This window comes from Kitasatospora sp. NPDC101157, assembly GCF_044768255.1.
Lineage (GTDB): Bacteria > Actinomycetota > Actinomycetes > Streptomycetales > Streptomycetaceae > Kitasatospora.
Window position 1 is genome coordinate 169,934 of the sequence record NZ_JBIWPL010000008.1, and the last position, 52,388, is coordinate 222,321.

General features: G+C 72.7%; 37 protein-coding genes. 16 read left to right on the forward strand and 21 right to left on the reverse strand.

Annotated features, from left to right (window positions below; translation table 11 throughout):
- Window positions 1–123: 123 nt before the first annotated feature.
- Window positions 124–921 (forward strand): alpha/beta fold hydrolase, encoded by a 798-nt coding sequence (locus ACIRVF_RS19515; protein ID WP_402818899.1) that lies wholly within the window; start codon window positions 124–126, stop codon window positions 919–921.
- The gene (locus ACIRVF_RS19520) at window positions 918–1,229 is read left to right on the forward strand and encodes a hypothetical protein (RefSeq protein ID WP_402818902.1); all 312 of its coding nucleotides are present in this window, start codon (window positions 918–920) and stop codon (window positions 1,227–1,229) included. The genes ACIRVF_RS19515 and ACIRVF_RS19520 overlap by 4 nt, the downstream gene beginning before the upstream one ends.
- A 102-nt stretch (window positions 1,230–1,331) precedes the next feature.
- On the opposite strand, the gene ACIRVF_RS19525 is transcribed toward ACIRVF_RS19520, so the two are convergent.
- From ACIRVF_RS19525 to mce, 3 genes are all read right to left on the reverse strand, one after another.
- A complete protein-coding gene (locus ACIRVF_RS19525) occupies window positions 1,332–2,261 on the reverse strand; it encodes a cellulose-binding protein (protein ID WP_313765567.1) in 930 nt (309 codons plus the stop codon).
- 117 nt (window positions 2,262–2,378) lie between these two features.
- Window positions 2,379–7,205: a hypothetical protein gene (locus tag ACIRVF_RS19530; protein WP_402818905.1), complete on the reverse strand. Its 4,827-nt coding sequence runs from the start codon at window positions 7,203–7,205 to the stop codon at window positions 2,379–2,381.
- Between the two features lie 482 nt (window positions 7,206–7,687).
- Window positions 7,688–8,131, reverse strand: coding sequence for a methylmalonyl-CoA epimerase (gene mce / locus ACIRVF_RS19535; protein WP_402819152.1), 444 nt, complete (start codon window positions 8,129–8,131; stop codon window positions 7,688–7,690).
- A 275-nt stretch (window positions 8,132–8,406) separates the two neighbouring features.
- Between mce and ACIRVF_RS19540 the strand changes: the two genes are divergently transcribed.
- Entirely contained in the window at window positions 8,407–9,600 is a 1,194-nt protein-coding gene (locus ACIRVF_RS19540; protein ID WP_402818908.1) for an acetyl-CoA C-acetyltransferase, read from the forward strand.
- A gap of 96 nt (window positions 9,601–9,696) precedes the next feature.
- Entirely contained in the window at window positions 9,697–10,653 is a 957-nt protein-coding gene (gene meaB, locus ACIRVF_RS19545) for a methylmalonyl Co-A mutase-associated GTPase MeaB (protein ID WP_402818911.1), read from the forward strand.
- Between the two features lie 60 nt (window positions 10,654–10,713).
- Here the strand turns inward: meaB and ACIRVF_RS19550 are convergent, their stop codons facing one another.
- The 5 genes from ACIRVF_RS19550 to ACIRVF_RS19570 form a co-directional block, all read right to left on the reverse strand.
- The gene (locus tag ACIRVF_RS19550; RefSeq protein ID WP_402818914.1) at window positions 10,714–11,229 is read right to left on the reverse strand and encodes a MarR family winged helix-turn-helix transcriptional regulator; all 516 of its coding nucleotides are present in this window, start codon (window positions 11,227–11,229) and stop codon (window positions 10,714–10,716) included.
- 39 nt (window positions 11,230–11,268) lie between these two features.
- Window positions 11,269–12,069, reverse strand: a complete 801-nt coding sequence (locus ACIRVF_RS19555) for an AIM24 family protein (protein WP_402819155.1) — start codon at window positions 12,067–12,069, stop codon at window positions 11,269–11,271.
- 233 nt (window positions 12,070–12,302) lie between these two features.
- Window positions 12,303–12,953 carry an AIM24 family protein gene (locus ACIRVF_RS19560; RefSeq protein ID WP_402818917.1) on the reverse strand — a complete coding sequence of 217 codons (651 nt, stop codon included), beginning with the start codon at window positions 12,951–12,953 and terminating at the stop codon, window positions 12,303–12,305.
- The gene (locus ACIRVF_RS19565; RefSeq protein WP_402818919.1) at window positions 12,953–13,591 is read right to left on the reverse strand and encodes an AIM24 family protein; all 639 of its coding nucleotides are present in this window, start codon (window positions 13,589–13,591) and stop codon (window positions 12,953–12,955) included. The genes ACIRVF_RS19560 and ACIRVF_RS19565 overlap by 1 nt, the downstream gene beginning before the upstream one ends.
- 80 nt (window positions 13,592–13,671) lie before the next feature.
- On the reverse strand, window positions 13,672–14,475 hold the full coding sequence (locus ACIRVF_RS19570; protein ID WP_402818922.1) for a DUF2127 domain-containing protein: 804 nt from the start codon (window positions 14,473–14,475) through the stop codon (window positions 13,672–13,674).
- Window positions 14,476–14,724: 249 nt separating this feature from the next.
- Between ACIRVF_RS19570 and ACIRVF_RS19575 the strand changes: the two genes are divergently transcribed.
- On the forward strand, window positions 14,725–15,036 hold the full coding sequence (locus ACIRVF_RS19575; RefSeq protein WP_402818925.1) for a DUF3817 domain-containing protein: 312 nt from the start codon (window positions 14,725–14,727) through the stop codon (window positions 15,034–15,036).
- Window positions 15,037–15,274: 238 nt separating this feature from the next.
- Here ACIRVF_RS19575 and ACIRVF_RS19580 read toward each other — a convergent pair whose 3' ends face one another.
- Window positions 15,275–16,903 (reverse strand): M4 family metallopeptidase, encoded by a 1,629-nt coding sequence (locus tag ACIRVF_RS19580; RefSeq protein WP_402818928.1) that lies wholly within the window; start codon window positions 16,901–16,903, stop codon window positions 15,275–15,277.
- 498 nt (window positions 16,904–17,401) lie between these two features.
- Here ACIRVF_RS19580 and ACIRVF_RS19585 point away from each other — a divergent pair, with 498 nt between their 5' ends.
- The 3 genes from ACIRVF_RS19585 (at window position 17,402) to ACIRVF_RS19595 (ending at window position 20,311) form a co-directional block, all read left to right on the forward strand.
- Complete coding sequence (locus tag ACIRVF_RS19585) at window positions 17,402–17,974, forward strand: MarR family winged helix-turn-helix transcriptional regulator (RefSeq protein WP_402818931.1); 573 nt, start codon at window positions 17,402–17,404, stop codon at window positions 17,972–17,974.
- Window positions 17,975–18,050: 76 nt separating this feature from the next.
- Window positions 18,051–18,389 carry a DUF3817 domain-containing protein gene (locus ACIRVF_RS19590; RefSeq protein ID WP_402818934.1) on the forward strand — a complete coding sequence of 113 codons (339 nt, stop codon included), beginning with the start codon at window positions 18,051–18,053 and terminating at the stop codon, window positions 18,387–18,389.
- A 236-nt stretch (window positions 18,390–18,625) separates the two neighbouring features.
- A complete protein-coding gene (locus ACIRVF_RS19595) occupies window positions 18,626–20,311 on the forward strand; it encodes a methylmalonyl-CoA mutase (RefSeq protein ID WP_402818937.1) in 1,686 nt (561 codons plus the stop codon).
- A 73-nt stretch (window positions 20,312–20,384) separates the two neighbouring features.
- On the opposite strand, the gene ACIRVF_RS19600 is transcribed toward ACIRVF_RS19595, so the two are convergent.
- Window positions 20,385–20,990, reverse strand: coding sequence for a TetR/AcrR family transcriptional regulator (locus ACIRVF_RS19600; protein WP_402819158.1), 606 nt, complete (start codon window positions 20,988–20,990; stop codon window positions 20,385–20,387).
- Window positions 20,991–21,496: 506 nt separating this feature from the next.
- Here ACIRVF_RS19600 and ACIRVF_RS19605 point away from each other — a divergent pair.
- The 4 genes from ACIRVF_RS19605 (at window position 21,497) to ACIRVF_RS19620 (ending at window position 26,161) form a co-directional block, all read left to right on the forward strand.
- The gene (locus ACIRVF_RS19605; RefSeq protein ID WP_402818940.1) at window positions 21,497–22,492 is read left to right on the forward strand and encodes a tetratricopeptide repeat protein; all 996 of its coding nucleotides are present in this window, start codon (window positions 21,497–21,499) and stop codon (window positions 22,490–22,492) included.
- 724 nt (window positions 22,493–23,216) lie between these two features.
- Window positions 23,217–23,888, forward strand: coding sequence for a DUF6230 family protein (locus ACIRVF_RS19610; RefSeq protein ID WP_396477004.1), 672 nt, complete (start codon window positions 23,217–23,219; stop codon window positions 23,886–23,888).
- Window positions 23,889–24,023: 135 nt separating this feature from the next.
- Window positions 24,024–24,713, forward strand: coding sequence for a DUF6114 domain-containing protein (locus ACIRVF_RS19615; RefSeq protein ID WP_402818944.1), 690 nt, complete (start codon window positions 24,024–24,026; stop codon window positions 24,711–24,713).
- Window positions 24,710–26,161, forward strand: coding sequence for a hypothetical protein (locus tag ACIRVF_RS19620; RefSeq protein WP_402818947.1), 1,452 nt, complete (start codon window positions 24,710–24,712; stop codon window positions 26,159–26,161). Before ACIRVF_RS19615 ends, ACIRVF_RS19620 begins: the two co-directional genes overlap by 4 nt.
- A 105-nt stretch (window positions 26,162–26,266) precedes the next feature.
- Here the strand turns inward: ACIRVF_RS19620 and pyk are convergent, their stop codons facing one another.
- The 3 genes from pyk to pta all read right to left on the reverse strand — a co-directional run bounded on the left by pyk (window position 26,267) and on the right by pta (window position 31,138).
- Window positions 26,267–27,694: a pyruvate kinase gene (gene pyk / locus ACIRVF_RS19625; RefSeq protein ID WP_402818950.1), complete on the reverse strand. Its 1,428-nt coding sequence runs from the start codon at window positions 27,692–27,694 to the stop codon at window positions 26,267–26,269.
- 94 nt (window positions 27,695–27,788) lie between these two features.
- Window positions 27,789–29,012 (reverse strand): acetate kinase, encoded by a 1,224-nt coding sequence (locus ACIRVF_RS19630; RefSeq protein ID WP_402818953.1) that lies wholly within the window; start codon window positions 29,010–29,012, stop codon window positions 27,789–27,791.
- Window positions 29,009–31,138, reverse strand: a complete 2,130-nt coding sequence (gene pta / locus ACIRVF_RS19635) for a phosphate acetyltransferase (protein ID WP_402818956.1) — start codon at window positions 31,136–31,138, stop codon at window positions 29,009–29,011. The genes ACIRVF_RS19630 and pta overlap by 4 nt, the downstream gene beginning before the upstream one ends.
- A 176-nt stretch (window positions 31,139–31,314) precedes the next feature.
- Here pta and ACIRVF_RS19640 point away from each other — a divergent pair, with 176 nt between their 5' ends.
- Both ACIRVF_RS19640 and ACIRVF_RS19645 read left to right on the forward strand, forming a co-directional pair.
- A complete protein-coding gene (locus ACIRVF_RS19640) occupies window positions 31,315–31,596 on the forward strand; it encodes a type II toxin-antitoxin system Phd/YefM family antitoxin (RefSeq protein ID WP_402818959.1) in 282 nt (93 codons plus the stop codon).
- On the forward strand, window positions 31,593–31,997 hold the full coding sequence (locus ACIRVF_RS19645; protein ID WP_402818962.1) for a type II toxin-antitoxin system VapC family toxin: 405 nt from the start codon (window positions 31,593–31,595) through the stop codon (window positions 31,995–31,997). The genes ACIRVF_RS19640 and ACIRVF_RS19645 overlap by 4 nt, the downstream gene beginning before the upstream one ends.
- Before the next feature lie 28 nt (window positions 31,998–32,025).
- Here ACIRVF_RS19645 and ACIRVF_RS19650 read toward each other — a convergent pair whose 3' ends face one another.
- The 5 genes from ACIRVF_RS19650 to ACIRVF_RS19670 form a co-directional block, all read right to left on the reverse strand.
- Window positions 32,026–32,700 carry a hypothetical protein gene (locus ACIRVF_RS19650; RefSeq protein WP_402818965.1) on the reverse strand — a complete coding sequence of 225 codons (675 nt, stop codon included), beginning with the start codon at window positions 32,698–32,700 and terminating at the stop codon, window positions 32,026–32,028.
- A gap of 46 nt (window positions 32,701–32,746) precedes the next feature.
- Window positions 32,747–35,200, reverse strand: coding sequence for a 1,4-alpha-glucan branching protein GlgB (gene glgB / locus ACIRVF_RS19655; RefSeq protein WP_402818968.1), 2,454 nt, complete (start codon window positions 35,198–35,200; stop codon window positions 32,747–32,749).
- A 98-nt stretch (window positions 35,201–35,298) separates the two neighbouring features.
- On the reverse strand, window positions 35,299–36,789 hold the full coding sequence (locus tag ACIRVF_RS19660; protein ID WP_402818970.1) for a maltokinase: 1,491 nt from the start codon (window positions 36,787–36,789) through the stop codon (window positions 35,299–35,301).
- A 251-nt stretch (window positions 36,790–37,040) separates the two neighbouring features.
- Window positions 37,041–38,765, reverse strand: coding sequence for a maltose alpha-D-glucosyltransferase (treS, locus tag ACIRVF_RS19665; RefSeq protein ID WP_402818973.1), 1,725 nt, complete (start codon window positions 38,763–38,765; stop codon window positions 37,041–37,043).
- Complete coding sequence (locus tag ACIRVF_RS19670) at window positions 38,762–40,717, reverse strand: alpha-1,4-glucan--maltose-1-phosphate maltosyltransferase (protein WP_402819161.1); 1,956 nt, start codon at window positions 40,715–40,717, stop codon at window positions 38,762–38,764. The genes treS and ACIRVF_RS19670 overlap by 4 nt, the downstream gene beginning before the upstream one ends.
- A 1,120-nt stretch (window positions 40,718–41,837) precedes the next feature.
- On the opposite strand from ACIRVF_RS19670, the gene glgP reads away from it, so the two are divergent.
- Window positions 41,838–44,504: an alpha-glucan family phosphorylase gene (glgP, locus tag ACIRVF_RS19675; RefSeq protein WP_402818976.1), complete on the forward strand. Its 2,667-nt coding sequence runs from the start codon at window positions 41,838–41,840 to the stop codon at window positions 44,502–44,504.
- A 102-nt stretch (window positions 44,505–44,606) separates the two neighbouring features.
- On the opposite strand, the gene ACIRVF_RS19680 is transcribed toward glgP, so the two are convergent.
- Complete coding sequence (locus tag ACIRVF_RS19680) at window positions 44,607–46,505, reverse strand: ABC transporter ATP-binding protein (RefSeq protein ID WP_402818979.1); 1,899 nt, start codon at window positions 46,503–46,505, stop codon at window positions 44,607–44,609.
- On the reverse strand, window positions 46,502–48,322 hold the full coding sequence (locus tag ACIRVF_RS19685) for an ABC transporter ATP-binding protein (RefSeq protein ID WP_402818982.1): 1,821 nt from the start codon (window positions 48,320–48,322) through the stop codon (window positions 46,502–46,504). The genes ACIRVF_RS19680 and ACIRVF_RS19685 overlap by 4 nt, the downstream gene beginning before the upstream one ends.
- 233 nt (window positions 48,323–48,555) lie before the next feature.
- On the opposite strand from ACIRVF_RS19685, the gene ACIRVF_RS19690 reads away from it, so the two are divergent.
- Window positions 48,556–49,983, forward strand: coding sequence for a family 2B encapsulin nanocompartment shell protein (locus tag ACIRVF_RS19690; protein WP_402818985.1), 1,428 nt, complete (start codon window positions 48,556–48,558; stop codon window positions 49,981–49,983).
- On the opposite strand, the gene glgX is transcribed toward ACIRVF_RS19690, so the two are convergent.
- A complete protein-coding gene (gene glgX / locus ACIRVF_RS19695) occupies window positions 49,984–52,170 on the reverse strand; it encodes a glycogen debranching protein GlgX (RefSeq protein ID WP_402818987.1) in 2,187 nt (728 codons plus the stop codon).
- Window positions 52,171–52,388 lie beyond the last annotated feature (218 nt).

Below are 52,388 nucleotides of genomic sequence, written 5' to 3' on the forward strand. Positions count from 1 at the left end.
GGCCCGCTGAGTGGGCCTGCCGGGCCCACCCGAATACGGTGGGCGCATGAGCGAGCGAAGCGAGCGAAACATCGAGAGGTGCGCGTTGGGTCATGCCCCTGCCGAGCGAAGCGAGGTGGGCGCATGAGTCAGCTCCCCTCCACAGTGTCCGTCCGCGAAAGCGGAACCGGAACACCACTCGTGCTCCTGCACGCCTTTCCGTTGAACGCCTCGATGTGGTCCGCCCAGCTGGACGCGCTGCCCGGCCTGACCGGGGACGAGGCCCGGGTGCTCGCCCCCGACCAGCGGGGCTTCGGAGGCACCGAGCTGGGTACGGACGAGCCCTCGCTGGACCTGGTCGCCGACGACCTGGCGCTGCTCCTGGACGCGGCCGGGATCGACCGCGCGGTGGTCGGCGGGCTTTCGATGGGCGGCTACGTGGCACTCGCCTTCGCCCGCCGCCACCCGGACCGGCTGTCCGGCCTGCTGCTGTCCAACACCCGTGCCACCGCCGACACCGACGCCGTCCGGGCCAACCGGGAGCGGATCGCGGCCGCCGTCACCGCCCGCGGCAGCGTGCAGCTGCTGCTGGACGAGCACGTCGCGGCCGGGCAGCTCGGGCCCGACTCCCAGCACCTGGTGGAGCGGGTGCAGGCGATGGTGGCCGCCGCCCCGCCGGCCGCCGTCGCCTGGGCCCAGCGGGCCATGGCGGCCCGTCCGGACTCCCTGGAGGTGCTGGCCGGGCTCCGGGTCCCGCTCGCGGTGGTCGCGGGCGCCCTGGACGCCCTGGTGTCGCTGGAGGAGGCCGAGCGGATGGCCCGGGCCGCCCCGGACGCCGAGCTGACCGTCGTCCCCGGCGTGGGCCACCTCAGCGCCCTGGAGTCCCCGGGGGCGTTCGACGCCGCCGTCCGCCGGCTGCTCTCCCGGGTGGCCGCCGGATGAGCCCGGACCCGGCGGGCTGGGACTTCTCGGCCCTGGAGGTGACCGGCCGGATGCCGGTGACGAACCGTGGCGAGGGGCTGGTGGAGCTGACCCTGGAACCGCTCGGCGAGGACTACTGGATGCGCCCCGGGGAGACCTTCATCGTCACCTCGTACGGCGACTACGGGTCCGGGCACCCGTTCGAGGTGCAGTACTGGCCCGACTCGGTGTCGGTCTGGTGCACCTCCTGGTTCGGCACCGTCTCGGACGACGAGGGCAACCAGCTCAGCAGCGGGCACCAGCGGCCCGACGGGGCCTATCCCCGCTGAGGCGCGCCCCGGAAAACCTGCCCGAGGTGGTGACGGGGAGACGGCCGACAGGCCCTCACCCGAGAGGGTGAGGGCCTGTCGCGGGCCGTGTCGGCGGCTGCGTCAGCGCGACTGCTGGGCGGGCACGCCCATGGTGTCGTCGTTCGGCAGCGAGGCGGCGGCGACGGCCGCGCCGGTCAGCGTCGCCAGCATCTCGCGGACGTTGGTCAGCTGGGCGTTGATGCTGTCACGACGGTTGGTCAGCGCCGCGAGCTCGCGCTCGGACTCGCTGCGGATGCGGTCCGCCTTGGCGTTGGCGTCCGCCACGATGTCCTCGGACTGGCGCTGGGCCGTCTCGACGGTCTGGCGGGCCCGGCGCTCGGCGTCGGTGCGCAGCTTCTCGGCCTCCAGGCGCAGCTGCTCGGCCCGGTGCTCGATCTCGGCGAGGCGCTTCTCGGCCTTGGCCTGACGGGCGGCCAGGTCGCGCTCCGACTGCTCCCGGCGCTTGGCCAGGTTGGTCTCGAACTCCAGCGCGGCCTGGGCGGCCTTGGTGCGGGTCTCCTCGAAGAGGGCGTCCGCCTCCTCGCGCTTGTTCTGGGCGTCCTTGTTGGCCTCGGCGCGCAGCTGGGCGGCGTCGCTCTTCGCCTTGTCGACGATCCGCAGGCCCTCGTCCTCGGCCTTGGCCTTGCGGTCCTTGGCGTAGTTCTCGGCCTCCGTCCGGACCTGCTGGGCGGCGGCCTCGGCCAGCTCGCGGTGCTGCTCGGAGGCGCGGTGCGCCTCGTCGCGCAGGTCCTTGGCCTCCTCCTCGGCCAGTCGCAGGATCTTCTCGACCCGGGCGCCGAGACCGGCGTAGGAGGGCTCCTGCTCGGCGACCGCCGCCTGGGCGGTCTGGGTCTCCAGGTGGAGCTCCTCGATGCGCTTCTCCAGCGCGCTGATCCGGGTCAAGGCACTGTCACGGTCGGCCACCAGCTTGGTGATCCGCTCGTCGACCTGGGCGCGCTCGTACCCACGGCGCACCAGGTCGAAGCCGTGAGGGGAGTGACTGTCGCTCATGGGACTCTGGGCTTCCTGTCGTCAAACCGCTGAGGTGGTTGAGGGAATCCTGACACGGTACCGGAGTGTCGACGGCGAAATGCCGTTTCCTCACGGACAATGACCGCCAATGTCCGCTCAATCGGGTGGTGCGTTCTTGGAGCGATTGCCACCCGACCGGGGAGAGCCAACTCCGGCACCGGCCTTGGCACCCCCGTCCTTCTTGGTGTTGCTTCCCCCGTTGGCCTGGGCGACCGGTGACGGTGCCTCGAACGCCTCCAGCGCCGACAGCACGTCCTGGACCCTGGAGATCTCGGTGTTGATGTCCTTGCGGCGGCGCACCAGCTCGTCCAGCTCCCGCCGGCCCTCGTCGGTGACCCGCTCGGCTTCGGCCTTCGCCTCGGCGATCAGCCGCTCGGCCTCCGCCTTCGCCAGCTCGATCTGCTCGTCCGCGGTGCGGTCCGCCTCGTTCAGCCGCCTCTCCGCCTCGGTCGCCGCGTTGTCGAGCCGCTCCTCGGCCTCGGCCTCGGCCGACGCCAGCTTGGCCTCGGCCTTCTCGATCAGCGCCTCGGCGCGGTCGGTGGAGTTGGCGAGCTTGGTCTCCGCCTCCTTGAGCAGGCCCTCGGCCTTGCGGACGGCGGACAGCCGGACCTTGCTGGCCTCCGCGGAGGCCTCCGAGGTGAGCTCGGAGGCCCGCTCCTCGGCGGCGGCGACCAGGGCGGCGGCCCGGTCCTCGGCCTCGGCGACGGTGGCGACCGCCTGCTCCTCGGCCTCCGTCAGCTGCTCCTGAGCGGCCGTCACCAGCGCGTCCACCCGCTCGCCGGCCGACTTCATCGCCGCCGCGTTCTCCTTGCGGGCCCGCTCGTGCAGCGCCTCCACCTCGGCGTCGGTGCGCTCGCGCAGCTCCTCGGCGCGCTCGCGGATCGCGGTGGCGTCCCGGCGGGCCTCGGCGAGCAGGGCGTCCGCGTCGGAGCGGCCCTTCTCGACCGCGGCCTGGCCGGCGGCCTCGCCGGCCGCGACCAGCCGGTCGGCCTCCTTACGGGCGGCGGCGACCATCGCGTCCGCCTGTTCCTCGGCGGCGGCGGTGGTGGCCAGCGCGGTGGTCTGGGCGTCCTCGCCGAGCGCCTCGGCGTCCGCGAAGGCCTTCTCCAGGACGGCCTTGGCCCGGTCCCTGGTGGCCTTGTCGAACTGCTCGGCGGCCTCCCGGGTCTCCGCGTCGTAGGCGTCGGCGCGGGAGCGGGTGGCGGCGTCGTACTCGTCGGCCAGGGTGCGGGTGGCGAGGGCGTACTCCTCGGCCTCGGCGCGCAGCCCGGCGGCCAGCTCCTCGGCGTCGGCGACGGTCCGGGCGCCCTGGGCCTCGGCGTCGGCCACCGTACGGGCGGCCTGGGCCTCGGCCTCCGCGCGCAGCTGCTCGGCCGCCTCCCGGGCGGCGCGCAGCTCGGCCTCGGCGTCGGCGCGCAGCTGCTCGTCGTAGGCCTGGGCCTCGGCGCGCTGACGGCCGAGCTCGGCCTCGGCGGCCTCCCGCTCGGCGGTGAGCTCCAGCTCGGTCTGCTCGCGCAGGGCGGCGGTCTCGGCCTCGGTCCGGGCGCGCAGGTCGGCGCTGTAGCGGTCGGCGGCCTCGCGCTGTTCGGTGCTGTACCGCTCGGCCGCCTCGCGCTGCTCGGCGGTCTCCCGGTCGGCCAGGTCGCGCACCTCGGCGGCGTACCGGTCCGCGGCCTCGCGCTGCTCGGTCGTCTCGCGTTCGGCGAGTTCGCGCTGCTCCGCGGTCTCGCGGTCGGCGAGGGCGCGGGTCTCGGCGGCGTCCCGCTCGGCCCGCTCGCGGGTGTCCGCGGCCTCCTGCTCGGCGGTGGCGCGCAGTGCGGCGATCTGCTCGGCGGCGGCCTCGTGCAGGCCGGCCACCGACTGGCGGACCTCGGCGGCCTCCTCCTCGGCGGCGGCGACCAGCTCGGCGCCCTCGGCCCTGGCCGCGGCGACCACGTCCTCGCCGTCGGCCCGCGCCTGCTCCAGGACGGCGGCGGCCTCGGCGCGGATGCCGTCGGCGGTGGCACGGGCCTCGGACAGCTCCCGGCCGGCCTCGGCCCGTACGGTCTCGGCCTGCTCGTTGGCCAGCGTCAGCTCGGCGGCGGCCTTCTCGCGGGTCGCCTTGGCGTCCTGCGCGGCCTCCGCCCGGCGCTGCTCGGCGGCGGCCGCGGCCTGCTCCAGCAGCTCGTCGGCCTCGGCACGGCGGTCGACGGCGTACTGCTCGACCTCGGCGCGCACCTCGGTGGCGTGCCGCTCGACCTCGGCCCGCAGCTCGACGGCGTGCTGTTCGGCCTCGGTGCGGACGCGGTCGGCGTACGTCTCGGCGTTCTCGCGCTGCTGGGTGGTCTCCTGCTGGGCGAGGGCGCGCAGTTCGGCGGCGTACCGGTCCGTCGCCTCGCGCAGCTCGGTCGTCTCGGCGGCGGTGCGCTCGGTGAGCTCGACGGCGTGCTGTTCGGCCTCGGTGCGGACGCGGTCGGCGTAGGCCTCGGCGTTCTCGCGCTGCTGGGTGGTCTCCTGCTGGGCGAGGGCGCGCAGTTCGGCGGCGGCCTGTTCGGCCTCGGCGCGCTGCTCGGCGGCGTACCGGTCGGCGGCGGCGCGGACCTCGGCACTCTCCTCGGCGGTGCGCTCGATGAGCTCGGCGGCGGCCCGCTCGGCCTGCTCGCGGGCGGTTTGGGCGCCGGCCAGCTGCTCGGCGGTCTCCTCGCGCTCGCGCCGCAGCCCGGCGGCGGCCTCCTCGCGCTCGCGCCGGCTCTCCTCGCGCAGCGCGTTCGCGGCGGCCTCGGCCTCGGCCCGGGTACGGGCGGCCTCGGTGTCGGCCTCGGTGCGCACCCGCTCGGCGTCGGCGACGGCGGCCTCCCGGACGGCCGTCGCCTCGGCCTGGGCCTCGGCGGTCAGGGCCTGCGCGGCGGCGCTCGCCTCGGACCGCACCCGCTGGTCGAACTCGGCGGCTTCGCGCCGGAGTTCGGAGGTCTCGCGCTCTGCGGCGGTCCGGTTCTCGGCGGCCGCGGCCCGGGCGGCGGCCAGGGCGTCCTGGCCCTGCTGCTCGGCCGCGGCGGTGATCTTCTCGGCCTCGGCCCGGGCCCGGGCGAGGGTCTGCTCGGCCCGGCCCTGGGTTTCGGCGGCCTGCTCCTGGGCCTGCTCGCGCAGCCGCTCGATCTCGCCGGCCGCGCCCGCGCGCAGTTCGTCCGCGTCGGACTTGGCCTTGGTGAGCAGCTCCTCGGCGTTCTTCGCCGACTCCTCGATCTGCAGGACGGCCTGGCGGCGCGCCTCGCTGCGGGACCGGTCGGCCTCGGCGGCGGCCTGGGCGCGCAGTTCCTCGGCCTCGGCCCGCAGCCGGGCCGCCTCGTCCTGCATCTGCTCGATCCGCTCGCGGATCGCGGCAGCGTCGTCCAGGGCGGCGTTCTGGGCCTGCTCGACGGCGGCCTGGGCCTGCTCGCGCAGCCGCTGGGCCTCGGCCCGCGCCTCGGCGCGGATCCGCTCGGCCTCCGCGGCGGCCTCGGCGCGCGCCGTCTCGGCGTCCTGGTTGGCCCGGCCGAGCACCTCCTCGGCGGTCTTGGCGGCCTTGGCGAGGTGGACGGTGGCGTCCTTGGCACCGGCCGCCCGGCCCGCCTCCTCGGCCTCGCCGCGCAGCCGCTGGGAGTCGGCCTCGGCCTGCGCCCGCAGCTCGGCCACATCCCGCTCGGCCTGGGCGCGCAGCTCGGCGATCGCGGCCTCGGCCTCGGCCTTCAGCTGGGCGGCGACCGACTCGGCGGTGGCCCGCAGCCGCTCGCTCTCCTCGGCGGCGGCGGCCTTGGCGGCGTCCGCCTCGGCCTGCCGGGTGGCGGCCTCGGCCCGGACCGCTTCGGCCTCGGCGCGGATCGCCTCGGACTCCTTGGTGGCCTGGGCGACCAGTCGGGCGATCTCGGCACGGGCGGTCTGCGAACGCTGCTCGGTGGCGGCCACGCCGTCGGCGACCTTGCGCTCGGCGGCGGCCTCGGCGTCGGCCTGGAGCTGCTCGGCGGCCTGCTCGGCCTGGGCGCGCAGCTCGGCGGCCTCCTGGCGGGTGCGCTCGGCCTCGGCGATCGCCTCGGCGCGCAGTCGCTCTATCTCGGCCTTCGCGGCATCGAGCTGCTGCTCGGCGCGGATCTGCTCGGCGGCGGCCTGCTCCTTGAGCCGGCCGATCTCGGCCTGCGCGGCGGCCAGCTGCTGCTCGGCGGCGGCGTGGGCGGCGGCCAGCTCCTGCTGGGCCTGGCCGCGGGCGGCGTCCACGTCGGCGGCGGCCTGGGCACCGGCCTGCTGGGCGTGCTCGGAGGCGGCGCGCAGCAGGCGCTCGGCGTCGCTCTGGGCCTTCTGCAGGGCGGCCTCGGCGGCGGCCTGGGCCTCGCCCCGGGCCGCGTCCACGTCGGCGGCGGTCTGGGCGCGGGCGTGGTCGGAGAGGGCGGCCGCCTCGGCGCGCGCCGCGGCGACCATCCGCTCGGCCTCGGCGCGGGCCTCCTGCAGCAGGCGCTGGGCCTCCTGCTCGGAGCCGGTCCGGGTCTGTTCGGCCCAGCCGTTGACGTGCTGCTCGGCGGAGCGGCGAAGCTCGGTGAGCTCCTCCTCCAGCTGGCGGCGGCGGGCGGTGAGCTCGGCCTCCAGCCGGGCGGTGCGCTCGGCGGCCTCGGCCATGATCCGCTGGGTGGCGGCCTGGGAGTCGCGCAGCTGGCGCTCGGCGTCCGCGCGCATCTGCTGGGCCTGCATCTCGGCGGTGCGGAGCATCTGCTCCGCCTGGCCGGAGACGGCGTCGAAGGCGCGCGGCTGGGCGAGCATGCGCCGGGACTCGTGCAGCTTGGCCCGGAGCACCTCCACCTGGTAGGCGAGGTCCTCGGCATGCTCGACTGCCTTGTCCCGCTCCTTCCGAGTCCGACCCATCTCGGCCTCGAACTGGGAGAGGTGATCGTCAACCTCGTAGCGGTCGTTGCCCCGCACTCCGCGGTCCCATCCATCTCCTGGTCGCGTCCTCGACCCGGCCGGTCCGGGGCGCCCTTGTCCGGGGTGCCGGTCCGACTGGTCCTTGCATCCGCGGCCACCGGACGTCCCCCTGCCAAGCCGGGGGCGTCCGCCGCGGTCGTCGGAGTCCTGGCCGCGGGAGCGCGGGGGTTCCGCGTTCCCTCGTCCGGGTGGACTCCTGGGCGAACTCTTGCCTGTGGAGAATGGTGACAGATCCGTCTTGCGACTGTTCAGCCGTGCCCGCGTACTGGACTCCCCTGCGACGGGCCGACCACCGGAGGGCGGACAGGCCTGTCATCGGCCGTGCCCGTCGCCTCCGTCCCCCGGATTCGTCGCGCACCTGGGCATTGTAGTGGGAGCGCACTGCGGGGGAATGGCCGCGTGGGGGTTTTCCGGCTGCCGGACCAGGTTACTGACGGGTCGCTAGGGTCGGGACCCGGTCACGGGGGGTTCCGGCGGCCTCAGTGCCCTTCGTGCTCGGTGGGCCGGGCGGACGTGACCAGCTCGGTCAGCACCCCGCCGCAGTCCTTGGGGTGCAGGAAGGTGATCCGCGAGCCCATCGAGCCGATCCGCGGCTCGTCGTAGAGGACCCGGACGCCCTTGCCGCGGATGGCCTCGGAGTCGCCGTCCACGTCGGCGGTGCCGAAGGCGATGTGGTGCACGCCCTCGCCGTTCTTCTCCAGCCACTTGGCGACGGTGGAGTCCGGCCGGGTCGGCTCCAGCAGCTGGAGGTACGAGGCGCCGCCGTCGTCCGTCCCGTTGATCCGGAGCATCGCCTCGCGGACGCCCTGCTCCTCGTTGACCTCGCTGTGGAACACCTCGAAGCCGTAGGTGGCGCGGTAGAACTCGACCGTCTTGTCGAGGTCTCGACAGGCGATGCCGATGTGGTCGATACGGGTCAGCACGGCGGCCTCCAGGGCGTGGACGGGAAGTGGCACCCAGTGCAGCGTATGGTCCTCGGCCCGCGCCAGTGCCGGACGTGCGAGCCTGCTCACACGCGGATCGCCCGGGAACCGCGCGCGGTCTTCCAGCCGGACGTTCACCCGGACCGCGTTGACACGGTGTTGACTGGATGGTGCCAGTGCGCTCGATCACACCGTCGCTCCGGTGACGGGCGGAAAACGGGTCAGTACCCTGAGCGCATCCTCACCTGGCCACGACGTGCGAAGGGGCCCGTCCCATGACCAACACCACCTCTGTGATCGTTGCCGGTGCGCGGACCCCGATGGGTCGCCTGCTCGGCTCCCTCAAGGGCTTCTCCGGTGCCGACCTCGGCGGCTTCGCGATCAAGGGCGCGCTGGAGCGGGCCGGGATCACGGGGGAGCAGGTCCAGTACGTGATCATGGGCCAGGTGCTGCAGGCCGGCGCCGGCCAGATCCCGGCCCGCCAGGCCGCCGTCAAGGCCGGCATCCCGATGAACGTCCCGGCGCTGACCATCAACAAGGTCTGTCTCTCCGGCCTGGACGCCATCGCGCTGGCCGACCAGCTGATCCGGGCCGGCGAGTTCGACATCGTGGTGGCCGGCGGCCAGGAGTCGATGACCAACGCGCCGCACCTGCTGCCGAAGTCCCGCGAGGGCTACAAGTACGGCGCGGTCGAGGTGCTCGACGCCATGGCGTACGACGGCCTGACCGACGCCTACGAGAACATCCCGATGGGCGAGTCCACCGAGAAGCACAACACCCGCCTGGGCATCCCGCGCGAGGTCCAGGACGAGATCGCCGCCGCCTCCCACCAGCGGGCCGCCAAGGCGCAGGCCGACGGCGTCTTCGACGCCGAGATCGTCCCGGTCGCCATCCCGCAGCGCAAGGGCGAGCCGGTGCTGTTCACCCAGGACGAGGGCATCCGCGCCGACACCACCGTCGAGGGCCTCGCCAAGCTGCGCCCGGCCTTCACCAAGGACGGCACGATCACCGCCGGCACCTCCTCGCAGATCTCCGACGGCGCCGCCGCCGTGGTCGTGATGAGCAAGGCCAAGGCCGAGGAGCTGGGCCTCACCTGGATCGCCGAGATCGGCGCGCACGGCAACGTGGCCGGCCCGGACAACTCGCTCCAGTCGCAGCCGTCCAACGCGATCAGGCACGCGCTGGCCAAGGAGGGCCTGGAGGTCTCCGACCTCGACCTGATCGAGATCAACGAGGCCTTCGCGGCCGTCGCCCACCAGTCGATGAAGGACCTGGGCGTCTCCTCCGACATCGTCAACGTCAACGGCGGCGCGATCGCGCTCGGCCACCCGATCGGCATGTCCGGCGCCCGCGTGGTGCTCACCCTCGCGCTGGAGCTGCAGCGCCGCGGCGGCGGGGTCGGCGCGGCCGCCCTGTGCGGCGGCGGCGGCCAGGGCGACGCGCTGATCGTGCGCGTGCCGAAGGCCTGATCGACGCTCTGACCTCGGGGCTGCGGACCGCCACAAGTGGTCCGCAGCCCTTTGGGCCTTTCAGGCCCCTTTCGGCATCTGCGCAAGGAGACCCTGATGATCGATGTCGCCACGCTGGTCGAGCAGGCCCGGGAGGGCCGGCCGCGGGCGGTCGCCCGGCTGATCACGCTCGTCGAGAACGCCGCTCCGCAGCTGCGGGAGGCGATGGCCGCGCTCGCGCCGTACACCGGGCAGGCCTACACGGTGGGCCTGACCGGCTCGCCCGGGGTCGGCAAGTCCACCTCCACCTCGGCGCTGGTCTCCGCCTACCGGCGGCTCGGCAAGCGGGTCGGGGTGCTCGCCGTCGACCCGTCCTCGCCGTTCTCCGGCGGGGCGCTGCTGGGCGACCGGGTCCGGATGCAGGACCACGCGACCGACCCCGAGGTGTTCATCCGCTCGATGGCCACCCGCGGGCACCTCGGCGGGCTGTCCTGGGCGGCCCCCCAGGCGCTGCGGGTACTGGACGCGGCCGGGTGCGAGGTGATCCTGGTCGAGACGGTGGGCGTGGGCCAGTCCGAGGTCGAGGTCGCCGCCCAGGCCGACACCGCGGTGGTGCTGCTGGCCCCCGGGATGGGCGACGGCATCCAGGCCGCGAAGGCGGGCATCCTGGAGATCGGCGACGTCTTCGTGGTCAACAAGGCCGACCGGGACGGCGCCGACGCCACCGCCCGGGAGCTCAACCACATGCTGGGCCTCGGCGAGGCCCGCGAGGCGGGGGACTGGCGCCCGCCGATCGTCAAGACCGTCGCGGCGCGCGGCGAGGGCGTGGAGGAGGTGGTGGAGGCGCTGGAGAAGCACCGCGCCTGGCTGGAGGAGCACGGCGAACTGGCCGCGCGCCGCCGCCGCCGGGCGGCCCAGGAGATCGAGGCCATCGCCCTGGCCGAGCTGCGCGCCCGGATCGGGGACCTCTCCGGCGACCGTCTGCTGGCCGGCCTCGCCGAACGCGTGGCCACCGGCACCCTCGACCCCTACGGCGCCGCCGACGAACTCGTCGCCGGCCTGACCACGGGCTGAGCCCGGCGGCTCGCGCAGGAAGTCGGCCCGGCCGACTTCCTGCGCGGCGTGAGCCGAAGGCTACGAGCGGCCGCGGAGGCCGCGCAGGTGCTCGGCGACGGGGGCGAGGGCCTCGTAGATGGCGTCGAGCTGTTCCGGGGTGAAGCGGTCGATGAAGTGGGCCCGGACGCTGCGGACGTGGTCGGGCGCGACCCGCTGCATGGTTTCCCAGCCCTGCTCGGTGAGGTGGGCGTAGAGGCCGCGGCGGTCGCCGGGGCACTCCTGGCGCAGGACCAGGCCGGCGTTCTCCATGCGGGTGATCTGGTGGGAGAGCCGGCTCTTCGACTGCAGGGTGGCGGTCGCCAGGTCGGTCATCCGCATCCGGTGGTCGGGCGCCTCGGAGAGCACGACCAGGATCTCGTAGTCGTTGATCGCCAGGTTGTGGGGCTGGAGTTCGCGGCTGAGCTGGTATTCGAGCAGCTTGGCGACCTCAAGATGGGCGCGCCACATCCGCTGCTCCCTGGCGGTCAGCCAGGGAGTCTCCTCCTCGGGCCGCGGCTCAGGGGTGTCCGCAGTGTCGATCGTGTGCGTATCCATGGGTCCAGCATAGCGGATTTAGTTCAATCTTGTACAAGTTTACAGGCCGAAACGCCGCCCGAGTTCGCCCAGATTACCGAGGCCCGGCGCGTTGGGGTGGTTGCCGCCGTGGCCCGGCTGGGGCGGCACCCCGGCTCCCGGGACGCCCGCCTCGGCGTCCACCCGGCCCACCGAACGCTCGGCCATCAGCTGCTCGCTCGACTGCACCAGCACCTGCCCGGCGCCGATGAACTCGAACTGGTGCTCCTCGCCGGAGGCCCCGCCGATGCCGGTCAGCCGCCGTAGACCGCCGACCACCCCGTGCAGGTAGTCGTGGTCGTAGTGGTGGCACGGCGCCGGACAGTCCGCCCAGCCGACCAGGGCCTGCGGGTCCACCCGGACCGGCGGCTCCACGAAGTGCACCGGCCCGTTGGAGGCGGCGACGAAGCGGCCGGTGCCGATCAGGGTCAGGAACCCCGGGATGATCGACTGCTTGAGCCGCAGCGTCGGGTCGAAGGCGAGCAGGTTGCCGGAGCGGACCGTCAGGTTGCCGTCGTCCAGGTCGTAGGAGTTGAGGTCGTAGGCGCGGTCGGCCAGCAGCAGCTTGCCGCTGCCCTGAGCGACCACCCAGTCCGCCGCGTGCAGCGGGGAGTTGAAGTGCTGCCCGAGCACCCGGTCGATCATCCCGGCGCCGACGCCGCGGAAGGTGATGTCGCCGTAGTAGGCGACCATCTTGCCCTTCTGCAGGAAGTACGAACCGTTCAGGTCGACGGCGAAGGCGTACGGGTTGACGTTGTCGTTGGCCGGCAGGGTGTACGCGTCGTACACGACCGGGCCCTCGCCGCCGTGGGTGCTCGGCAGCGGGGCCTGCCGGCCGTCGAACTGCTCCTGGGCGTAGGCCTGTTGGGGCTGGGCCGGAGCCTGCGGCTGGTGGCCGGGCGGCGGGGGAGGGGGCGGCGGGTAGACCGCGGAGCGGCCGTGGTTCGGCGGCACCGGCGGCACCGCGAAGCCCGGCTGGGTCGGCTGGTCGTGCGGCGACTGCCCGTACGGGGACTGCCCGTACGGCGGCTGCGGCGGCTGCGGAGGGTAGGACATCAGAGCTTCTCCTCGCTCGCCTGGACGTACACCGTGCCCTGCCCGGACAGCTCCAGCTGGAACGCCTCGCCCGAGCCGCGGCCGATCATCTCGCGCCAACCGATCGCCGTGGACAGCTTGTTGCGCACCTCGCCGCGGTGGGCCACGTACGCCTGCGGGTCGACGTGCACCGACTGGCCCGGGGTGATCGGCAGTTCGAAGACGCCGCCGTGGGCCATCACCGCGACCGAGCCGTGGCCCTCCAGTCGGGTGGTGAACAGGCCCTGCCCGCTGACCTGGCCGCGGACCATGCCCATCACCCCGCCCTGCGAGCCGAGGAACACGGTGGACTGCCGCAGAGTGCCCTCGAAGACGAGCAGCCGGTCCGCCTCGACGAACAGGGTGTCGCCGGTGAGGTCGACCACGTGGACGTGGTGGCCGCCGTGGCCGAACATCACCCGCCCCTGGCCCTCGACGGTCATCAGCGGGGTGTCCTCGTTGGCGACCCGGCGGCCGATCATCGACATCACGCCGCCCTGGCCGCCGGTGATGTTCGGGGTGAAGCGGACGTCGCCGGTGTACCCGAGCATCGCCCCGCGCTGGCTGAACAGCCGCTGGCCGGGCACCACCTGGGCCTCGACCATCTTCCCGTTGATCCGGCTGAAGCCCATCAGACGTCACCCCCGAGGGTGACCTTCTCCGAGGGCTGGACGTACACCAGGCCCTCGCCGGTGAACTCGACCTGGACGGCCTCGCCGCCGCCCTCGCCGATCACCGTCGTCCAGCCCGCACCCGACTTGAGGCTGCGGTGGAGGCTGCCGGTGTGCGCGATGTACGCGCCGGGGTCGACCCGCAGCGGCATGTCCTTGCCGACCCGCAGGATGACGGCCGGGCCGTTCGAGGTGACGGCGGCCCAGCCGTGGCCCTCCACCTTGGTGGTGAAGAGGCCGTTGCCCGAGGAGACACCGTTCAGCCCGGTGAAGCTGGTGCCGGTGTGCAGGCCCGCCTCGGTGCACAGCAGGTTGTCCGCCTCGACGTAGAGCGTCTCCCCGTCGAGGCGGACCAGGTTGATCTCGGTGGCCTTGTCGGCGAAGTAGCAGGTGCCCTGCCCCTTCACCTCCATGACCGTCATCCGTTCGCCGGTGAGCCTGCGGGCGACCATGCCGCGCAGGCCGTCCCCTCCACCGGTCAGCTTCTTGAAAGTCATCTGGCCGGTGTAGGCGACCATCGAGCCGTGCCGGGCCTTGACGGCGTCGCCGCCCAACTCGACGGCGAGCACCCGCGATCCCTGGAGTCTGAACTGTGCCACGGCCGCAATCTAGCTTCCGCCGGGGCGGCCGGGCGAGGGGGCGGGGCCCAACCGGTACGGACCCGGGACAATCGTTCGGGTCAGGAACGTGCGTGCGCCCCGTGGCCGCGGCCGTGGGCGGGGACGGCTCCGGCCGCCTCCTCGACCTCCAGCAGCGAGGCCGAGTGGCGCTCCGCCTCGAAGGCCACCACGCCGCCGCGCAGGCCGAACAGCCGCTTGGAGAGCATGATCCAGAGCACTGCGGCGATGTTCAGCAGCAGGGTGCAGATCTTCACCGCGCTGACGTGCTCGTGCAGCTCGTAGCCCTCCAGCGGGAGGAAGGCGGCGGTGGCGACCACGGTCAGGTACTCGGCCCAGCGCCGGCCCAGCCAGAGGCCGACCGCCTCGACGATCTCGATCAGCGCGTAGGCGATCATCGCGCCCGCGACGATCAGCAGGGTCTTCTTCTGGTAGCCGAAGGTCTTGCGGATCGTCTCCACGATCGGGGCGTGGTCGAGGTCCCAGTGGAAGTGGTCGGTGACCGGCTTGAAGACCGTGAGGTCCTGCTCGAAGATCCGCTGCACGGCCTCCTGGCTGTTGGAGAACTTCCAGACGCCCCAGGCCATCAGGATGATGATCACGCCGCGCAGCACCCGCTCGACGGCCAGGAAGCGCAGGATGAACAGGTCCCGCAGCGCCTTGCCGCGCGGCACCAGCGGGGCGTCCGCCGCCGGGCCGGAGCCGTGCGGGGCGCCGAGCGAGAAGTCGCCGCAGCGCAGGCAGCGCCAGGCGTCGCCGACGGCGGTGGCGGCGTGCAGCCGGGAGGCCAGCTCGGGCTCGGTCGGCGCGTAGGTGATGTGGCCGCGCTTGGCGCAGGTCCTGCGGTCCCAGTCGCGCTTGAACATGTGGTGACTACCCCCCGTGTGCGGTGCCGGTGGCGCCCGGTTCCGGTGGGCGCGCGGGCAGCAGGATAGGGGGTACGGGCGGCGCGCTGCCGCACCCCTCGCGGTTCTGGCGCGGGGCTGTGACATCCGGCACGGTGGCCACCCCCGGTCCGGGACTCGGACATGTGCTCGGTGATAATGGCCGGAAGGCTTGTGAGTCGCTTCACAAGCGCGCCCGCCGCCTCCGACCCCCGTATTGAGGTATCCAACGTGAACAGCAGCGCCGTCCACCGCTTGCGCCTGGTCTCCGCCCCCGAGGGGATCTCCTTCATCCTGCTGCTGATCTGCTCGGTGCTGAAGCGGACCACGTCCTTCGACGCCGTGCCGGTGATGGGCATGGTCCACGGGATCCTGTTCATCCTGTACGTGGTCTTCTGGATCCAGGCCTGGCAGACGCAGAAGTGGGACCCCAAGCGCGGGGTCCTGCTGTTCGTGCTCTCGGTGCTGCCGTTCGGTGGTTTCGTCGCCGAGCGGATGCTCGGCCGCGAGGAGCGCGGGGAGCTGCGGCCCGCCACCGCCTGACCTGCCGGCGGACGGTCGACAGGCTGCCGCGGCCTCCTCTCCCAAAGGGCCGCGCCAGCCTGTCGCCGTTTCTCGCCGGGAGTGGATCGGGGGTTGGTCAGAAGCATGACAACACCTGCCGCCGAAGAACAGGGCGTCCCGGGGGATTGGCCGGGAGTCGTCGGCGCGGGCACGGACGGACGCCCGGGGCCTGCCCTCCGACGAGGCCCCGGGCGTCCTGCTCACCGTGCGCCGTGCGTCACTTGACGTTGACGGCGGTCCAGGTCGCGGCGACGGCTGCGTACTCGGCGCTGGTGGCGCCGTACAGGTCGGCCGCGGCCTTCAGCGTGCCGGTGCGGGCCGCCGCGTAGTTGGTGGTGGAGGTGAAGTAGGTGGTCAGCGCGCGGTACCAGATCGCGGCCGCCTTGTCCCGGCCTATCCCGGCGAGGGTCGAGCCGTTGTACGTCGGGCTGTTGTAGCTCACACCGTTGATCGTCTTGGCGCCGCTGCCCTCGGCGAGCAGGTAGAAGAAGTGGTTGGCCACGCCCGAGGAGTAGTGGACGTCCAGGCCGCCGACCGAGGAGGACCAGTAGTCGGCCGAGCGGCCGTCCTTGGACGGCTGGTCCATGTAGCGCAGCGGCTTGCCGTCACCGTTGATGTTGATCTGCTCGCCGATGAGGTAGTCCGGCTTGTCGGAGGCCAGGTTGGCGTACCACTCGACCATGGTGCCGAAGATGTCCGAGGTGGCCTCGTTGAGGCCGCCGGACTCGCCGGAGTAGTTGAGGCCCGCGGTGGCGGAGGTGACGCCGTGGCTCATCTCGTGGCCGGCCACGTCCAGCGCGGTGAGCGGGTGGGTGTTGCTGGCGCCGTCGCCGTACGTCATGCAGAAGCAGCTGTCGCTCCAGAACGCGTTGACGTAGTTGGTGCCGTAGTGGACCCGGCTGACGGCGCCGACGCCGTCGTTCTTGATGCCGTTGCGGCCGAAGGTGTTCTTGTAGAAGTCCCAGGTGGCGGCGGCGCCGTACTGGGCGTCCACGGCGGCGGACTCCTGGTTGGAGACCAGGCCGTTGCCGAAGCTGTTGGTGCTGTTGGCGAACAGGGTGCCGCTGCCGGAGGTCTTGTTCTTCAGGTTGTAGGTGGCCTGGCCGCCGCGGGTGGCGTCCTTCAGCTGGTACGAGGTGCCGCTCTGGGTGGTGGTCAGCGGGACGGTGCCGACGAAGACGCCCTTGCCGGTGCCGGAGGCGGTCTGCACCTGCTCGTGGGTGGAGAGCACCTGGCCGGTGGCCGCGTCGGTGACCAGCAGCTGGCTGCTCGGGGTGCCGTCGGCGCGCAGGCCCTCGACGGTGGTGCGGTACGCCAGGCGCGGGTTGCCGTCGGCCGCCCAGACCACCAGGGCGGCGGTGCCGGTCTGCCGGACCTCGCTCAGCGGGGCCTCGTCCTCGTCGTCGGCGATGCCGATGGTGGACTGCACGGCGCCGGTCGCCTGGGCGGCGGCCCGGTCCGCGGGGATCTTCGGGGTGAGGCTGGGCAGCGCGAGCCGGGCGCCGATCGCCTTGTCCACGGCGGTGGTCGTGCCGTCCGCCTTCTGGTGCACCACCAGGTCGCCGCCCAGGACCGGGAGTCCGGCGAAGGTGCGCTCGTAGCGGAGGTGGCGGGTGCCGTCGGCGTCCACCACGACGTCCTTGGCCACCAGTTGCTCCTGGCCGCCCAGCGCGAGGGCGTGCGCCACCTTGGTGGCCTGACCGTTCGCCTGGGCGATCAGGTCGGCGTGCTGCTGGGCGCCCCGGGCGTGCGGCGCGGGGTCGGCCTGGGCGGCGACGCCCTGGACGACGCCGGTCAGCAGGGCGGTGGCGGAGAGTACGGCGACTGCGGCGAGCTTTCGCTTCACGGACGAGTCCTTCCGGGAAACCGCGTGTGGGCGCGGTCGCGCCGCGTCCCGGGGGCCGGGGTCGACACCTGAGGGGCGGGACGGGCGCTGACGTGCGAGGACCCCGAGCGGTCGTGCGGCTGCCACCGGTTGGGTGGGGGTGGTGGCTGTCGAACGGGGTTGGCGGAAAGCATGACAATCGAGCAAATCAAATGACAGGTCTTCCTCATGAATTGGCCAAGTCCCGCCATGACGAAGCAATGTGAACGGAAGGACAAAGGGGACCAATCACCCCGACTTTCAGCGGGTTCCGGTCCGGATCGAGGCCTGGTAGCGGGGCGTTCGGTCGGCGGGTGGTCAACCCCGGTGCGGCGGAGACGCGTTGCCGTCCATTCACATCGACGCAATGTCCAGGTATGGACCTGGCCGTCCGATTGGCGGGATCCCGCCACCGTTCCCCGCTTGTCCACCATCAGGACAGCTGGTAGCACACGTCCCGTCCGCCGGTACGGTAAGGACGTGGCCAAGCCCCTCGCACTCGACTTCGACCCGATCGCCCGCGCCGACGAGCTGTGGGCCCGCCGCTGGGGCACCGTGCCCTCGATGGCGGCGATCACCTCGATCATGCGCGCGCACCAGATCCTGCTGTCCCGGGTCGACGCGGTGCTCAAGCCGTACGGCCTGACCTTCGCCCGGTACGAGGCGCTGGTGCTGCTGACCTTCAGCCGGACCGGGGAGCTCTCGCTGTCCAAGATCGGCGAGCGGCTGATGGTCCACCCGACCAGCGTCACCAACACCGTCGACCGCCTGGAGCGGGCCGGCCTGGTCGCCCGCCGCCCCAACCCGCTGGACGGTCGCGGGGTGCTCGCCGCGATCACCGGGCGCGGCCGCGAGGTGGTCGAGGAGGCGACCCGGGAGCTGATGGCGATGGAGTTCGGGCTGGAGGAGTACGGCCCCGACCAGTGCCGCCAGGTGTTCGAACTGCTCCGGCCGCTGCGGGTCGCCGCCGGGGACTTCGTGGAGCCGGACGAGGGGGCCGCCGACGGGATCGCCGGAGGGACTGCCGAGGGGGCTGCTCGGGAGCGGCCGTGAGGGCGGCTACCCTCGTGGGAGCGGTGCGCGGATCAGGGCGTACCGGCCGAAACTGCCGAGCGAGGCGAGGAAGAGTATGAAGGCGACCCCCCTGCTGGGCTGGTACCGCGGCCTGGCCATTGCGACCGGTTGCGCACTGCTGGTGTTCTGCGGCTTCATGATCGCGAAGTACGGCTTCGGTGCCGCCGAGGACCTGACCACCTACGTCGCGATGCTGCACGGCTACCTGTACATCGGGTACTTCGTGGTGACCTTCCTGCTCGGGCAGAAGCTGAAGTGGCCGCTCGGCCGGCTGGTGCTGACCCTGGCGGCGGGCTGCATCCCGTTCCTGTCCTTCGTCTTCGAGCGCAGGGTGGCCCGCGAGGCCGCCGAGCAGCTCCCGGCGGGCGGCGCCCGCCAGCCGGCCGGCGTCTGAGCCGACGGGCTCCCCGAGAGCGCTCCGTCCCCGATGGGGGCGGGGCGCTCTTCGCGTTCCCCGGTCGTCGCCGTTCCCGGTCGTCGCCATTTCCCGGTCGTCGCCGTTCCCCGACTGTCACCGTTCCGCGGCGGGTTGCCGTCGACAACTACTAGGACGTCCGAGTAAATTAGTAGGACGTCCTAATAGCTGTGCCGCCCGGTGCCGTGGCGGCCGTACGGAGCGGAGTTCGGCCCATGGACGCCGAGGAGATCGAGCGCGGACGGCAGCGCTGGCAGCAGCGGTACGACAAGGCCCGCAAGCGGGACGCGGACTTCACCACCCTGTCCGGCGACGAGGTCGAGCCGGTCTACGGCCCCGCCCCCGGGCAGCCCGTCGAGGGCTTCGAGCGGATCGGCTGGCCGGGCGAGTACCCGTTCACCCGCGGCCTGCACCCCACCGGCTACCGCGGCCGCACCTGGACCATCCGCCAGTTCGCCGGCTTCGGCAACGCGCAGCAGACCAACGAGCGCTACCGGATGATCCTGGACGCGGGCGGCGGCGGCCTCTCGGTCGCCTTCGACATGCCCACCCTGATGGGCTACGACTCGGACGACCCCAAGTCGCTCGGCGAGGTCGGCCACTGCGGCGTCGCCATCGACTCGGCCGCCGACATGGAGGTGCTGTTCGACGGCATCCCGCTCGGCGACGTCACCACCTCGATGACGATCAGCGGGCCGGCCGTCCCGATCTTCTGCATGTACCTGGTGGCCGCCGAGCGCCAGGGCGTGGACCCGGCGGTGCTCAACGGCACCCTGCAGACGGACATCTTCAAGGAGTACATCGCCCAGAAGGAGTGGCTCTTCGCCCCCGAGCCGCACCTCCGCCTGATCGGCGACCTGATGGAGCACTGCGCCAAGGGCATCCCGGCGTACAAGCCGCTGTCCGTCTCCGGCTACCACATCCGCGAGGCCGGGGCGACGGCCGCGCAGGAGCTGGCGTACACCCTGGCGGACGGCTTCGCCTACGTCGAGCTGGGCCTGTCCCGAGGTCTGGACGTGGACGTCTTCGCCCCCGGCCTGTCGTTCTTCTTCGACGCCCACCTGGACTTCTTCGAGGAGATCGCCAAGTTCCGCGCCGCCCGCCGGATCTGGGCCCGCTGGATGCGCGACCGCTTCGGCGCGAAGACCGACAAGGCGCAGTGGCTGCGCTTCCACACCCAGACCGCCGGCGTCTCGCTCACCGCGCAGCAGCCGTACAACAACGTGGTGCGCACCGCCGTCGAGGCGCTCTCCGCGGTGCTCGGCGGTACCAACTCGCTGCACACCAACGCGCTGGACGAGACCCTGGCGCTGCCCTCCGAGCAGGCCGCCGAGATCGCGCTGCGCACCCAGCAGGTGCTGATGGAGGAGACCGGCGTCACCAACGTGGCCGACCCGCTGGGCGGCTCCTGGTACGTCGAGGCGCTGACCGACCGGATCGAGCAGCAGGCCGAGGCGATCTTCCAGCGGATCCTGGACAAGGGCCGCGAGGACCACGAGATCGGACCGATCACCTCCGGCATCCTGCGCGGGATCGAGGAGGGCTGGTTCACCGGCGAGATCGCCGAGGCCGCCTTCCAGTACCAGCAGGCGGTGGAGAAGGGCGAGAAGCGCGTGGTCGGTGTCAACTGCCACCCGCGCAGCGTCACCCCGGACCTGGAGATCCTGCGGGTCAGCCACGAGGTCGAGCGCGAGCAGGTGCGGGTGCTGGGCGAGCGCAAGGCGGCCCGGGACGACGCGGCGGTACGGGCCGGGCTGGACGCCATGCTGGCGGCGGCGCGCTCGGGCGAGTCGATGATCCCGCCGATGCTGGACGCGGTGCGCGCCGAGGCGACCCTGGGCGAGATCTGCAACGCGCTGCGGGAGGAGTGGGGGACGTACCGGGAGAACGCGGCGTTCTGACCGGCTGACCCCTTCAACGGCGCCGCCCCGTACGGAAGTCCGTACGGGGCGGCGCCGCCGTGCCCGGGCGCCGTCAGCCGGCGGTGAGCGGCCCGAGCAGCAGGTCGGTGAAGCGGCGGGTCCACTCCGGGGTGATCGGCTCGCCGCTGACCAGGACGCGGTGCTCGACCGTGCCCGCGATGGTGTCGAAGATGATGTCGACCTCCTCGCAGGCCGATCCGGCGTCGCTGTCTGCTTCGAGTTCGCCGCGCGCCTGGGCGGCTGCCCGGCCCTGCCGGACCAGGTGCTTCTGCGGGTCGACGATCGCCTCCCGGATCCGGCGGCGCAGCTGGGGGTCGCGGGTGCCCTCGGCGAACAGGGCGAGCAGCGCGGTCTGGGTCTCCGGCCGGGCCAGCAGGTCGGCGAACTGGCCGACCACGGCCTCGATGTCGGCCCGGAGGCTGCCGAGGTCGGGCATCACGAGGTCGTCGAAGAGGCTGGCGACGGCGTCCACCACGAGCTCGTTCTTGGACGGCCAGCGGCGGTAGAGCGTGGTCTTGGCCACCCCGGCCCGGCTCGCGACGTGGCCCATGGTCAGTCCGCCCCAGCCGAGTTCGGCGAGGGCCTCACGGGTGGCGTCGAGGATCGCGAGGTCGGCGGCGGCGCTGCGCGGGCGGCCCTTGGCCCGGGACGCGGGCATCCCCTCCTGGGCCGTGCCGCCCGTGGCCGTGCCGCCCGGGGCCGCGCCGCCCTCGACTGTGCCGCCCTGGACTGTGCTGCCCCGGACGGTGCTGCCCGGGACGGCGCTGTCCGGGCTCGCGGGGGGCTGGGCGGCCGGCACCGGATCTCCTTGCGATTTACTGGTAAGTAACTTGGGTGGGGCTGGTAACGGTAGCGACTGTTCGCCGATTCGGGCAGCCGGGCGGCCCGGGAAAGTGGGGCAGCTCACGTCCCCGAACCGCCGGTGGGGCTTGCGGCCGGGCCACCGGCTCCAGTTACGCTACGACCTGTAGCGAAAGCAGTGACAACCAGGCGCCGGATCCCGTGGGACGGGAGCGGCGCGGGCGCGGGTGGGGATCCGCGCCGAACGGTTCAGGCTACCGGGGGAGGGGCGCCCGGCCCGGGATCCCGCACCGCGCAGCCCGCGCGGGGCGACTTTCCGTAGGTTGGTGCCCGCGAGCAGCGCGGACGGGGGAGGATGGTGCCATGCAGCCACGGAATTCGCGTCTCAACAGCGCCGCCCTGCGCGGTGCGGTCGACCTCGCCGCAGTGAAGGCGGCCGGTGAGGCCGCCCAGAAGGCCGAGCAGGCCCGGGCCGAGCGGGCCCGCCAGGCGGCCGCCGCCGAAGCGGACGGAGTCGCCCCCCAGCCCGCCTACCAGCTCGTCATCGACGTCACCGAGGACACCTTCGAGACGGAGGTCGTCCAGCGCTCCACCGAGGTGCCGGTCGTCATCGACTTCTGGGCCGAGTGGTGCGGGCCCTGCAAGCAGCTCAGCCCGATCCTGGAGGGCCTCGCCGAGGAGTACGCCGGCGCCTTCGTGCTCGCCAAGATCGACGTGGACGCCAACCAGCTGATCGCCCAGCAGTTCGGCATCCAGGGCATCCCGGCCGTGATGGCCGTGGTGGCCGGTCAGCTGGTGCCGCTGTTCCAGGGCGCGGAGAGCGCCGCGAACGTCCGCAAGGTGCTGGACCAGCTGATCCTGGTCGCCGAGCAGCGCTTCGGCATCTCCGGCGGCGCGGTCGCCCCGGCCGGAGAGGCCGCGGAGGCCGCGGGTCCGCAGCGGCCGGAGGACCCGGCGCTGGCCGCGGCGCACGACGCGCTGGACGCCGGCGACCTGGGCGGCGCCATCCAGGCCTACAGGAACGTGCTGGCCGACCAGCCGGGCAACACCGAGGCCAAGCTGGGCCTGGCGCAGGCCGAGCTGCTCAAGCGGGTCGAGGGCCTGGACCTCCAGGCCGTCCGGGCCGCGGCCGCCGCCGACCCGAAGGACGTCGGGACCCAGTTGCAGGCGGCCGACCTGGACCTGGTGGGCGGTCACGTCGAGGACGCCTTCGGGCGTCTGGTGGACACCGTCGGCCGGACCTTCGGCGAGGACCGGGACACCGCCCGGCTGCGCCTGCTGGAGCTGTTCGAGGTGATCGGTCCGGAGGACCCGCGGGTCGTCGCGGCCCGTACGGCGCTGGCCCGCGTGCTGTTCTGAGCCCACCGCCGGAGGGGTCGGGCCCGGCCCTGGCACCGGGTGCCTGGCACCTCGGATGACCTGCGGTGTCGCCTGGGGATTTGGCGACAATCCGGGCAACCGGACAGAGGTTTACCAAATCTTGATTTCACCCGTGGGTGGTCACGTTCAGTGACCACCCACGGGTGTTTCGCTGCTGTTTCCGGGGGATTACGTCGCCACGAATTCTTCAAGGCGTCACGCAGGGTGCAAATCGCGCCAATTCCATGATCAACGCCCCCCGCTGTTGCATTACCCGTCAGTAAGCCACCCCTTGTGCTTCGCCCCTGTTTCCAGCACGATCGGCCACGCCCGGTCCCAGACTCCACACCCTCCGACAGCCGGTCGGCCACGCGGAGCGCGGGATCCCCACCGGGTGATCCGCCGGCCCCGGTCGGCGGTAGGGAGGGCAGGGGGGTATCCGCGGTCCCACGGCGGTTCCTGTCCTCGACCGGCCGCGCGGCCCTGCGCGGTCGCTGGTTGTCGCTCGGGGGTGATCGCCGATGTCGTCGGTCCGACCCGTCGTCCCACAAGGACGGCCGGTTTCGGGACGGGAGTGCCGCAGCACGCAGGCCGCTCCCGCGTCCGACGACGCCCAAGGCGCTCTCCGCTACCGAGGACGTAGCTCTCTCCCATCCCAGGCCCCCACCGGCGCGGGACGCGCCGCCGGGGAGCCGGAGATGTACGTCCTAGAAGGAGGACTCGCATGTCCAAGACCTACGGCAAGACCCGCTGGAAGCGCTTCGCCCTGGTGATGGTGCCGAGCGTCGCGGCCACCGCGATGGTCGGCGTCTCGATCGCCAACAGCGCGCTCGCCGCCTCGTTCAGCATTTCCGGCCAGCAGTTCAAGGTCAGCACCGACCAGCTGCACGGCACCAACTTCGCCCAGTTCGGCTCGGTGGACATCGAGGCGAGCGGCAAGCCGCACCCGGTCGCGGTCTCGGCCTTCGACCACGCCACCATCAACAACCTGTGCCAGTCGGTGGTGACCGACCTGTCCGCGTTCGGCCTGGGCAAGATCACCCTGCAGCTGCACGCCGGCACCGACTCCGCCAAGCCGGTCGAGGCCTCGAACCTGCTGATCGACCTGGAGCAGCTGAAGGCGGACGCGTCCTTCACCGACATGAACATCGGTCAGGACGCCTCCACCCTCTCCGGCACGGCCACCCAGGGCTGGGCCCCGCACCCGGGCGTCACCAAGGCGGGCGGTGGCGCCGGTCTGCCGACCGGTGCGACCGGCTTCGCCCAGTCCGCAAAGGTCGCCGACCTGAGCGGCGTCCAGCAGACCGCGCGGGCCACCTCGGCCGGCACGTTCAAGCTGAACGGCCTGAGCCTCGCGCTGAAGAGCGGCGACGGCGCCGGCAACGAGTGCTTCTGAGCCCTGCCTGACGGCACGCCGCACGGCGTGCCGGACTGACGGGTCCACCTGCGGCCGGGGGGCGGCGGATCACCGCCGCTCCTCGGCCAACCCCCTTTTTTGTTCCAACCTCGTAGCGACGTCGAGGAGTTGTTCATGTCCAGCGCAACGGTCGAGACGCGGCCCGGCCACCAGAACCCCATCGGGTGGCTCTGGCGGCACTGGCGTGACTTCCGCCGCACCAGGCCCTACTGGGGCGGCAAGCTGGCCATGATCGCCGGCGTTCCGATCCTCTACTTCCCGTACGCCCACCTGACGTTCGGCGGGCTGACCATCGCGATGTCCACCACGGCCGGCGCCGGGTCGCTGATCATCGGGGTGCTGATGATCATTCTCGGTCTGACCGCCTGGTTCCAGCCCGCCGTGCGGGTCTTCGCGGGCATCGCGACGATCCTGCTGACGCTGGTCTCGATCCCGGTCTCCAACCTCGCGGGCTTCGGCCTGTCGCTGCTGCCGGGCCTGATCGGCGGCGGGCTGATGGTCTCCTGGGCCCCGCTGCCGGAGCCGGCCGCCGAGCCCGCCACGGGGCGGCGCGCGCGCCGGGGCAAGCAGGCGGACAACCCCAGCGCGCAGCGCGTCGCGACCGAGCCGGCCGCTGCCGCCGAGGCCGCTGAGCCGGCCGCCGCCGAGCCCGCCAAGGCCGCGCCCGCCAAGGCCGCGTCCGCCAAGGCGCCCACCGCCAAGCTGCCCGCCCAGGGCACGCCCAAGGAGTCCGCCGCCGAGCCCGCTGCCGAGCCCGTCGTCCCGCAGCAGCCGACCGCCGGGGAGCAGGAGGAGGCGCGGTGACCGGGCCGGCCGAGCAAGCTGAGGGCAAGGCCGTCCCCGCGCAGCGCTCCGGCCGGCACGCGGCGCCGCGCACGCCGGTGCGGGTCAGACTCAGAGGCCGCGCCCTGGCGATGGCCGCGGTGCCCACCGCGCTGCTGATGGCCGCGGCCTACACGCCCAACCCGGCGGTGGCCGAGTCCGCGGCGGGCAAGCCCTGCGGCAACGCGCCGGTCACCGTTCCGGACGTGGCACCGATCGAGACGCCCGTTCCCAAGAGCGAGCTGCCCGAGCCGCCGCCCGCGCCGTCGGGCACGCCCGGTACGTCCGGCACCTCCGGTACGGCGACGGGGGCGCCCTCGACCGGCCCCAGCTCGGTGCCGACCACCACGCCGACCCAGGCCCCGGCCCCGACCACCGCTCCGGTGAAGCCGCCGGCCGCCGGCACGGCCACCACCCCGCCCGTCGTCCGCTCCACCGCCACCGGCGGCTCGGGCCCGGTGAGCGCGGTGTACCAGGGCACCGGCAACGGCACGGCCACCGCGAGCCGTGCCGGGCTGATCGACGACCTCGTCGGCGGCATCGACCACCTGCTGAACCCGGGCGGTTCGGCCGGTCCGACGCCGAGCGCGACGCCCAGTGCCACCCCCCAGGCCCCGGCCGCCCCGGCCCCGCGGGTCGGCACCCCGGCGCAGCCCTCCCAGCCCCAGCCCCAGGCCCCGTCCACCGGCGGCCAGTCCTCGGGCACCCGGTCCTCGGGCACCCAGTCGTCGGGGGCCCAGCCCTCGGCCGGGCAGCCCTCGCCGGCCGCCACCCCCTCCGGCGGGAAGTCGAGTGCCAAGCCGGCCCCGTCCGCGACCCCGTCGGCGGACGTCCCGGCGACCCCGGCGGCCACCGCGACCCCGTCCGGCTCGCCCACCGCGAACCCCAACTGCGACGTGGACACCCGCAACCTGACCGCCGGCGCGGCCTCCTCCCAGCAGGTCGTGCCGGAGCAGAACTGGACGCTGCAGAGCAGCCGGCTGGGCCTGCACGGCGCGGCCTTCCACGGCGTCTACGACGTGAAGACCCCGACCGGCACCAAACGGGTGCTGAAGTTCGTGGTCGACAGCGTGGACATCGAGAACCTCGACATGTCGACCCTGGAGGGCAACGGCGTCACCTTCCACGTCCAGGGCGCTCCGGGCTCGACCTCGACCATGCGCAACGGCCAGGTCACCATGTACGTGGAGCGGCTGTCCGGCCACCTGTCCAAGGTGCTCGGTCTGCCGATCCCGATCGACCTGGGCGAGATCACCCTCACCCCGGACACCCTGCCGCGCTGGCTCTACGACCTGATCGGCTCGGTGCCGATCCCGCTGGACCTGGAGCTGACCGGCGTCACCGCCAAGCAGGCCGGCCAGTTCGGCGGCACCCTGCACATCCCGGGGATGCACCTGTTCAACGACAACGCGCCCTACAGCGACAAGTGAGCGGCAGCTAGCCAGGGCCTGTCCTGCGGACGCCACGACGCCGGTGGGGCGGCCCTCCGTGAAGGAGGGCCGCCCCACCGGCGTTCGTACGGTCCTACCGGGGCGTCACTCGCCGTGGCTGCCCAGGCGGTGCACCTGCACCAGGTTGGTGGTGCCGGGGACACCGACCGGGACACCGGCGGTGACGATCACGGTGTCGCCCTCGCTCAGCTCGCCCAGCCGCAGCAGCTCGCGGTCGACCTGCGCGACCATCGCGTCGGTGGTGGCCACCTGCTCGGTGACGTACGACTCGACGCCCCAGCTCAGCGAGAGCTGGTTGCGGGTGGCCGCGTCCGGGGTGAACGCGATCACCGGGATCGGCGAGCGGTAGCGGGACAGCCGGCGCGCGGTGTCACCGGACTTGGTGAACGCGATCAGCGCCTTGCCGTTCAGGAAGTCGCCCAGCTCGCAGGCGGCGCGGGCGACCGAGCCGCCCTGGGTGCGCGGCTTGCGGCCCGGGTTGAGCGGCTGCAGGCCCTGGGAGACGAGCTCCTCCTCGGCCTTCTCGCAGATCCGGCTCATGGTGCGGACGGTCTCGACCGGGTACTTGCCGACGCTGGACTCGGCGGAGAGCATCACCGCGTCGGTGCCGTCCAGGATGGCGTTGGCGACGTCGGAGACCTCGGCGCGGGTCGGCCGCGAGGCGTGGATCATCGACTCCATCATCTGGGTGGCGACGATGACCGGCTTGGCGTTGCGGCGGGCCAGGGTGATCAGCTGCTTCTGGACCAGCGGCACCCGCTCCAGCGGGTACTCGACGGCCAGGTCGCCGCGGGCGACCATGATGGCGTCGAAGGCGAGGACGATCTCCTCCATGGCCTCGACGGCCTGCGGCTTCTCGATCTTGGCGATGACCGGCACCCGGATGCCGACCTCGTCCATGACCTCGTGGACGTCCTTGATGTCGTCCGCGTTGCGGACGAAGGACAGCGCGACCATGTCGACGCCCAGACGCAGGGCGAAGCGCAGGTCCTCCTTGTCCTTCTCGGACAGGGCGGGCACGTTCACGGCCGCGCCGGGCAGGTTGATGCCCTTGTTGTTCGAGAGCACGCCGCCCTCGACCACCACGGTCTTCACCCGCGGGCCGTCGACGCTGACGACCTCCAGGGCGATGACGCCGTCGTTGATCAGGATCGGGTCGCCGGGCTTCACGTCGCCGGGCAGGCCCTTGTAGGTGGTGCCGCAGATGTGCTGGTCACCGGGGACGTCCTCGGTGGTGATGGTGAACTCGTCGCCGTTGTCGACGGTCACCGGGCCGTTGGCGAAGGTCGCCAGACGGATCTTGGGACCCTGGAGGTCGGCCAGGACGCCGATGGCCTTGCCGGTGTCCTCCGAGACCTGGCGGACCTTTCGGTACCGCTCCTCGTGGTCCGCGTGGTTGCCGTGGCTCATGTTGAGTCGGGCGACGTTCATGCCCGCCTCGACGATGGCCTTCAGCTGTTCGTAGGAGTCCGTCGCCGGACCCAGGGTGCAGACAATTTTCGCTCGGCGCATATGGATCAGTCTATCCGTTCGTGTTATAGGTGCATTCGGCACGAATCGTGGGGAATCGCCGACGAAGTATCCCGAGGAGCGAGACGACGGTGTGTCAGTCCTCGGGACCGTCAACCTCCCGGTGCACCAGGGCGAAGGCCTGTCGGGCGATCTCCAGTTCCTCGTCGGTGGGCACCACCGCGACCGCCACCCGGGAGTACGCGGGCGAGATGATCCGGGCCTCGCCGGAGCGCACCGAGTTCAGCTCCGGGTCCACGGCGATGCCCAGCTCCTCCAGTCCCGCGGTGGCCGCGGCGCGCACCGGCGCCGCGTTCTCCCCGACGCCCGCGGTGAACGCGATCGCGTCCACCCGGCCGAGCACCGCGTAGTAGCCGCCGATGTACTTGCGCAGCCGGTGGACGTACGAGTCGAAGGCGAGCCGGGCGTCCGGGTCCCCCTCGTCGGCCCGACGCATGATCTCGCGCATGTCGTTCTCGCCGCACAGGCCCCGCAGGCCGCTGCGTCGGTTGAGCAGGTCGTCGATCTCGTCGATGGACAGGCCGCCGACCCGGTGCAGGTGGAACACCACCCCGGCGTCGATGTCACCCGAACGAGTGCCCATGACCAGGCCCTCCAGCGGGGTCAGACCCATCGAGGTGTCCACGCAGCGGCCGCCGCTGACCGCCGAGGCGGAGGCGCCGTTGCCCAGGTGCAGCACGATCACGTTGACCTCGGCCGGGTCCTTGCCGAGCAGCCGGGCGGTGGCCCGGGAGACGTACTGGTGCGAGGTGCCGTGGAAGCCGTAGCGGCGCACCCGGTGCTCGTCCGCGACGGCCCTGTCGATCGCGTACCGCGCGGAGTGCTCCGGCATCGAGGCGTGGAAGGCGGTGTCGAACACGGCCACCTGCGGCAGGTCGGGCCGCAGCGCGCGGGCCACCTCGATGCCGGTGACGTTGGCCGGGTTGTGCAGCGGCGCGACCGGGATCAGCCGGCGGATCTCCTTCAGCACCTCCTCGGTGATCACGGTCGGCTCGGTGAACCGCTTGCCGCCGTGCACCACCCGGTGGCCGATCGCGGCCAGGTCGGGGGAGTCCAGTCCGAGGCCGTCGGCGGCCAGCTCCTCGGCGACGGCCTTCAGCGCCGCGGAGTGGTCCGGGAAGACCTGCAGCAGCTCGCGCCGCTCGCCGGCGCGCGGGGTGTGCGCCAGCCGGCCGGTGGACTCGCCGATCCGCTCGACCAGCCCGGAGGCCAGCCGGGCGCCGTCCAGCATGTCGATCAGCTGGTACTTGACCGACGAGGAGCCGGCGTTGAGTACGAGGACGCGCGTCCCTCCGGTCATGCCTTCGGCTCCTTGTCGTCCTGGGACTGGATGGCGGTGATCGCGACGGTGTTGACGATGTCCTGCACCAGCGCCCCGCGCGAGAGGTCGTTGACGGGCTTGCGCAGCCCCTGCAGCACCGGGCCGACCGCGATCGCGCCGGCCGAGCGCTGGACGGCCTTGTAGGTGTTGTTGCCGGTGTTGAGGTCCGGGAAGATCAGCACGGTCGCCCGCCCGGCCACCGCCGAGCCCGGCAGCTTGGTGGCCGCGACGTGGGCGTCCACCGCCGCGTCGTACTGGATCGGGCCCTCGACCAGGATGTCCGGCCGCAGCTCGCGGACCAGCTCGGTGGCCTTGCGGACCTTGTCGACGTCCGCGCCCGAGCCGGAGGTGCCGGTCGAGTAGGAGAGCATCGCGACCCGCGGCTCCACCCCGAACTGGGCGGCGGTGGCGGCGGACTGGATGGCGATGTCGGCCAGCTGCTGGGCGTCCGGATCCGGGTTGACCGCGCAGTCGCCGTACACCAGCACCTTGTCGGCCAGGCACATGAAGAAGACGGAGGAGACGATCGAGGCGCCCGGCGAGGTCTTGATCACCTCGAAGGCGGGCCGGATGGTCGCCGCGGTGGAGTGCACCGCGCCGGAGACCATGCCGTCCGCGATGCCCTCCTGGACCATCAGGGTGCCGAAGTAGGAGACGTCGGTGACCACGTCCAGCGCCAGCTCGACGGTCATCCCCTTGTGGGCGCGCAGCCGGGCGTACAGCTCGGCGAACTGGCGGCGCAGCGGGCTGGTGGTCGGGTCGACGATCCGGACCTGGGCGCGGTCGGCGCCCGGCGTCTCCTGGGGGAGGTCGATGCCCAGGCCCGCGGCCTTGCGGCGCACCGCGTCGACCTCGCCGAGCAGGGTGAGGTCGCAGATGTTGCGGCGCAGCAGGATCTCGGCCGCGCGCAGCACCCGCTCCTCGGTGCCCTCGGGCAGCACCACGTGCCGGCGGCCGGCCCGGGCGCGCTCCAGCAGCTCGTGCTCGAACATCATCGGGGTGACCCGCTCGGACCGGCCGACCTCGATCCGGTTGGTCAACTCGACGGTGTCGACGTGCAGTTCGAACAGGCCGAGGGCGATCTCGGCCTTCCGGGGGCTGGCCGCGGTGAGCTTGCCCTCCAGGTGGGTCAGGGTGGCGGCGGTGGGCCAGCTGCCCTCGGGGACGAACGCGACCGGGGTGCCGGGGGCGAGCCGGGCGGCCAGCGCCATGACGTTCGGCCCGGGGTGCTGGCCGAGGGTCAGCAGCACGCCGGCGATCGGCGGGGCGCCGGCCGCGTGGGCGGCCAGCGAGCCGATCACCAGGTCGGCGCGGTCCCCGGGGGTGACGACCAGGGCGCCCTCGGTCAGCGCGTCCAGGAAGGTGGGCAGCATGGCGCCGCCGAAGACGAAGCCGCGCACGTCCCGGGCCAGGCCGGTCGCGTCGCCGAGCAGCACCTCGGCGCCGGTCGCCTCGACCAGCTGGGCGACGGTCGGCGCGGCGAGGGCCGGCTCCTCCGGGATGACGTAGGCGGGGATCGGCAGCTTCTCGGTGAGCGTGCGCTGGATCCGCTGCTTGGCGCTCGGGGCGACCCGGTTGGCGATCATCGCCAGGGTCTCGCAGCCGAGGTCGGTGAACGCCCGGTGGGCGTTGCGCACCTCGGCGATCACGGCCTCCGGCTCCTTGCCCTGCCCGCCGAGCACCGGCAGCACGGCGGCGCCGAACTCGTTGGCGAGGCGGGCGTTGAAGGCCAGCTCGTCCGGGATGTTGGTGTCCGCGAAGTCGGTGCCGAGCACCAGCACCGCCTGACAGCGCCGCTCCACCGCGCGGAAGCGGTCGACCAGGGTGGAGACCAGCTCGTCCTGCCCCTGGGCGGCCTGCAGCGCGGCGGCCTCCTCGTAGGTGAGCCCGTACAGCTCAGGACTCGGCAGGTCGATCCGGTACCGCGCGCGCAGCAGCTCGACCACGTGGTCCGACCCGGGTTCCCCGGGCGCGGCCGCGTGCACCAGCGGACGGAACACCCCGACCCGGTCCACCTGGCGGGTGAGCAGTTCCATGACCCCGAGCTCGACCGCCTGCCGCCCGTCCCCCCGGTCGATCCCGGTCACGTACACGCTGCGCGCCACGCGGATGTCTCCGTCCCGTCGCCTCGGAAGCTGGTCATATCGACCATACCTTCGCACCCCGTACGGCCGTCCGCGAGCAGAGGGCGAGCGGGAGGGCAAGGGACCAAAGGCCCGTCTCCGGATTCGCGTCAACGCGCGCCCTTGATGTAACTACGTGATGTAGTTACATTGGGGTTATGGAGACCATGGGACTGCGTGAACTGAACCAGAACCCCTCGAAGGCGGTCGCGCGGGTCCGGGCCGGTGCGACGATCGTCGTGACCGACCGTGGGCGACCCGTGATGAGAATGGTGCCGGAGACGGCCCCGGAGTCGACCCTCGAACGCATGGTCGCGGCCGGCGAGGTCACTCCGCCCGCCGAGCAGGGCATGCCCGAGCTCGCCCTCGACCTGCTGCCGGACGTCGGCAACCTGTCGGACCTCCTGATCGAAGACCGGAACCGGGAGCGCGACCGTTGATCTATCTCGACTCGTGTGCGCTGCTGAAGTTCATCAAGCCGGAACCGGAGACGGCCGCGCTGCGCACCTGGCGGGAGGCGCTTCCCCACGGCACCGAACTGATCACCAGCGAACTGGCCCGGCTGGAGATCACCCGCACGCTGCTCCGCGCGGGCCTCTCGCACCAGCTGGTCCCGTACCACGTCGACCAGGCCCTCCGCGGTGCCTACCAGGTCGACCTCAGCAGCACGGTGCTCGCCAGGGCCCTCGCCTACCGCACCCCGCGCCTGGGATCGCTGGACGCCCTCCACCTGGCCAGCGCGGAGCCCTTCCGCGCCGAGCTCACCGACTTCGTCACCTACGACCGCGAGCTCGGCCGGGCCGCCGAGGAGCTCGGCTTCCCGGTCACGGCCCCGCGCTGAGCGCCCGCGGCGGCCGGCGCGGGTGGGGTCAGGGTCGGGCGTCGACCGACTCCGAGCCGGAGAGTTCCACCGTCGTTCCGCTGACGAAGGCCTCGGAGACCCGGCGGTCCAGCAGCCAGCCGTGGGGGCGCAGGAGGGCGCCGTCCGGGCCCGGGGTCCAGCCGTCGGCGGTGAGGGCGGCGCGCATCCGGGCCTCGACGTCGGCGGCGGGCAGGCCGCCGGTGGTGCCGATGGTGAGGGTGCGGGAGCAGAAGTTGGAGCCGCAGTAGCCGTCGGTGCTGTGGGTGACGGTCAGGCCGGCGGGTGGCGACACCTCCGCCGCGCTCGGCAGGAAGGAGCCGAAGGAGAGCATCTGGTAGGCGATCGCGATGCCGATTCCGGCCAGGAGGTGGGTGGTGACCGCGACGACCGAGCCACTGACCGGATCGAGGAACTCCCTCGCCGGCCGGGGGCCGCGCAGCCGCCGCTCGGCCAGTCCGCCCGCGAGGAGCACCAGGCCGGCGGCGATCGGGTAGCCGGATTCGATCTCGGCGGCGGCGCGGAGGAAGTACCGCTCCTGTTCCAGGCCGAGCAGGGCGACGGCCAGGCCGGTGAGGACGGCGAACACGGCCACCCCGACCGGCCGCGTGCGGACCAGGAACGCCCAGCAGACGAGCGGCAGCACGAGGTAGAGCAGTCCCAGGCCCACCATGAACACGAGCAAGCCCCCCGCCTGCTGACGATCAGTCCCAGGCGGGGAGCCTACGGGCTCAGGCCGGGCGGAGCCAGAGGGTGGCGAGCGGGGGGAGGATCAGTTCGGCGGAGCGGGGCTGGCCGTTCCACTCGACGGGTTCGGCCTTGATCGGGCGGGAGTTGCCGACGCCGCTGCCGCCGTAGGTCTCGGCGTCGGTGTTCAGCACTTCCTCCCAGAGCTGCTCGCGGCCGCCCAGGCTGGGCAGGCCGACCCGGTGGCCGTGCCGGATCACCGGGGAGAAGTTGCAGACGGCGACCAGCGGGGTGCCGTCTGCGGCGTGCCGGACGTAGGAGAGCAGGTTGTCCTCGGCGGCGCCGCCGTCGAGCCAGCGGAAGCCGTCCGGGGTGGTGTCGAGCTCCCAGAGGGCGGGGGTGTCGCGGTAGACCCGGTTGAGGTCGCGGACCAGGCGGCGCACGCCCTGGTGGTCCGCGTGGGCCGGCCACTGCTCGTCGAGCACCCACCACTGCGGGCCCTGCTCGTGGTGCCACTCCGCGCCCTGGGCGAACTCCTGTCCCATGAACAGCAGTTGCTTGCCCGGGTGGGACCACATGAAGCCCAGGTAGGCGCGGTGGTTGGCGCGCTGCTGCCACCAGTCGCCGGGCATCTTGGAGACCAGGGCCTGCTTGCCGTGGACCACCTCGTCGTGCGAGATCGGCAGGATGTAGTTCTCGGAGTAGGCGTACACCATCGAGAAGGTGATCTCGTTGTGGTGGTACTTGCGGTGCACCGGCTCCTTGGACATGTAGACCAGCGAGTCGTGCATCCAGCCCATGTTCCACTTCAGCCCGAAGCCGAGGCCGCCGGCGTCGGTGGGGCGGGTGACGCCGTCCCAGGCGGTGGACTCCTCGGCGATGGTGATCACGCCGGGGCAGCGCCGGTAGACGGTGGCGTTCATCTCCTGGAGGAAGGAGGCCGCGTCCAGGTTCTCCCGGCCGCCGAACTGGTTGGGCGTCCAGGCGCCGCCCTCGCGGGAGTAGTCGAGGTAGAGCATCGAGGCGACGGCGTCCACCCGCAGGCCGTCGATGTGGAACTCCTCGCACCAGTAGACGGCGTTGGCGACCAGGAAGTTGCGCACCTCGGTGCGGCCGTAGTCGAACTCCAGCGTCCCCCAGTCGGGGTGCTCCGCGCGCAGCGGGTCGGCGGGTTCGTACAGCGGCTCGCCGTCGAAGCGGGCGAGCGCGAAGTCGTCCTTGGGGAAGTGCGCGGGCACCCAGTCGACGATCACGCCGATGCCGTGCCGGTGCAGGGTGTCCACCAGGTACCGGAAGTCGTCCGGGGAGCCGAGCCGGGCGGTGGGGGCGTAGTAGCCGGAGACCTGGTAGCCCCAGGAGCCGCCGAAGGGGTGCTCCATGACGGGCATGAACTCCACGTGGGTGAAGTTCAGCTCCTTGAGGTAGCCGGGTAGTTCCTCGGCGATGGCACGGTAGGAGGTGAGGTCGGGCCGCCAGGAGGCCAGGTGCAGCTCGTACACCGACATCGGCGCCCGGTGGTGCGCGGCGCGGGCCCGGTGGGCCATCCACTCGCCGTCCTGCCAGCGGTACGCGGAGGAGGTGACCACCGAGGCGGTGCCGGGCGGGCACTGGGCGGCCCGGGCCAGCGGGTCGGCCTTGTCGAGCACCCAGCCCTGGCGGGTGTGGATCTCGTACTTGTAGGTGGTGCCCTCGGCGAGGCCGGGGACGAACAGCTCCCAGATGCCGGAGGAGCCCAGCGAGCGCATCGGGTGGCCGGTGCCGTCCCAGTGGTTGAAGTCGCCGATCAGCCGCACCCCGACGGCGTTCGGCGCCCAGACCGCGAAGGCGGTGCCGGTGACGCCGTCGACGGTGCGCACGTGGGAGCCGAGCGCCTGCCACAGCTGCTCGTGCCGGCCCTCGGAGATCAGGTGCAGGTCGAGTTCGCCGAGGGTGGGCGGGGTGCGGTAGCCGTCGTGCTGGCGCAGCGGCTCGCCGCCGGGATAGGCCACCAGCAGCGTGTAGTCGGGGAGTTCGTCGCCCACCAGCAGGCCGGTGAACAGTCCGCCCTGTTGGTGGGTGAGTTCGGCCGGGCCCTGGTCGGTCTCCACCACCACCCGCTCGGCGAACGGGCGCAGCACCCGGATCGCCGTGCCGCCGTGCACCGGGTGCGCGCCGAGCAGGGCGTGCGGGTCGTGGTGCTGCCCGCTCACCAACCGGTCCACCTCGGCCGGCGGCAGCGGCGCCTCGGGCAGGCGCAGGGCGCCGAGGGGGGTGTCCGCCGGGACGTCCGAGGGGACGTCGGAGCCGGGCGCGCCGAAGCTGGGCGCGCCGGAGCCGGACGTGTCGGAGCCGGACGCCTCGGGCCCGGACGCGCCGGACCCGGTCGTCTCGGCCGCCGGGGGCCCGTCGGCCCTCCGGCGCTCGTCGGCCTCCCGGGCCTCGGCCCGTTCGGAGGTCCCGGCCAGGAAGGTGGCCGGAACGGGGCGGGTGGGGCGGCCGGTCGGGTCGAGCGGCGTCACGGCGTGGTCCTCCAGCGGCGGGGATGGGCGAACTCGTGGCGGGACAGCGGGGTGGGGCGTCGAGGGCGGGACGGCGGGGACGGGGGCGGGGCGGTCGGTCAGACGGACAGGGCGAGCCGGTTGATCGCGGCCAGCGGGATGGGCAGCCAGCTGGGCCGGTGCCGGGCCTCGTACACCACCTCGTACACCGCCTTGTCGATCTCCAGCGCCCGCATCAGCTCCGGCGAGGCCGCCGGGTCGGCGCCGCCCCCGGCGGTGTAGCCGGCGCAGAAGGCGGTGCGGTTGCGCTGGGCCCAGGCGGCCGCGAGGTGGGCGAGTTCCGGGTCGACCGGGCCGCCGGCCAGCAGGTGGGCGGCGGCGTAGTCGAAGGAGCGCAGCATCGCGGCGACGTCGCGCAGGGCGGGCTGCGGCTCGCGGCGTTCGTTGACGGACTTGGCGGGCTCCCCCTCGAAGTCGAGCAGCACCCAGCCGTGCGGGGTGCGCATGGCCTGCCCGAGGTGGAGGTCGCCGTGGATGCGTTGGACCGGTAGGCCGTCCGGGTGGGCGTCGGCGAGTTGCTGGAAGGCGGTGCGCAGGGCGGCCCGGAAGCGCAGCAGCCCGGGGACGGCGGCGACCGCGCTGTCCAGCCGGTCGGCCATCGCGGTGGCGAGCCGGCCGGTCTGGGTGCGGTCGAGCCGGGCGACGGGCATCGAGCGGGCGAGCACCCGGTGCACCTCGGCGGTGGCCCGGCCGAGCCGGTGCGCCTCGATGGCGAAGTTGCCGGGGGACCGGTCGCCCTTGAGCCGGCCGACCTGGTCGAGGGCGAGCTCCCAGCCGTCCTCGGCGTCCGGCAGGTAGCGCTGGAGCAGCCCGAGGGTGGCGGGCTCGGCGCGTTCCATCCGGCTCTCGAACCAGGCGGCGACCCGGGGGATGCGGGTGGAGCCGGCCCGGGAGAGGGCGAGGGAGAGTTCGAGGTCGGGGTTGGTGCCGGGGTGGATGCGCCGGAAGAGCTTGAGGATGTACGAGGTGCCGTAGATGACCGAGCTGTTGGACTGTTCGGCGGTGGAGGCGCGGCCGGGGAGGTTGGTGGGCAGCCCGGAGCCCGGGGTGCGGCGGAAGGACAGTGAGCCGAACCGGTCGCCGGTGGCGAGGTGCTCCAGCAGCCGTCCGGTCAGTTCGGGGTCGTGGACCGCGTCGTAGAGGGCGGCGCCGTCGTACGGGCCCTGGCTGAGCCGCCCGAGCACGGCGCCGGGTTCGATGCCCGCCGGGCCCTGGGAGCGGATGCCGAGCAGGAGTTGGTAGGTGTCGCCGTGCGGCAGCCCGGCCGTGGTGGCGTGCTCGACCCGCAGCAGCAGGTGCAGCAGGGCGGGGTCGCCGACCTGCAGTGGGGTGCCGACCACCGGGACCAGTCCGGTGATGGGCCGTCCCTTCCCGGCGTACCACCGCTGGGTGGGGAGCCACTCGGCGATCAGCGGCAGGGCCGCCTGGACGAGCTCGCTGACCCCCAGGGCGGTTCTCCGGGGCCCGGTGCCCCGCGCGCCCGGGTGCGCGGCGGAGCCGGCCGGGGCGTCGTGCTGCACATGGGCTTGAGAACGGGAGGTTTCGGACATGACTCCCTTTCCCCGGAAGCACGCGGACTGCCCGACGGGTCGTGGCCGGGGTCCGTCAGTCTTCCGGATTTCAGCGGCGCGGCGGTCGCGGCACGCGAGCAGGGCTCGGGTGTCACGCCTTCGTGTGGGTAGCCGTTGGGCTGTTCTCCGTACGCGGTGGTGCAGAGAACTCCGGGGGCGCCGGGTCCAACTCGCGCCCCCGGAGGGTCTGGTGGTGCTGTGCGGGCCGCGGTGGCAGCTGCGGCGGATCGTTACTTCGACCGCCTGGTCCCGCTCAGGCGCGGGGGCTGCCGTAGCTGGAACCAGTAGAAGCCGTGTCCGGCCAGCGTGAGCAGGTAGGGCCACTCGCCGATCGACGGGAAGCGCACCCCGCCGATCAGCTCGACCGGGTACCGCCCTCCGTACTGCCGCAGGTCCAGCTCGGTCGGCTGCGCGAACCGCGAGAAGTTGTTCACGCACATGACCAGGTCGCCCTCGTACTCGCGCACGAAGGCCAGCACGGCGGGGTTGCTGGACGGCAGTTCGGTGTAGGTGCCCAGGCCGAACGCCGGGTTGAGCTTGCGGATCTCGATCATGCGACGCGTCCAGTGCAACAGCGAACTCGAACTGCTCTGCTGCGCCTCGACGTTGGTCACCTGGAAGCCGTACACCGGGTCCATGATGGGCGGCAGACTGAGCCTGCCCGGGTCGGCGGAGGAGAAACCCGCGTTGCGGTCCGGGGTCCACTGCATCGGGGTGCGCACGCCGTCCCGGTCGCCCAGCCAGATGTTGTCGCCCATGCCGATCTCGTCCCCGTAGTAGAGCACCGGCGAGCCGGGCAGGGAGAGCAGCAGGGCGGTGAACAGCTCGATCTGGTTGCGGTCGTTCTCCAGCAGCGGGGCGAGCCGGCGGCGGATGCCCACGTTGGCGCGCATCCGGGGGTCCTTGGCGTACTCCGCGTACATGTAGTCGCGCTCCTCGTCGGTGACCATCTCCAGGGTCAGCTCGTCGTGGTTGCGCAGGAAGATGCCCCACTGGCAGCCGCCCGGGATCGCCGGGGTCTTGGCGAGGATCTCCGACACCGGGTACCGGGACTCCCGGCGCACGGCCATGAAGATCCGCGGCATCACCGGGAAGTGGAACGCCATGTGGCACTCGTCGCCGCCCGCGGTGAAGTCGCCGAAGTAGTCGACGACGTCCTCCGGCCACTGGTTGGCCTCGGCGAGCAGCACGGTGTCCGGGTAGTCGGCGTCGATCTCCTTGCGGACCCGCTTGAGGAACTCGTGGGTCTCCGGCAGGTTCTCGCAGTTGGTGCCCTCCCGGGCGAACAGGTAGGGCACCGCGTCCAGCCGGAAGCCGTCGATGCCGAGGTCGAGCCAGAACCGGAGCCCGGCGATCATCTCGTCCTGGACCCGCGGGTTGTCGTAGTTGAGGTCCGGCTGGTGCGAGAAGAACCGGTGCCAGTAGTACTGCTTGCGGACCGGGTCGTACGTCCAGTTGGACGTCTCGGTGTCGACGAAGATGATCCGGGCGTCCGGGAACTGCTTGTCGTCGTCGGCCCACATGTAGAAGTCGCCGTACGGCCCGTCCGGGTCCGCCCGGGAGGCCTGGAACCACGGGTGCTGGTCGCTGGTGTGGTTCATGACGAAGTCGATGATCACGCGCATGCCGCGGGCGTGCGCGGCGTCCACGAACTCCATGAAGTCGGCGATGTCACCGAACTCCGGCAGCACCGACTTGTAGTCGGCGACGTCGTACCCGCCGTCGCGCAGCGGCGAGGCGAAGAACGGCGGGAGCCAGAGGCAGTCGACGCCGAGCCACTGGAGGTAGTCGAGTTTGGCCGTGAGCCCCTTGAGGTCCCCGACCCCGTCGCCGTTGCTGTCCTGGAAGGACCGCACCAGCACCTCGTAGAAGACCGCACGTTTGAACCACTCGGGGTCCAGGTTCTTCTTCGAGGTCTCGGGGAAGGTGTCGGGGACGGGCTCGTTCACTGTCACGCTGGGTTCCTCCGAACCGTGAGGAGGTGAGCCGGCTCGGCTGAGGGATCGAGCCGGACGTAGTTGTGCCGGCCCCAGGTGTAGGCGGCGCCGGTGAGCTCGTCGTGCACCACGTGGGGCCCGTCGCCGTCGAGCGTCACGGTGGCCTCCTGGACGTGGTGCGGGTCGAGGTTGACCACGGTGATGACCTGGTCGGTGAGGCCGTCCGGGGTGGTCGCGGTCTTGGAGTAGGCGAGCACCTGCTCGTTGTCGGTGGGGTGGAAGCGCAGGTCGCGCAGTTGCTGGAGGGCCGGGTGGCGCCGGCGCAGCCGGTTCAGCACGGTGAGCAGCGGGGCGAGGGTGTCGGTGCGGGTCCAGTCGCGCGGGCGCAGCTCGTACTTCTCCGAGTGCAGGTACTCCTCGGAGCCCGGGTGGGCCGGCTCGTTCTCGCACAGCTCGAACCCGGCGTAGACGCCGTAGCTGGGGGAGAGGGTGGCGGCGAGCACCGCGCGGATCGCGAAGGCGGCCCGGCCGCCGTGCTGCAGGAAGGCGTGCAGGATGTCCGGGGTGTTGGCGAAGAAGTTGGGGCGCATGTAGGCGGCCGCGTCGCCGGTGAGTTCGGTGAGGTACTCGGTGAGTTCGTTCTTGGTGTTGCGCCAGGTGAAGTACGTGTACGACTGGTGGAAGCCGATCTTCGCCAGGGTGTGCATCATCGCGGGGCGGGTGAAGGCCTCCGCCAGGAACACGACATCGGGGTCGGTGCGGGCGATGTCGGAGAGCACCTTCTCCCAGAACACCACCGGTTTGGTGTGGGGGTTGTCGACTCGGAAGATCCTGACGCCGTGGGACATCCAGAACCGGAGGATCCGGACGGTTTCCTTGACGATTCCGTCCATGTCCTGATCGAAGTTGATCGGATAGATGTCCTGGTACTTCTTCGGCGGGTTCTCGGCGTACGCGATGGTGCCGTCGGCGCGGTGGCTGAACCATTCCGGATGCTTGTTCACCCACGGGTGGTCCGGGGAGCACTGGAGGGCGAAGTCCAGCGCCACCTCCAGGTGCAGCGCCCTGGCCTCGGCGACGAAGTGGTCGAAGTCCTCGATGGTGCCGAGGTCCGGGTGGATCGCGTCGTGACCGCCCTCGGGCGAGCCGATCGCCCACGGCGAGCCGACGTCGTGCGGACCGGCCGTCAGAGTGTTGTCCGGGCCCTTGCGGAACGCTCGTCCGATCGGGTGGACGGGCGGCAGGTAGACCACGTCGAAGTCCATCGCGGCGATCGCCGGCAGCCGCTCGGCGGCGGTGCGCAGGGTGCCCGACCGCGGCGGCTCGACCCCGTTCGGGTCCACCACCGCGCCCTCCGACCGGGGGAAGAACTCGTACCAGGAGCCGAACAGCGCCCGCTCGCGGTCCACCTGGAGCGGCAGCGGACGGGAGGCGCTGAGCAGCTCGCGCAGCGGGTAGCGGGCCAGCAGCTCCAGCACCTCGGGGGCGAGTGCGGCGGCCAGCCGGGACAGCGGCGGCAGCCCCGGGTCGCGGAGCGCGTCCACGGCGGCCAGCACGTGCGCGCGGCCCTCCTTCTTCGGCACCCCGGCGGCGGCCTGCTCCAGCAGCCGGGCGCCCTCCTCCAGGACCAGCGCGGTGTCGATCCCGGCCGGCAGCTTCACCGCGGCCGTCCGGCGCCAGGTGGCGACCGGGTCGCTCCACGCCTCCACCAGGTACGACCAGCGGCCGGGCGCGGTCGGGGTGACGTGCGCGCCCCAGCGGTCGGTGCCCTCGGCGAGCTCGCGCATCGGCGTCCACGGGCCGCTGCGGCCGCGCGGGTCGCGCAGCACCACATTGGCGTTGACGGCGTCGTGGCCCTCACGGAAGACCGTCGCGGTGACCAGGAAGGTCTCGCCGACGACGGCCTTGGCCGGGCGGCGACCGGCGTCGATCTGGGGGCTGACGTCCAGGACGGGGATGCGGCCGATCACGGTGTCGCTCTCTGTCGTCTTGCGGGCGGAGGGCTTGGTGGTGGCGGTCTTGGCAGGGGCGGTCTTGGTGCCGGCGGTCTTGGCGGTGCTCTTGCTCGCAGCGCGCTTGCGGGCGGGCGGCTCGGCGTCGGCCGCGGCCGTCCCGGGTTCGGCGGCCCGGTGGGTGGCGGCCGTCGCGGTGGTGCGGCGCGTGGTGGTGGTGCGCCGGCGCGGTGCCGCCGTCCTGCCCTCCTCGGCCCCGGGTTGTCGGGCCGCTTCGGCGGGCTGGGCTGTGGTGGGCGGTGCTGCGGGGACCTGTGCGGTGGAGGCCTGGGCTTCGGAGGATTCGGTACGGACCGCTCCGGCCGCCCGGGGCGACGGCATCGCCGGGTCTGTCCGAGTGTCAGAATCCATCCGTCCGGCGGATTCCGCGACCGCTGCGTCGACGGTGTCGGCCACTGGTGTGGACTGGTCCCGCGTGTCGCCGTGCATGCCAAACTCCTGCCCGAGATCAGCGGCAGCTCCCGCGGGCCGGGGGGTCGGGCCAGGGGAGTACCGGGAGGACTGCTGGGTGGGGTGGACGTGCGACCGGAAGCCTGCCCGCGCCGCCGTCCCCGGCAACCTGCCCGGCGCCCGCCGAACCGGTGGCGGGACGCCCCGGAACCCGTGCGCGTCCCGGCGCACGCCTCCTGGGGCACGCCCCTGGGCGGCCAGGTCGACCCGTGAACGAGCCGACCGTGCGCGAGGACACGCGTCGGTGCGCGGTGAGCGCCGAACGGGTTAAGCGAGAAGGGGAACGGTCAACGCGAAAAGGATTCGGACGTGCTGCTTCACGGGGGACGCCACCCGTCGTCGTTGTCCCCGCAGCATCAACGACCTCCGGTCATCCTCGCACCGGTGACACGTTTTTCGCAGCGGTACGACAGTAGTTTCGGGCTCTGTCCGGGCCGGGCGACCAGTCGGAAATGGATCTGTTCCGCAGAGTTCACGCATTGGTAGCGCGGCACCCCGGAATGTGCGCCTCGCGCGCCCCCCGTGCAGACCAATGCGCCGAATGCGATCTCATCAATAGGCCGAACGGATGCCCAATGACCCGCTTGACCCGTTGTCAGGACGATCGTCGAGGCTACGCTTCACGCCTGTGAAGGCAATCCGCAGATTCACCGTCCGCACCGTCCTGCCCGAACAACTCCAGCCGTTGCACGAGCTGGCCCTCAACCTGCGCTGGTCCTGGCACCCCGAGACCAGGGACCTCTTCCGGTCCGTGGACCCGGAGGTCTGGGCCGCGACCGGCGAGGACCCGGTGCGGCTGCTCGGGGAGGTCCCGGCCGCCCGGCTCGCCGCACTCGCCGCCGACCGGCGGTTCCTGCGCAGACTCGGCGACCTCGCCGACGACCTGCGCGAGTACCTCACCGGCCCGCGCTGGTACCAGACCCAGCAAGAAGGGGGCGTCACCCCGCCGCCCGCCGCCATCGCCTACTTCTCGCCCGAGTACGGCATCGCTGCCGCGCTCCCCCAGTACTCCGGGGGCCTCGGCATCCTGGCCGGTGACCACCTCAAGGCCGCCAGCGACCTCGGCGTGCCGATCATCGGCGTGGGGCTGTTCTACCGGCACGGCTACTTCCGGCAGTCCCTCGACCGGGTCGGCTGGCAGCAGGAGCGCTACCCCCTGCTGGACCCGGACGAACTGGCCGTCAGCCTGCTGCGGGAGGCCGACGGCACCCCGAGCCGGGTCGACCTCGCCCTGCCCGGCGGCCGCACCCTCGCCGCGCACATCTGGAAGGCCCAGGTCGGGCGGGTCCCGCTGCTCCTGCTCGACTCCGACATCGAGGCCAACTCACCTGCCGAACGCGACGTCACCGACCGGCTCTACGGAGGCGGCAGCGAGCACCGGCTGCTCCAGGAGATGCTGCTCGGCATCGGCGGCGTCCGGGCCGTGCGCGCCTACGGCCGGCTCACCGGGCACCCCGCCCCGGAGGTCTTCCACACCAACGAGGGGCACGCCGGCTTCCTCGGCGTCGAGCGGATCCGCGAACTGGTCGCCGACCGGGCGGCTGGGCTGGACTTCGCCGCCGCCCTGGAGTCCGTCCGGGCCGGCACCCTGTTCACCACCCACACGCCCGTCCCGGCGGGCATCGACCGCTTCGACCGCGACCTGGTCGCCCGCCACTTCGGCGGCGACGTCGCGCTGCCCGGCGTCCCGGTCGAGTCGGTGCTCGCGCTCGGCGCCGAGACCTGGCGCGGCGGGGACCCGAAGCTCTTCAACATGGCCGCGATGGGCCTGCGGCTGGCCCAGCGGGCCAACGGGGTCTCCACCCTGCACGGCGAGGTCAGCCGCTCGATGTTCAACGGCCTGTGGCCCGGCTTCGACCCCGCGGAGGTGCCGATCACCTCCGTCACCAACGGGGTGCACGCCTCCACCTGGATCGACCCGGCCGTGGTGCGCCTGGGAGCCGCCGAACTCGGCGCCGAACGCGCCGAGGAGGCGATGACCACCGGCGAGACCAAGCGCTGGACCGGCCTGGAGAGGATCGGCAACGCCGAGATCTGGGACCTGCGCCGCAGCCTGCGCGCCCAGCTGGTGGAGGAGGCCCGCCGCCGGCTGCGCGACTCCTGGCGCCAGCGCGGGGCCGGTGAGGCCGAGCTCGGCTGGGTCTCCTCGGTGCTCGACCCGGACGTGCTCACCATCGGCTTCGCCCGCCGGGTGCCCTCGTACAAGCGGCTCACCCTGATGCTGCGCGACCCGGACCGGCTGCGCGCCCTGCTGCTGCACCCCACCCGGCCGGTGCAGATCGTGGTCGCCGGCAAGGCGCACCCCGCCGACGACGGCGGCAAGCGGCTGATCCAGCAGATGGTCGCCTTCGCCGACGACCCGACGGTGCGCCACCGGATCGTCTTCCTGCCGGACTACGACATGGCGATGGCCCAGCACCTCTACCCGGGCTGCGACGTCTGGCTGAACAACCCGCTGCGCCCGCTGGAGGCCTGCGGCACCTCCGGGATGAAGGCCGCGCTCAACGGCTGCCTCAACCTGTCCGTCCTCGACGGCTGGTGGGACGAGTGGTACGACGGCCAGAACGGGTGGGCGATCCCCACCGCCGACGAGGGCGACGGCGTGCTCGACCCGGAGAGCAGCGAGGCCGAGCGGCGCGACGACATCGAGGCCGCCGCGCTGTACGACCTGATCGAGGAGCAGGTCGCCGGCCGGTTCTACGACCGGGGCAGCGACGGGCTGCCGCACCGCTGGATCGCCATGGTCCGGCACACCCTGGTCACCCTGGGGCCCAAGGTGCTGGCCGGGCGGATGGTCCGCGAGTACGTCGAACGGCTGTACACCCCGGCGGCGCTGGCCCAGCGGGAGCTGGCGGGCCGCCGGCACGCCGCCGCCCGTGAGCTGGCGGAGTGGAAGGCCCGGGTCCGGGAGGGCTGGCCGGGTGTGCGGGTCGAGCACGTCGAGGCGGACTGCCCGGCCGAGGCCCAGGAGCTGGGAAGCTCGCTGGCGCTGCGGGTGCAGGTCGCGCTGGGCGCGCTGCAGCCGGGGGACGTCGAGGTGCAGGTGGTCTCCGGCCGGGTGGACGAGACGGACGGCATCTCGGACGCCGCCGCGCTCGCCCTGAAGCCGGTCGGCGGCCCGGACCTGGACGGCCGCACCCGCTACGAGGGCTCGCTGGAGCTCGGCCGCACCGGGCCGTTCGGCTACACCGTCCGGGTGCTGCCCGCGCACCCCCGGCTGGCCTCACCGGCCGAACTGGGGCTGGTCGCGCTCCCGGCCGAGTCGGTGGGGATGGACGCGGGGCTGCTGCGCTGAGTCCGCACCCCCGGAAAGGGGGATGCCCGCCCGGGTGCGTGACGGCGCACCCGGACGGGCACAACTGTGGGGCTTCCTGGACGGGCCCACTGAGGGGTTGTTCTACACCAGGCTGTCCCGCCAGGCGCGATGCAGGGTGGCGAAACGCCCCGAGCCGTCGATCAGCCGCCGCGGCGAGCCGTCCTCGACGATCCGGCCCTGGTCCATGACCAGGACCCGGTCGGCGATCTCCACGGTGGACAGCCGGTGGGCGATGATCACCGCCGTGCGGCCGGCCAGCACCGTGCGCATCGCCCGCTGCACGGCCTGCTCGCCGGGCACGTCCAGCGAACTGGTCGCCTCGTCCAGGATCAGCACGGCCGGGTCGGCCAGCAGGGCGCGGGCGAAGGCGACCAGCTGGCGCTGACCGGCCGAGATCCGGCCGCCGCGCTTGCGCACATCGGTGTCGAAGCCGTCCGGGAGCGCCGCGATGAACTCGTACGCGCCGATGTCGCGGGCGGCCTGCTCGACCTCGGCACGGGAGGCGCCGGGGCGGCCGATCGCGATGTTCTCGGCGACGGTGCCGGAGAACAGGAAGGACTCCTGGGTCACCATCACCACCCCGCGCCGCAGCTCCGCGGTGGCGAGGTCGCGCAGGTCCACGCCGTCCAGCAGGATCCGGCCGTCGGTCGGGTCGTAGAAGCGGGCCAGCAGCTTGGCGAGCGTCGACTTGCCCGCGCCGGTCGCCCCGACCACCGCGACCGTCTGACCGGCCGGGATCAACAGGTCGAAGGGCGGCAGCACCTCCTTGCCGGTGCGGTAGGCGAAGCGGGTCGCCTCGAAGGAGACCTCGCGGCCCCTGACCGTGGCTCGCCCGCTCGCCCCCGGGCGCTCGGACCCGGCGGCTCGGGGCGGTGGCGGCAGTGCGACCGGCTCGGCCGGCTCGGCGACGGTCGGCTCGTGGGCGAGCAGCCCGGCGATCTTCTCCAGGGCCGCGGCGGCGGCCTGGTAGCTGTTCAGGAACATCGCCAGCTGGTCGATCGGGTCGAACAGGCGGCGCAGGTAGAGCACGAAGGCGGTCAGGACGCCCAGCTCCAGGGAGTCCTCGGTGACCAGGTAGGCGCCCAGCAGCACGATGCCGGTGGTCCAGACGTTGGCGGTGGCCCGGGAGAGGCCCACGTACCGGGCGAGTTCCAGGAAGCCCTCCGCGTTGGCCGTGGAGGCCTGCCGGTTGACCACGGCGAAGGCGGCGTCGTTGGCCTTCTCGCGGCGGAAGGCCTGCACCGGGCGGATGCCGTTCATGGTCTCGGTGAAGCGCACGATCATCGAGGCGGCGGCCGTCCGCGAGCGGCGGTAGACCCGGCGGGAGCGGGTCCGGAAGGAGTGGGCGACCAGCGCCAGCGGCAGGAAGCACACCAGCGAGGCCAGGCCCAGCCGCCAGTCCAGCACCACCAGCAGCACCGAGATGTAGCAGACCGACAGCAGGACGGTCAGCAGCTCCTGCAGGCCCTCGGAGAGCAGTTCGCGCAGCGCGTCGATGTCGCTGGTGGCCCGGGAGATGATCCGGCCCGAGGTGTAGCGCTCGTGGAAGTCCAGGCTGAGCCGCTGGGCGTGCCGGAAGATCCGGCCGCGCAGCTCCAGCAGGACGTCCTGGTTCACCCGGGCGCTGATCTTGATGAACGCCCACTGCAGCAGAGGGCTGAGCAGGGCGCAGAACAGGTACCCGGCGACCACCGCGATCAGCGGGCCGGAGTCGTGCGCGCGCAGCGCCGGAATGCCGCGGTCCATCGCCACCGCGACCAGCAGCGGGCCGGACTGCAGGGCGGCCTGCTGGACCAGGATCACCACCATCGCGACGGCGATCCGGGCCCGGTGCGGGCCGAGCAGCGAGCGCAGCAGCGCCCGGGGCGCGCCGGGCGGGACCGGGATGTCCTCGTCGTCGGCCGGCGGCGGGGGCAGCTCCTCCTCGGCGGGCCCGGTTTCGGCGGAGCCGGTCTCGGCGGGCTCGACGGTGGTGGTCATCGGACGGCCCCCTCCTCAGGGACGAAGGAGCCCTCGGGGACGGGGGCGGCCTCGCCCGACATCAGTTCGCGGTAGTGCGGGCAGTCCCGCAGCAGCTCCTGGTGGGTGCCGACGGCCTCGATCCGGCCGTCCGCGAGCACCGCGACCCGGTCGGCGAGCAGCACGGTGCTGGGGCGGTGGGCGACCACCAGGGCGGTGGTGGAGCCCAGCACCTCGCGCAGCGCCCGCTCGACCAGCGCCTCGGTGTGCACGTCCAGGGCGGACAGCGGGTCGTCCAGCACCAGGAAGGGCGGGTCGCCGACCACCGCCCGGGCCAGGGCGAGGCGCTGGCGCTGGCCACCGGACAGGCTCAGGCCCTGCTCGCCGACCTCGGTCTCCACCCCGGCCGGGAGTTTCTCGACGAAGCCGGCCTGGGCGGTGGCCAGGGCGGAGGCCAGCTGCCGGTCGTCCGCGCCGGGGGCGCCCATCAGGACGTTCTCCCGGACGGTCGCGGAGAACAGGGTGGGTTCCTCGAAGGCGACCGCGACGAGTTCGCGCAGCCTCTCCCGGGGCAGTTCGGCGATGTCCCGGCCGTCCAGGGTGATCCGGCCGCCGGTGGCCTCGTACAGCCGGGGGAGCAGCGCGGTGAGCGTGGTCTTGCCGCTGCCGGTGGCGCCGACCAGGGCCATCGTCTCGCCGCTGCGCACGTGCAGGTCGATGCCGGCCAGGACGTCGGGGGTGCCGTCGGGGGCGTCGGGGTAGCGGAAGCGGACACCGCTGAAGCGGATGCCGTCCGGGGCGCCGAGCGCGTCGGCACTGCCCCGGTCCTCGGGCTCGGGCTCGTCCATGACCTCGAAGAAGCGGTCGGTGGCGGTGGCGGCCTCGTTGGCGTAGGCGAGCAGCCAGCCGAGCGACTCGACCGGCCAGCGCAGGGCGAGCGCGGTGGAGAGGAAGGCGACCAGGGTGCCGGCGCTCAGCTCGTCGTGGGCGACCAGGTAGGCGCCGACGGCCAGGGCGCAGCCGAGGGCGATCTCCGGCAGGCCGACGATGACCGCCCACAGGTTGGCGAGCTGGTGGGCCTTGCGCAGTTCGGTGCGGCGCAGCCGGTGGGACTGTTCGCGGAAGTGCTCGGCCATCGTGCGGTGCCGGCCGAAGGCCTTGAGGATGCGGATGCCGAGGACGGACTCCTCGACCACGGTGGCGAGGTCGCCGTTCTGGTCCTGGGCGAGCCGGGCGGTGACCGAGTAGGCGGACTCGAAGCGCCGGGTGAGCACCAGCAGCGGCGCGCTGGGCAGCAGGACGATCAGGGCGAGCCGCCACTCCTGGGTGAACATCAGCACGATGCCGGCCAGGAAGGTCACCGAGTTGACGACCAGGAACACCAGCGGGAAGGCCAGGAAGATCCGCATGGCGTTCAGGTCCGTGGTCGCCCGGGAGAGCATCTGGCCGGAGCCCCAGCGGTCGTGGAAGGAGACCGGCAGCCGCTGGAGCTTGGCGTAGAGGTCGGCGCGCATGGCCGCCTCCAGCCGCCCCAGCGGGCGGGAGAGGACCACCCGGCGGGTGTAGAACAGTGCTGCCTCGACCAGTCCGAGGAGCAGCAGCAGGCCGACCGGCGGCCAGAGGGCGTCGAGGTCGTGCCGGGCGAGCGGGCCGTCGACGATCCGGCCGAGGACGACCGGGACGGCGAGGGTGCTCAGCATGGCGAGCGAGGCGGCCGTCACCGAGACGGCGAGCCGGCCGCGCACCGCCCGGGCGTAGGGCCACAGGCGCAGCAGCGAGCGGACCGTGGAGCGGCGGCGCCCGGCGGGGTGGTCAGCGTCTTGTCTGTTCTCGGCCATCGCGGTGAGGGTAGGCAGAGAGCCCGTCACTTCTCATCAGGTTTTTCGCCCCTGTCGGCGGTGCCCGACGAGAACCGGCCACCCGTGCGGGCGGGGCGCGAGGGGAACGCGGGGCGCGCACTTCCGTTCGTGCGGGAAGGAATGCGCCGCGCGCCTCTTGCGAGCGCCCGCCGAACGGCCGATGAGATCTGCTGACGGATGCTCATTGATACGCGAGTGACAGGAGTGTGGACATGACGGTCGACACCGAGCCCACCCCCGGCCCCGGCTCCGCAACCGTGCAGGTACGGGCTCAGCTCAGCCTCAGCACCACCGCCGCGCGGAACCTGGCGACGACGACCAAGTCGAAGCCGCAGATGCAGGAGATCACCTCCCGCTGGCTGCTCAAGATGCTGCCCTGGGTGCAGGTCAGCGCCGGTACGTACCGGGTCAACCGCCGGCTGAGCTACGCGACCGGGCGCGGCCGGGTGAGCTTCTCGAAGACCGGCTCCACGGTGACGGTGATCGCCCCCTCGCTGGCCGAGGTGCCGGCGCTGCGCGGTTTCGAGGACCAGGAGGTGCTGGCCGAGCTGGCCCGCCGGTTCGTGCGGCGGGACTTCGGGCCGGGTGACGTCCTGGTGCAGGAGGGGTCACCGATCGAGGAGGTGTTCCTGATCGCGCACGGCAAGGTCGACCGGATCGGCACCGGCAAGTACGGGGAGGAGGCCGTGCTCGGCACCCTCGCGGACGGCGACCACGTCGGCGACGAGGTGATCACCGAGCCCGACGGCACCTGGCGGTACACCGTGCGGGCGGCCACCGCCGGCGTCGCGATGTCGCTGAGCAAGGCGCGGTTCCAGGAGCTGGTCGACGGCTCCGCGGCGCTGCGCGAGCAGCTGCTGGGTTTCGCCGCCGACGCCGCCCAGGCGCAGAACGACCACGGCGAGGCGGAGATCGACCTCTCGGCCGGCCACCAGGGCGAGTACGAACTGCCCCGCGCCTTCGTGGACTACGAGCTGGAGCCGCGCGAGTACGAGCTGAGCGTCGCGCAGACCGTCCTCAAGGTGCACACCCGGGTCGCCGACCTCTACAACAAGCCGATGAACCAGACCGAGGAGCAGCTGCGGCTGACCATCGAGGCGCTGCGGGAGCGGCAGGAGCACGAGCTCATCAACAACCCCGCGTTCGGTCTGCTCAGCAACGCGGACTTCGACCAGCGGATCCAGACCCACGCCGGGGCGCCCACCCCGGACGACCTGGACGAGTTGCTCGCCATGCGCCGTGACACCGACTACCTGTTCGCCCACCCGCGGGCCATCGCGGCCTTCGAGCGGGAGTGCAACAAGCGCGGCGTCTACCCGGGGACGGTCGACGTCCTCGGCAAGCAGCGGCCGGTCTGGCGAGGGGTGCCGATCTTCAGCTGCAACAAGATCCCGGTGGCGGACAACCAGACCACCTCCTTCATCGCGATGCGCGTCGGTGAGGACAACCAGGGCGTGGTCGGCCTGACCCAGGTCGGCATCCCGGACGAGGTCGAGCCGGGCCTGAACGTCCGCTTCATGGGCATCGACGAGAAGGCGATCGCCTCCTACCTGGTCAGCGCCTACTACTCGGCGGCGGTGCTGGTGCCGGACGCGATCGGCATCCTGGAGAACGTCGAGGTCGGGCGCGCCCGCGACTGATCACGCCGACCGGGCGGGCACCCGCAGCAGTTGGAGCGAGCGGCCGCCCAGCACCACCGCGCCCCGCGGGTACGGCTCGCCCGTGCCCGCGGTCGCCGTGTCCAGCACCGTCCCGTACGCGGCCTCCGGCTCCGCCCAGGGTTCGCCGGGCAGCGTGAACACCGTCGGCTCGTGGCCCGCGTTGAGCAGCAGCAGGAAGCTGTCGTCCTCCAACGGGCGCCCGGCGCCGTCCCGTTCGGACATCGCGGTGCCGGACAGCAGCATGCCCAGGCAGGCCGTGGGACCGAACCAGTCCGCCTCGGTCATCTCCTTGCCGAGCGGGGTGAACCAGGCGAGGTCCGGCTGGCCGCCGGGGGTGACGGCCCGGCCGGAGAAGAACGCCCGCCGGCGCAGCACCGGGTGGGCCCGGCGCAGCCGCACCAACCGGGCGGTCAGCTCGCACAGGTCCCGCCAGCCGGGCTGCTCCAGCAGCGACCAGTCGAGCCAGCTGAGCTCGCCGTCCTGGCAGTAGGCGTTGTTGTTGCCGCCCTGGGTGCGGCCCAGTTCGTCCCCGGCGGTGATCATCGGGACGCCCGCGGAGAGCAGCAGGGTGGCCATCAGGTTGCGCAGCTGGCGCAGCCGCAGGGCGTTGACCTCCGGGTCGGTGGTCTCGCCCTCGACGCCGTGGTTCCACGAGCGGTTGTCGTCGGTGCCGTCCCGGTTGTCCTCGCCGTTGGCCTCGTTGTGCTTGCGGTCGTAGGAGACCAGGTCGCGCAGGGTGAAACCGTCGTGCGCCGTCACGTAGTTGACCGAGGCGTACGGGCGCCGGCCGCCGCGCTGGTAGAGGTCGGAGGAACCGGACAGCCGGTAGCCCAGCTCGCGCACGTCCGGGCGGGCGCCGCGCCAGAAGTCCCGTACGGTGTCGCGGTACTTGTCGTTCCACTCGGCCCACAGCGGGGGGAAGCCGCCGACCTGGTAGCCGCCCGGTCCGACGTCCCAGGGTTCGGCGATCAGCTTCACCCGGCTGAGCAGCGGGTCCTGGGAGACGGCGGAGAGGAAGGGGTGGTCCATGTCGACGCCGTCCGTGCCGTCGAACCCGCCGCGGGCCAGGGCGGCCGCCAGGTCGAAGCGGAAGCCGTCCACGCCCATCTCGGTCACCCAGTAGCGCAGCGAGTCGGTGATCAGCCGGACCACCTGCGGGCGGCGGGTGTCCAGGGTGTTGCCGCAGCCCGTGTAGTCGGCGTACCCGCGGGGGCGGTGCGGGGCCAGCCGGTAGTAGGCGGCGTTGTCGATGCCGCGCAGCGACAGTGCCGGGCCGAGCTCGGCGCCCTCGGCGGTGTGGTTGAACACCACGTCGAGGATCACCTCGATCCCGGCGGCGTGCAGGGCGCGGACCATCCGCTTGAACTCGCCGACCTGGCCGCCGCGGGAGCCCGAGGAGGAGTAGCCGGCGTGCGGGGCGAAGTAGCCGACCGTGTTGTAGCCCCAGTAGTTGGTGAGGCCGCGGGCCTGGAGGTGGTCCTCGCTGGCGTGCTGGTGGACCGGCAGGAGTTCGACGGCGGTGACGCCGAGGTGGGTCAGGTGGGCGATCGCGGCGGGGTGGGCCAGGCCGGCGTAGGTGCCGCGCAGCTGGGGCGGGACGTCGGGGTGGCGCATGGTGAAGCCGCGGACGTGGAGTTCGTAGAGCACCGTCTCGGACCAGGGGGTCTTGGGGCGGTGGTCGTCGTACCAGTCGTCGTCGTCCTGGACGACCACCGATCTGGGGACGTAGGGGGCGGAGTCGCGGTTGTCCCGGACGGTGTCGGCGACGTCGGCCTCCGGCCAGTTGCGGACGGCCGAGCAGGCGGCGTCGTGGGAGGTGTAACAGCCGTCGACGGCGCGGGCGTACGGGTCGAGCAGCAGCTTCGCGGGGTTCCAGCGGGCGCCCGTCCACGGGTCCCAGCGGCCGTGGACCCGGAAGCCGTAGCGGGTGCCGGGGCGGACCCCGGGGAGGAATCCGTGCCAGATCTGGAAGTCCTGTTCGGTGAGGCGGTGGCGGCTCTCCTGGCCGTCGTCGTCGAACAGGCAGAGGTCGACGGCCTCGGCGCCGGCCGCCCAGAGGGCGAAGTTGGTGCCGGGGACGCCGAGGTGGTCCGTCCGGACGCGGGCGCCGAGTGGGTGCCAGCTGCCCGGCCGCACCTCGGCTTGCGGCTCTTGCCCTGACGCCATGGTCGTTGCCTCCCTGGACGGGGGTGTCTCGGGACCCGTTCACCTTTTCTTTCCCGGAATGTGGGGGGAGGAAGCAGGTTGATGGGTGGTGGGGGGTTGGGGGGTGTTGGTTGTTCGGGGGGCTTTCGGGAGGGTGGGTGACGCCGGGGGCGGGTGCGGGGGGGGGGGGGGCCGGGGGGGGGGTGTTTTTGTTGGTGCCGCGGATAAATAGGGGGTGG

Coding starts and splice junctions, on each gene's coding strand:
- ACIRVF_RS19660 (WP_402818970.1), bottom strand. CDS start 36,789: ATGTCCGAAACCTCCCGTTCTCAAGCCCATGTGCAGCACGACGCCCCG.
- ACIRVF_RS19615 (WP_402818944.1), top strand. CDS start 24,024: ATGTCCAGCGCAACGGTCGAGACGCGGCCCGGCCACCAGAACCCCATC.
- ACIRVF_RS19595 (WP_402818937.1), top strand. CDS start 18,626: ATGGACGCCGAGGAGATCGAGCGCGGACGGCAGCGCTGGCAGCAGCGG.
- meaB (WP_402818911.1), top strand. CDS start 9,697: ATGATCGATGTCGCCACGCTGGTCGAGCAGGCCCGGGAGGGCCGGCCG.
- ACIRVF_RS19540 (WP_402818908.1), top strand. CDS start 8,407: ATGACCAACACCACCTCTGTGATCGTTGCCGGTGCGCGGACCCCGATG.
- ACIRVF_RS19690 (WP_402818985.1), top strand. CDS start 48,556: ATGACGGTCGACACCGAGCCCACCCCCGGCCCCGGCTCCGCAACCGTG.
- ACIRVF_RS19640 (WP_402818959.1), top strand. CDS start 31,315: ATGGAGACCATGGGACTGCGTGAACTGAACCAGAACCCCTCGAAGGCG.
- ACIRVF_RS19610 (WP_396477004.1), top strand. CDS start 23,217: ATGTCCAAGACCTACGGCAAGACCCGCTGGAAGCGCTTCGCCCTGGTG.
- ACIRVF_RS19685 (WP_402818982.1), bottom strand. CDS start 48,322: ATGGCCGAGAACAGACAAGACGCTGACCACCCCGCCGGGCGCCGCCGC.
- ACIRVF_RS19525 (WP_313765567.1), bottom strand. CDS start 2,261: ATGAGCGACAGTCACTCCCCTCACGGCTTCGACCTGGTGCGCCGTGGG.
- glgX (WP_402818987.1), bottom strand. CDS start 52,170: ATGGCGTCAGGGCAAGAGCCGCAAGCCGAGGTGCGGCCGGGCAGCTGG.
- pyk (WP_402818950.1), bottom strand. CDS start 27,694: ATGCGCCGAGCGAAAATTGTCTGCACCCTGGGTCCGGCGACGGACTCC.
- ACIRVF_RS19605 (WP_402818940.1), top strand. CDS start 21,497: ATGCAGCCACGGAATTCGCGTCTCAACAGCGCCGCCCTGCGCGGTGCG.
- ACIRVF_RS19550 (WP_402818914.1), bottom strand. CDS start 11,229: ATGGATACGCACACGATCGACACTGCGGACACCCCTGAGCCGCGGCCC.
- ACIRVF_RS19560 (WP_402818917.1), bottom strand. CDS start 12,953: ATGGGCTTCAGCCGGATCAACGGGAAGATGGTCGAGGCCCAGGTGGTG.
- ACIRVF_RS19520 (WP_402818902.1), top strand. CDS start 918: ATGAGCCCGGACCCGGCGGGCTGGGACTTCTCGGCCCTGGAGGTGACC.
- ACIRVF_RS19590 (WP_402818934.1), top strand. CDS start 18,051: ATGAAGGCGACCCCCCTGCTGGGCTGGTACCGCGGCCTGGCCATTGCG.
- ACIRVF_RS19680 (WP_402818979.1), bottom strand. CDS start 46,505: ATGACCACCACCGTCGAGCCCGCCGAGACCGGCTCCGCCGAAACCGGG.
- ACIRVF_RS19600 (WP_402819158.1), bottom strand. CDS start 20,990: ATGCCCGCGTCCCGGGCCAAGGGCCGCCCGCGCAGCGCCGCCGCCGAC.
- ACIRVF_RS19630 (WP_402818953.1), bottom strand. CDS start 29,012: ATGACCGGAGGGACGCGCGTCCTCGTACTCAACGCCGGCTCCTCGTCG.
- ACIRVF_RS19515 (WP_402818899.1), top strand. CDS start 124: ATGAGTCAGCTCCCCTCCACAGTGTCCGTCCGCGAAAGCGGAACCGGA.
- ACIRVF_RS19570 (WP_402818922.1), bottom strand. CDS start 14,475: ATGTTCAAGCGCGACTGGGACCGCAGGACCTGCGCCAAGCGCGGCCAC.